The 41,883-nt window shown below is 41.4% G+C and carries 35 protein-coding genes, 1 tRNA gene, 1 pseudogene and 1 riboswitch; of the genes and pseudogenes, 19 read left to right on the top strand and 18 right to left on the bottom strand.

The window, feature by feature from the left end:
• Nucleotides 1–269: 269 nt before the first annotated feature.
• The 4 genes from JWP71_RS11465 to JWP71_RS11450 all read right to left on the bottom strand — a co-directional run bounded on the left by JWP71_RS11465 (nt 270) and on the right by JWP71_RS11450 (nt 2,962).
• On the bottom strand, nt 270–911 hold the full coding sequence (locus tag JWP71_RS11465; protein WP_299499930.1) for a response regulator transcription factor: 642 nt from the start codon (nt 909–911) through the stop codon (nt 270–272).
• 3 nt (nt 912–914) lie between these two features.
• Nucleotides 915–1,700 (bottom strand): ATP-binding protein, encoded by a 786-nt coding sequence (locus JWP71_RS11460; protein ID WP_299499928.1) that lies wholly within the window; start codon nt 1,698–1,700, stop codon nt 915–917.
• The gene (locus JWP71_RS11455) at nt 1,673–2,314 is read right to left on the bottom strand and encodes a hypothetical protein (RefSeq protein WP_299499926.1); all 642 of its coding nucleotides are present in this window, start codon (nt 2,312–2,314) and stop codon (nt 1,673–1,675) included. Before JWP71_RS11455 ends, JWP71_RS11460 begins: the two co-directional genes overlap by 28 nt.
• Before the next feature lie 69 nt (nt 2,315–2,383).
• Entirely contained in the window at nt 2,384–2,962 is a 579-nt protein-coding gene (locus tag JWP71_RS11450) for a hypothetical protein (protein WP_299499924.1), read from the bottom strand.
• A gap of 287 nt (nt 2,963–3,249) precedes the next feature.
• On the opposite strand from JWP71_RS11450, the gene JWP71_RS11445 reads away from it, so the two are divergent.
• Nucleotides 3,250–3,774 (top strand): peptidoglycan recognition family protein, encoded by a 525-nt coding sequence (locus tag JWP71_RS11445; protein ID WP_299499922.1) that lies wholly within the window; start codon nt 3,250–3,252, stop codon nt 3,772–3,774.
• Nucleotides 3,775–4,087: 313 nt separating this feature from the next.
• On the opposite strand, the pseudogene JWP71_RS11440 reads toward JWP71_RS11445, so the two are convergent.
• A pseudogene (locus JWP71_RS11440) lies at nt 4,088–4,596 on the bottom strand (contractile injection system tape measure protein).
• Between the two features lie 343 nt (nt 4,597–4,939).
• Here JWP71_RS11440 and JWP71_RS11435 point away from each other — a divergent pair.
• Nucleotides 4,940–7,204, top strand: coding sequence for an aconitate hydratase (locus JWP71_RS11435; RefSeq protein ID WP_299499916.1), 2,265 nt, complete (start codon nt 4,940–4,942; stop codon nt 7,202–7,204).
• Between the two features lie 552 nt (nt 7,205–7,756).
• Here the strand turns inward: JWP71_RS11435 and JWP71_RS11430 are convergent.
• Nucleotides 7,757–9,382, bottom strand: coding sequence for an ABC transporter substrate-binding protein (locus JWP71_RS11430; RefSeq protein WP_299499913.1), 1,626 nt, complete (start codon nt 9,380–9,382; stop codon nt 7,757–7,759).
• 122 nt (nt 9,383–9,504) lie between these two features.
• Here JWP71_RS11430 and JWP71_RS11425 point away from each other — a divergent pair, with 122 nt between their 5' ends.
• Nucleotides 9,505–10,635, top strand: a complete 1,131-nt coding sequence (locus JWP71_RS11425; protein WP_299499910.1) for a hypothetical protein — start codon at nt 9,505–9,507, stop codon at nt 10,633–10,635.
• Nucleotides 10,636–10,661: 26 nt separating this feature from the next.
• Nucleotides 10,662–11,186 carry an alpha/beta fold hydrolase gene (locus tag JWP71_RS11420; RefSeq protein WP_299499909.1) on the top strand — a complete coding sequence of 175 codons (525 nt, stop codon included), beginning with the start codon at nt 10,662–10,664 and terminating at the stop codon, nt 11,184–11,186.
• 78 nt (nt 11,187–11,264) lie between these two features.
• Here the strand turns inward: JWP71_RS11420 and uvrA are convergent, their stop codons facing one another.
• Nucleotides 11,265–14,126 (bottom strand): excinuclease ABC subunit UvrA, encoded by a 2,862-nt coding sequence (uvrA, locus tag JWP71_RS11415; RefSeq protein WP_299499907.1) that lies wholly within the window; start codon nt 14,124–14,126, stop codon nt 11,265–11,267.
• Nucleotides 14,127–14,425: 299 nt separating this feature from the next.
• Here uvrA and JWP71_RS11410 point away from each other — a divergent pair, with 299 nt between their 5' ends.
• The 5 genes from JWP71_RS11410 to JWP71_RS11390 all read left to right on the top strand — a co-directional run bounded on the left by JWP71_RS11410 (nt 14,426) and on the right by JWP71_RS11390 (nt 18,870).
• Nucleotides 14,426–15,010, top strand: coding sequence for a sigma-70 family RNA polymerase sigma factor (locus JWP71_RS11410; RefSeq protein ID WP_299499904.1), 585 nt, complete (start codon nt 14,426–14,428; stop codon nt 15,008–15,010).
• A 395-nt stretch (nt 15,011–15,405) separates the two neighbouring features.
• A complete protein-coding gene (locus JWP71_RS11405; RefSeq protein ID WP_299499901.1) occupies nt 15,406–15,597 on the top strand; it encodes a hypothetical protein in 192 nt (63 codons plus the stop codon).
• A 95-nt stretch (nt 15,598–15,692) separates the two neighbouring features.
• Nucleotides 15,693–16,454 (top strand): endonuclease III, encoded by a 762-nt coding sequence (gene nth / locus JWP71_RS11400; protein WP_299499899.1) that lies wholly within the window; start codon nt 15,693–15,695, stop codon nt 16,452–16,454.
• A 156-nt stretch (nt 16,455–16,610) separates the two neighbouring features.
• Entirely contained in the window at nt 16,611–17,624 is a 1,014-nt protein-coding gene (gene recA / locus JWP71_RS11395) for a recombinase RecA (RefSeq protein ID WP_299499897.1), read from the top strand.
• Nucleotides 17,625–18,036: 412 nt separating this feature from the next.
• A complete protein-coding gene (locus JWP71_RS11390) occupies nt 18,037–18,870 on the top strand; it encodes a phosphatidylinositol-specific phospholipase C/glycerophosphodiester phosphodiesterase family protein (RefSeq protein ID WP_299499895.1) in 834 nt (277 codons plus the stop codon).
• Nucleotides 18,871–18,881: 11 nt separating this feature from the next.
• Here JWP71_RS11390 and JWP71_RS11385 read toward each other — a convergent pair whose 3' ends face one another.
• Together JWP71_RS11385 and JWP71_RS11380 are read right to left on the bottom strand one after the other, a co-directional pair.
• The gene (locus JWP71_RS11385; RefSeq protein WP_299499893.1) at nt 18,882–19,673 is read right to left on the bottom strand and encodes a DUF4249 domain-containing protein; all 792 of its coding nucleotides are present in this window, start codon (nt 19,671–19,673) and stop codon (nt 18,882–18,884) included.
• An 8-nt stretch (nt 19,674–19,681) separates the two neighbouring features.
• On the bottom strand, nt 19,682–22,015 hold the full coding sequence (locus JWP71_RS11380; protein WP_299499891.1) for a TonB-dependent receptor: 2,334 nt from the start codon (nt 22,013–22,015) through the stop codon (nt 19,682–19,684).
• A 210-nt stretch (nt 22,016–22,225) separates the two neighbouring features.
• Between JWP71_RS11380 and JWP71_RS11375 the strand changes: the two genes are divergently transcribed.
• On the top strand, nt 22,226–23,626 hold the full coding sequence (locus tag JWP71_RS11375) for an alpha-L-fucosidase (RefSeq protein WP_299499889.1): 1,401 nt from the start codon (nt 22,226–22,228) through the stop codon (nt 23,624–23,626).
• 30 nt (nt 23,627–23,656) lie between these two features.
• Here the strand turns inward: JWP71_RS11375 and JWP71_RS11370 are convergent, their stop codons facing one another.
• Nucleotides 23,657–24,223, bottom strand: a complete 567-nt coding sequence (locus JWP71_RS11370; RefSeq protein ID WP_299499887.1) for a dihydrofolate reductase family protein — start codon at nt 24,221–24,223, stop codon at nt 23,657–23,659.
• Nucleotides 24,220–24,600: a DoxX family protein gene (locus JWP71_RS11365; RefSeq protein WP_299499885.1), complete on the bottom strand. Its 381-nt coding sequence runs from the start codon at nt 24,598–24,600 to the stop codon at nt 24,220–24,222. The genes JWP71_RS11370 and JWP71_RS11365 overlap by 4 nt, the downstream gene beginning before the upstream one ends.
• Nucleotides 24,601–24,754: 154 nt before the next feature.
• Here JWP71_RS11365 and JWP71_RS11360 point away from each other — a divergent pair, with 154 nt between their 5' ends.
• Nucleotides 24,755–25,258, top strand: coding sequence for a GNAT family N-acetyltransferase (locus JWP71_RS11360; protein WP_299499883.1), 504 nt, complete (start codon nt 24,755–24,757; stop codon nt 25,256–25,258).
• 35 nt (nt 25,259–25,293) lie between these two features.
• On the opposite strand, the gene JWP71_RS11355 is transcribed toward JWP71_RS11360, so the two are convergent.
• From JWP71_RS11355 to JWP71_RS11340, 4 genes are all read right to left on the bottom strand, one after another.
• A complete protein-coding gene (locus tag JWP71_RS11355; RefSeq protein ID WP_299499881.1) occupies nt 25,294–26,115 on the bottom strand; it encodes a glycoside hydrolase family 16 protein in 822 nt (273 codons plus the stop codon).
• Between the two features lie 109 nt (nt 26,116–26,224).
• A complete protein-coding gene (locus JWP71_RS11350; RefSeq protein ID WP_299499879.1) occupies nt 26,225–28,162 on the bottom strand; it encodes an OmpA family protein in 1,938 nt (645 codons plus the stop codon).
• 73 nt (nt 28,163–28,235) lie between these two features.
• Complete coding sequence (locus JWP71_RS11345) at nt 28,236–30,275, bottom strand: ice-binding family protein (protein ID WP_299499877.1); 2,040 nt, start codon at nt 30,273–30,275, stop codon at nt 28,236–28,238.
• Between the two features lie 117 nt (nt 30,276–30,392).
• On the bottom strand, nt 30,393–31,022 hold the full coding sequence (locus tag JWP71_RS11340) for an AraC family transcriptional regulator (RefSeq protein ID WP_366143533.1): 630 nt from the start codon (nt 31,020–31,022) through the stop codon (nt 30,393–30,395).
• A 502-nt stretch (nt 31,023–31,524) separates the two neighbouring features.
• Here JWP71_RS11340 and JWP71_RS11335 point away from each other — a divergent pair.
• Together JWP71_RS11335 and efp are read left to right on the top strand one after the other, a co-directional pair.
• Nucleotides 31,525–32,250, top strand: coding sequence for a DUF4386 domain-containing protein (locus tag JWP71_RS11335; RefSeq protein ID WP_299499874.1), 726 nt, complete (start codon nt 31,525–31,527; stop codon nt 32,248–32,250).
• Nucleotides 32,251–32,603: 353 nt separating this feature from the next.
• Nucleotides 32,604–33,164 (top strand): elongation factor P, encoded by a 561-nt coding sequence (gene efp / locus JWP71_RS11330; RefSeq protein WP_299499872.1) that lies wholly within the window; start codon nt 32,604–32,606, stop codon nt 33,162–33,164.
• Nucleotides 33,165–33,263: 99 nt separating this feature from the next.
• On the opposite strand, the gene JWP71_RS11325 is transcribed toward efp, so the two are convergent.
• Together JWP71_RS11325 and JWP71_RS11320 are read right to left on the bottom strand one after the other, a co-directional pair.
• The gene (locus JWP71_RS11325; RefSeq protein ID WP_299499870.1) at nt 33,264–33,866 is read right to left on the bottom strand and encodes a peroxiredoxin; all 603 of its coding nucleotides are present in this window, start codon (nt 33,864–33,866) and stop codon (nt 33,264–33,266) included.
• Between the two features lie 252 nt (nt 33,867–34,118).
• A tRNA-Met gene (locus tag JWP71_RS11320) sits at nt 34,119–34,195 on the bottom strand.
• Between the two features lie 145 nt (nt 34,196–34,340).
• Here JWP71_RS11320 and era point away from each other — a divergent pair.
• Entirely contained in the window at nt 34,341–35,216 is an 876-nt protein-coding gene (gene era, locus JWP71_RS11315) for a GTPase Era (protein ID WP_299499868.1), read from the top strand.
• Nucleotides 35,217–35,348: 132 nt separating this feature from the next.
• Entirely contained in the window at nt 35,349–36,650 is a 1,302-nt protein-coding gene (gene der / locus JWP71_RS11310; RefSeq protein WP_299499866.1) for a ribosome biogenesis GTPase Der, read from the top strand.
• Nucleotides 36,651–36,731: 81 nt separating this feature from the next.
• Here der and JWP71_RS11305 read toward each other — a convergent pair whose 3' ends face one another.
• Nucleotides 36,732–38,315 (bottom strand): S41 family peptidase, encoded by a 1,584-nt coding sequence (locus JWP71_RS11305; protein WP_299499864.1) that lies wholly within the window; start codon nt 38,313–38,315, stop codon nt 36,732–36,734.
• Between the two features lie 112 nt (nt 38,316–38,427).
• Here JWP71_RS11305 and murQ point away from each other — a divergent pair, with 112 nt between their 5' ends.
• The 4 genes from murQ to JWP71_RS11285 form a co-directional block, all read left to right on the top strand.
• Nucleotides 38,428–39,246, top strand: a complete 819-nt coding sequence (gene murQ, locus JWP71_RS11300) for an N-acetylmuramic acid 6-phosphate etherase (protein ID WP_299499859.1) — start codon at nt 38,428–38,430, stop codon at nt 39,244–39,246.
• A gap of 41 nt (nt 39,247–39,287) precedes the next feature.
• The gene (locus tag JWP71_RS11295; protein WP_299499857.1) at nt 39,288–39,854 is read left to right on the top strand and encodes a hypothetical protein; all 567 of its coding nucleotides are present in this window, start codon (nt 39,288–39,290) and stop codon (nt 39,852–39,854) included.
• A 123-nt stretch (nt 39,855–39,977) separates the two neighbouring features.
• On the top strand, nt 39,978–40,703 hold the full coding sequence (locus JWP71_RS11290; protein ID WP_299499854.1) for a Bax inhibitor-1/YccA family protein: 726 nt from the start codon (nt 39,978–39,980) through the stop codon (nt 40,701–40,703).
• Between the two features lie 122 nt (nt 40,704–40,825).
• A riboswitch (SAM riboswitch) is annotated at nt 40,826–40,935 on the top strand.
• Between the two features lie 143 nt (nt 40,936–41,078).
• On the top strand, nt 41,079–41,883 hold an 805-nt coding region (locus JWP71_RS11285; RefSeq protein WP_299499852.1), incomplete at its 3' end, for a homocysteine S-methyltransferase family protein.

The raw sequence follows: 41,883 nt of genomic DNA, 5'->3' as shown, positions 1-41,883 counted from the left end.
GAACAGAGAAGTCAAGCCCGCCAGAGCCGATGGTACTGCGGTAAAACGTGGGAGAGTAGGTCGGTGCCCAATTTAAATCAGGAAAACCCTGTGAACTAAAGTTCATGGGGTTTCTTGTTTTATGGCAAATCGGTAATCCGCGTATTCACCAAGCCGTGATTGCGCGCACGCCGTTATGTATTATCACCAACAAATGTGTATTGGGGTGTCCGTCCGCAAAGGGAGTGAGGCAAAACGGGCGAGCGGACGGTTGATCATCCGCTCTAACCTCACAATTTCACCATATCATTTTGTATGGCGTACAGCACCAGGCCTATTCTTGATTTGAGGTTGAGCTTTTGGAAGAGGGCCTCGCGGTAATTATCAACCGTGCGCGGGCTTATAAACATTTGGTCGGCTATTTCTTTGTAGGTTAGTTCGGTGCAGCAAAGTTCTATAAATGCGGCTTCGTTTTTCGAGAAAACCGGCACGCTTTCGGTATTGGTAAGCGAGCGCACCATTTTGCTTGATACCAGGTCATTCATATACATCCCTTTCTCTGCAATTACTTTAATGGCCTCATGCACCTCACGCGGGCCCGATTCTTTTAGCAAATAGCCGCATGCGCCGCATTTTAGCATTTGTATTACGGCCTTGTCATCCTCGAACATGCTTAGGGCCAAAACTTTTACGGTTGGGTGGTTTGCTTTTAGCCAGGTTGTTGCGCCATAGCCATCCAATACCGGCATATTTATATCCATTAATATTACCTGCGGCAAGGGGTGCCGGGTTATCATTTGCTGCAACTGGTAACCGTTATCGGCCTCGAACAGTACCTGCAGATCGTCAAACTCACGCATAAGCGCGGCAACGCCGTTACGAAAAAGGGTATGATCATCAACAATTGCGATGCGGATTTTCGGGTTTTTCATTGTTTAGGGATAGGGAATTATTACGCTTATACGAGTGCCTTCGTTTTTTTGTGACTGGATGATTAATTCGCCGCCAACTATATGGGCCCTTTTATGCATGTTTTGCAAGCCCATGCCCATATTTGTGGCCTGCGGGCTATCGCCATTAAAACCTACGCCATTATCGTGAATGTGCAGCTGCATTTGTTGCCCTATGTAGGCTAATTTTATATTGATCTGCGTGGCAAACGAGTGCTTGATAATATTATTCATCACCTCCTGTAATATACGGAAAATGATGAGGTCCTTATCCAAACTGCTATTTGGCGGCTCTTCGCCCTCGTGCACATAATTTACCTGGTACTTGCCAGATTTTTCAATCCAGTTAATTTCATGGCATATCGCTTCCGACAGACCCACGCCCAGCAGTTGGTCACCCTGCAGGAGTTTGCCCAACAGGCGCATTTCTTTAATAGAGCGACCGGTAAGGTCAATAGCAGCATCTATCTTTTGCCGCGCTTTTTCAAGGTCGTCAAGCTGTATGGAGTTTAGGGTGAGCGAGCTCAGGCTAAGCAGCTGGCCAATATTATCGTGCAGGTCGGCACCTATGTTTTGCATGGTTTGCTCCTGCACCTCGAGCTGTGTTTTTACAATTTCGGCATCAAAGGCCAGCTTCATCTGCTCTTTTTCTTCGATATGCATTATTTTGCGCCGGTTATAAACCAGCACATACAGGATAATAAAAACGGGCGCCAATAAAAATATCAGCGTAGCTATTAAAATTAGCTCTGTGATGTTGTTGTTAGCCATTTTTTGCAAATGAATGAATAGCTCCAGCAGCCATACAAAATAATAGTAAGCGCCGTAAATATAAAATAGGTAATGTTATGCCCTGCAATTTTTACATTTTTTAGGTATGTGAAGAACACGTTAACTGCCGTGCTGCCAAAATAAAAGAACAGTGTGCCGGCAACCCACCAAAAAGAAGCAGAACGTTTAAGATCTATATAATGCTCATCCTTTATCAGCAGGAAATAATAGTAAAAGCTATATATCACAAACACAACCGACATAACGGTTGCTGTAACATCATTAAACACAAAGAAGCCATGATCGTATATATCATAACCATATAGCAGCAATAATAAAGCAAGCCCCGCTAAAATAATGGGCCTGCTGTTAACGTATTTGCTTAATATGTTGCTAAATAGGAGGCTGGTAAAGCCGGCCTCGAAAACCAGGAATATATTATATAGCCATTGGTTATGCTGATGCGCGTTTTTTAACAGCTTGCCTGATATCTCTGTAGCACAGGTTATCAGCAGGAAAAGAACTATGCTGCGCCACGCAAAATTTGCATCCTTTATTAAACAAATAAAAGCGATGATAAAACAGGTAGCCTCGATAAAAATTATAAACGACATATTTTCTTTTTTTACCTCTCCCCAAGCCCCCTCCAAAGTAGAGGGGAGAATTATAGGGATGTCTTTAATTTATAGCAATAAGGCACCATCGCAGTTATTAGGGCACATTTCGCCGCGATTTTGCGGATCGACAGCAAACAAATGCATAGGTAATTTATGGTTTGGCGCGCCAAAATAATCTATGTGTATATGTATGGGGTCCTTTGCTCCTTTGGGCAGCACACTGGTATCTTTGGTAGAAACCAATATAATAGTATTGCGGTACGGATGCTGATACGGCATCCTGTCCAGTTGTAATTTAGGGTACCTGCCGAAATAGATACGCAGCCCGTCGGTTTTTCCATCTTTTTTTCGGGCCGCATCCAACGCGGCAACTAAACTGTCAAGCTTGGATAAAGGCATAAAAATGCTGCGGGTTTTTGAGCCCCTGCCGCCGGGTTTGTTGCTGTCATCGTCAAGGCCGCGGGTACCAAAGGTGTCTACTAGCATTTTTGCTTCATCATAGCTGATGCTGTTTTCTGATTTAAATCCTGCTGTATCAGTTAGCGCGGCAACCGCGGCTGTAGCCGTGCTTTTTGAGTTGGCATAATAAAAACCGGCAACAAGGCCAATTATTAAAGTGATAAGAGGTAACACTAATTTTTTCATGTGTGTGAAAGGTTTAAATTAAAAAGGTGGTTTAAGTTGTGCATTACAATATTACTAAAATCAATATTAAACCGCACATTATCAAAGTATTTACACCCTAAAAAAAAGGGTAAAAATACCCTATAAAAAAGGGGGACTTTACGGTAAGCCATATTGCTTTTAGTGCCCACATTTGTATCGTTAGTTTAATTAGTAGTTAATAACGACCGGCAAAAAAGAGAGCGATCAGCAGCTTTAGGGTGCTGTTGAAAGCTTTGCCGGTTTAATTCCAGGTAAAAAGAAAGCACATGAATATTGTAAATAAACCAAGTCCGAATTTTTATGGGGGCCGCAAGGGCCATAAGCCCGAAGCTATAGTAATACATATTATGCAAGGCACCTTATATGGTACCGATAGCTGGTTCCAGAGCCTTATATCAAAAGCATCGGCACATTATGGCGTGGGTAAAGCAGGGCAGGTGCACCAGTATGTGAATGAAAGAGATACCGCCTACCATGCGGGTAGGGTTAATGCCCCAACGTGGAGCCTTATTAAGCAAACAGAAAGCGGGTTATACATTAGTCCGGATTTTTACACCATAGGTATTGAGCATGAGGGTGACTTCAATACCAACTGGACCGACGAAATGTATCAAACCAGCAGCGACTTAATACGGGTCATCAGCAAGCGTTGGGGCATTCCTATAGATCGTAAGCACGTTATAGGCCATCACGAAATATATTCGTTAAAGAAATGCCCCGGCAGTGGTGTAGATATTAATAAACTTATTGCAATGGCTAACGGGCAGTTAATTGATGAACTTACTGTTTAAGAAATTAAAGATTAGTGATTGAAGATTAAAGATTGGAGATTAGGCCTGTCAAGTTTCTCTCCGAGCGTCATTGCGGCGGTAGCGTGGCAATCTCACGTAGGCTAAGTAGCGCGTCGTCTTCCCGGCCCGGTGTGCTGACAGGCCTTTACGCTTTTTTGCACCCTCCTACCACACGTCATCCTATACAAACATAGGATGACGCTTAATTTTTTTCTCCTCTGTCCGCTTGTCATAAACCTGTCGGGTATCTGGCGGACGGACACTCGCTATTAATTCTTAACACCGGCCAGAGGTTCAATATTTTGCATCTCTGTTACGTCCACTCAGTGTAAGTAACCTTTGGCATCCATGGGTGTTTTATCATTCCGTATGCCCACGGTAGTGTTTGCAACAGCACATCATACGCTCCTTTTCTACTATTATCGATACCTTATCCTCATCTTTAGTTAGTTTGCCGGGGCGTTGTAAAAAAGATGTTCTTAACCCGTTTATAGATGTGTTATTTAATTTATCCCAGGTTTTTAACATGGCCTGTAACAGGCCCTCTGCAATTACCTTTTCTTCTGTTGTCAGAGGTGGCAGAATTTTAATTGCTGTTACTTCAAGCCCAAAAATCAACCCCATTGCTTCAGCGTCAGGTAGGGTGTAAGTGTCATTACCGGTAGCTACAAACAGTAGCGCTTGTATGGCCTTTTGCCTATCGCTGTCACTTTTAAACGCTACATCCAGGCTCAGCCTTGTAAAGTACGTAACAATAAAAGGGGTAATTAGCACCAGCCCCGCATTATTAATAAAATATACTTGTTTGGGTTTGGCAGGCATGGCGCATGGTGCTAATGAAAAACGAAAGATAATAAAAGCGTAGCATCGGCACAAGTCGAGCCCTGCACAAGCCTACCCGCTAAGACTTGCGCCAGATTGCGGGGGGAAACGACAGGCCTAATCTTTAATCTTCAATACCTAATCTTTCCACCCAATCTTTAATCTTCAATACCTAATCTTTCCACCCAATCACTAAATAGAACATTTCCAAATAACATTTGACATTGTACTGGCTTCGCATTAAGCGTTATATTTTGTAAATTCGCACCACGCCTGTTTTTAGTGGAAGTTATTACTTTAAATGGGGATTATTCGTTTTACTTCTTACTTAAATATTACTAAAATGGCTTTTGATTTAGAGATGATCAAAAAGGTTTACGATCGCTACAGCACCCGCGTGGCTGCTGCCCGTACCGCGACTGGTAAACACCTAACTTTAACCGAAAAAATATTATATGCTCACCTGAGCGAGGGCGATGCTAAGCAAGCCTTTGGTCGTGGTGTAGACTATGTTGACTTTGCACCCGATCGTGTGGCTATGCAGGATGCTACGGCGCAAATGGCGCTGCTGCAGTTTATGCAGGCGGGCAGGCCGCAGGTTGCCGTACCAAGTACGGTACATTGCGACCACCTGATACAAGCCAAAGTTGGCGCTGTTGAAGATTTACATACCGCTATTGATGTGAACCGCGAGGTTTATGATTTCCTGGCTTCGGTATCTGATAAATATGGTATTGGTTTCTGGAAAGCCGGGGCGGGTATTATTCACCAGGTAGTGCTGGAAAATTACGCTTTCCCGGGTGGAATGATGATAGGTACAGATAGCCACACGCCAAACGCGGGTGGTTTAGGTATGGTTGCTATTGGTGTTGGCGGTGCCGATGCTTGCGACGTTATGGCCGGTCTGCCATGGGAGCTAAAGTTCCCTAAGCTAATTGGTGTTAAATTAACCGGTAAGCTTTCGGGCTGGACATCGGCTAAAGATGTTATTTTAAAAGTTGCCGGTATACTAACCGTTAAAGGTGGTACCGGTGCCATTGTTGAATATTTTGGCGAAGGCGCGCAATCGCTTAGCGCTACAGGTAAGGGTACCATCTGTAACATGGGTGCCGAAATTGGTGCTACCACTTCTATCTTCGGTTACGACGAGAAAATGGCTATTTACCTGCGTGGTACCGAGCGTTCAGAAGTTGCTGCCGCTGCCGACGCTGTTAAAGAACACTTAACCGGCGATGCCGAAGTTTACGCCAACCCTGCACAATACTTTGATCAGGTGATAGAAATTAACCTGAGCGAACTGGAGCCGCATATTAACGGTCCGTTTACTCCTGATTTGGCATGGCCGATATCTAAATTCGCTACCGCGGTTAAAGAGAACAACTGGCCAGAGAAACTGGAAGTTGGTTTGATAGGTTCATGTACCAATTCATCATATGAGGATATTACCCGTTCGGCATCTATAGCTAAACAGGCTATTGATAAAGGCTTAAAAGTTAAAGCCGAATTTACCATAACTCCCGGCTCTGAGCTGGTACGTTACACGGTGGAGCGCGATGGTTATTTAGATACTTTCGGCAAAATGGGTGGCGTAGTGTTGGCTAATGCTTGCGGGCCATGTATTGGTCAGTGGGCTCGTCATACTGATGACCCTACCCGTAAGAACTCTATCATTACGTCTTTCAACCGTAACTTTGCCAAAAGGCAAGACGGTAACCCAAATACGCATGCTTTCGTAGCATCGCCAGAGGTGGTAACCGCTTTAGTTATAGCAGGCGATTTAACATTTAACCCGTTAACTGACTACCTTACCAACGAAAAAGGCGAGCAGGTTAAGCTAGACGAGCCTTTAGGTATTGAAATGCCTGTTAAAGGTTACGCGGTTGAAGATGCCGGTTACCAGGCCCCTGCCGAAGATGGCAGCAGGGTTGTAGTTAAGGTTGATCTTGCTTCATCGCGTTTACAATTGCTTGAGCCGTTTAAGGCGTGGGAGGGTACAGATATTACAGGCTTGAAATTGCTGATAAAAGCTAAAGGTAAATGTACTACAGATCATATCTCTATGGCTGGGCCATGGTTAAAGTTCCGTGGTCACCTGGATAACATCAGTAACAATATGTTGATTGGTGCCATAAATTATTTCAACAATACTGCCGATAGCGTTAAAAACGAACTGACCGGCGAATACGGCCCGGTACCTGCCACACAGCGCGATTATAAGGCGCATGGCATAGGTTCTATTGTTGTTGGCGATGAGAACTATGGCGAAGGTTCATCACGCGAGCACGCGGCTATGGAGCCCCGTCATTTGGGTGTACGTGCCATATTGGTGAAATCATTCGCCCGTATCCACGAAACCAACCTGAAAAAACAAGGTATGCTGGCCATAACCTTTGCTGATAGCAACGATTATGAAAAGATACAGGAAGACGATAAAATTGATATTATCGGTTTAACCACCTTTGCCCCGGGCAAACAGTTAACCGTAGTATTGCATCACCAGGACGGAACGGTTGATTCGTTCCCGGTTAACCATACCTATAATGCACAGCAGATAGAATGGTTCAAGGCAGGTGGCGCGTTGAATATCATCAGGAGACAAATGGCTTAGTCTTGAGGCCGAAAGGTAAAAGGTAAAAGCTAAAAGGTTTTTTGCAGAGCCGCTTCGATTATCGGGGCGGCTTTTTTTTGTCCGCAGCGTCCAAAGTGTGTCGCCCCTTTAGCGGACGGACAACAATTAAATTGATGAAAATTATTGCATTGCCTTCGGCCCGGGCTATCCGCTTATACGGCTACAGGCGTTAGGCGCGGGGCCGGTATCCGCTGCTATCCCTAACGCGGAATTTCAGTTTTAAGCCGTCAGCAGAAAAGCTTCTGGCGAGGTCTGATAAAATATGCGGGTCTGTGCGGCGGGAAAGGCATAGCAACTTTTTGCCAAGGCAATGGCCATGTGCGATCTGGAGCAAAAATATTGCAGCCTGTGATTTTATCAGACCTGCAGGGCAAAGGCCCTGAGCGCAAAGAAGCATCTCTGCTGACTTGATTTTTGGTTCTTTTCATCAAGGAAAAGAACAAAGCCTACCCGCGGCGATTGAGCGGGCGGATGCTCACATTGTGTACGAAGCTCGCAATCTGCATGAAGAAGACGCAAAATATTGCGTCTCTAGAGTTTTTTTACCCGTTTCAACGTCAACAAATTCTGCGCGTTCAAGCTATAGCCGCTTATATTATTCTGGTACAGGTTTACCCGCTTATCATAATATAAAATAACCACCGGGGCATGCGCCATAATCACGTTATCCATTTTTTGGTAGATGGCGAAGCGTTCTTCATCGTTTTTTATGTTGTAAGCTTGCTCGAACAGGTGGTCAAACTCCGCGTTATTAAACCCGGTATAATTTGGCCCAAAGGGTATCTTATTTTTCGAGTAGAAAACCGACAGGTAATTCTCGGCATCCGGGTAATCGGCAATCCATGATCCATAGAAAAAGTTAATACCGTTTTTGGCTACCATTTCGCGCAGGCTGGCACCCTGGGTTACTTCTATTTTAGTTTTTATACCGGCGCGGTCCAGTTCGCCCTGTATATATTCTATCATGTTGTGATAGGCAACGGTAGTAGTAAGGGTGATGGGCGGCATGTTTTTACCGTCGGGGTAACCTGCCTCTGCCAATAACCGGCGCGATTTGGCAGGGTTATAGTTGTAGCCCTTTACATCCGCCGCACTAAACCCCGGCATACCCGCCGGTATAAAGCCCTGGTAACCCGGCGTACCTAAACTATTGCGCAGGTATTTTATCAATTTTTGCTTATCAATAGCATAATTAATGGCTTGCCTTATCTTCAATATCCGCAACGGCGAATGTTTAACTATCGGCAGCGTAGTATCTACCAACATGCCCAGGTACATGGTATTGAGGTAGGGTCCGGTTTGTAAAATAAACTGGCCCTTATACTTGCGGGTTATCCGACCCGATTTGGTTAAAATATCATCGCGGTAGCTGCCATCTATATCATTAAAAAAATCAAGTTTCTTTTTAATAAACTCCATGAACGAGGTTTGCTTATCATCAATAAACGTAGCACGGATAGCATCAAGGTAGGGCAATTGTTGGCCCTTGTTATCCTTCTCCCAGTATTTTTCGTTTTTCAGCAGCACCATAACTTCGCCTTCTTTCCAATACTTAAATTTAAATGGCCCTGTACCCACCGGGTGGCTGCGAAAATCTTTGCCATAAAACTCAACCACCTCCTTAGGTACTACAGAGCAATACTGCGCCGTAAGCATGCTGATAAAAGGCGCGAAGGGCTGCTTTAAGGTGATGCGGAAGGTGCTGTCATTTAATGGCTCGAAAGCTTGCCTGCCAACTACCTTATCGCTAAATATCCATGAGCCCGATGAGGCTACTTTTGGGTCGATAAGACGGCTAAAGCTATAAGCAAAATCGGCAGCTGCAACCTTGCGGCCAATGCCATTTTTAAAATGCGTTTCATCCTGAAAATAAACATCATTACGCAGGTGGAAGGTATATACTTTCCCATCGGCAGATATATCCCAGGTTTTGGCAATGCAGGGGATGGTTTTCAAATTGTCATTTATCTGCACCAAACCATTGTATACCTGGTTATCCATCCAGATGGTGTTATGGTTGCGGCAAAAAGCCGGATCAAGCGAGGTTAGGCCCTCGTCAAGGTTGATATTGAAAACAGTTTGCCGGGTATTATTTTCGGACGGACTACAAGCAGATATCAGAAAAAGTAAACACAGGTAGCCTATCAGTTTATTCATTAAAGCTAATATATGTAATTATTGAGTTATTGATTTATCGAATTGTTGATTTGACAATATGATGTTAGTAAATCTCTAATAATGTAAATAATTACTAACTTGGTAGTTATAACACCTAAACCATGAAAAACATTCTTATCCTAATGGCCGTGGGCATATTATATTGCCCTTTTGCTATTGCGCAAACGCTTAATGCAGCCAATCTTCTGCACACAACACGCCGTATCAGCTTTAATTTTGTAGGGAAAGACAGCGTTAATATGGCCCTTAACGACGAGTTTGATTTGATAGAAGATAGCTGTAAGCAGGTTATCCGCTACGCGAAACTGGATATGCGAAAGCGCAAATATTTGGGCAAAATTAAAGATGTAAGCAGCCTTAATCCTAATTTAATACTTACAGAGGGCAACTATACCGCAGATGGGTTGAAGGATGGCTATTTCATCACCCATTATTTAAACGGACAATTACAAGCTAAGGGCAGCTTTAAAAATAATGAGTATGAGGGCAAGTGGGAAATGTATTATGATGACGGTAAACCCAAATTAACTTTTGAAGCCAACGGAAAAGATATAAAGATAACAGATGCCTGGGATGCAAAAGGTGTTAAAACTATTGATAATGGAAAAGGCACTTACCGGGTTAACACCGGGTCGATATACTGGAAGGGGAAGTTGCTTAACGGCAAACCCGATGGCGCATGGAGTGCCATGAAAACAGACGATGCCACCAATACCGATATTGCTACCGAAAAATACAAAAATGGTGCGTTTCAAAAAGGGACAGGTCCATTGGGCGATTATAACGATGTGTCGAGGATGGCATTAGTTCCGGGCGATGTGCTGCCATTTGTTAAAGCCGAGCTGTTGCATGTGTCAATGGTGCCATGTAACGGTGTTAAACGCAAACATATTGTAAATGCGCAATACGCCCAAGGATTTGGTTATTTCTCTGAAGCAATTAAGCGCGCTGTTGAGCCATACCTTAAAACGGTTAATATAAAATCGTACGAAAATCAATTTAATATTACAGGTGAAGTTAACGACAGGGGATTTATTGTTAATATGACTGCTAATGATGCTTTTAACCAATCGATAGCACAGGGATTGATAGCAAGCCTTAGGCGGTTGCCGGCATTAAACCCGGCTACCGTGGATGGCAAACCGGTAACGCAAAAATTCAATATCACATTTAATTTTGGGCAAGGGCTTTATAGTTTCAGCTACCGGTTTTTGCAAATTGAGGATAAGTAACAGTTTCATAAATATTATTAAAAACCATGATTTTTAAATCAACCATCCTTATTATACCCGGACTGGGTAGCTCAGGTCCGCAGCATTGGCAATCTTTATGGGAGCGCCGGTTTAATTTTACCCGGGTTGAACAGCAGGATTGGGATACCCCGGTTTGTGCCGATTGGGTAGAAGCGATTAATAATGAAATTAATAAGCAAGACCCGTCGCAAGTAATATTGGTTGGCCACAGCCTGGCTTGCGCCACTATAGCTTATTGGGCACAAAAGTTTAACACCAAAATTAAGGGTGCGTTGTTAGTTGGCCCAAGCGATACCGAAGCAGATACTTATCCAACCGGAACAAGCGGGTTTAAACCTGTGCTGCCATTTCCATCAATTGCGGTAGTAAGTACTGATGATTATTATGTAACACTTAATCGCGCCAGACTATTTGCGGATAGCTGGGGGAGCGAGATAATTAATATTGGTGATGCCGGGCATATTAATGTGGCATCAGGCTTTGGCGAATGGGATGCAGGGTTGGAGTTTTTGAAGAAGTTGGATGGATAATATACTTTGCGATACAATGGCAGAGCCCTGTTAAGTACTCGTTATAAACGGGTGCTTAATAGGCTTAACGCTATAATGTTAGCTCAAAAATCTTTCTTTCAAAAACTTACCCGTATAGCTATCTTTTTCTTTTATCAGATCCTCAGGCAATCCTTCAAATACTACTTTGCCGCCACGGTCGCCGCCTTCGGGGCCTATATCAATAACCCAATCGGCGCATTTTATCACATCCATATTGTGTTCAATTACAATAATGGTGTTGCCATGCTCTAACAGGGCATCGAATGATTTTAGCAGTTTCTTAATATCGGCAAAGTGTAAGCCTGTTGTAGGCTCATCAAAAATGAACAGCGTTTTATGCGGATTATTCCCTTTAACCAGGAAGGATGCCAGCTTGATACGCTGCGCTTCGCCGCCTGATAGTGTATTGGATGATTGGCCCAACTGCACATAACCTAAACCCACTTCAAATAAAGGTTTTATTTTAGCGATGATCTTAGGCTCAGAAACAAAAAACTCCAATGCTTCTTCAATGGTCATGCTTAGTACATCGCTTACATTTTTTTCATTGTAAGTAATATCCAGTATATGTTGCTTAAAGCGTTTGCCACCGCAGGTTTCGCAGGTTAAGAAAATGTCAGCCATAAACTGCATTTCTATTTTTACTTCGCCCTCGCCCTGGCAAACATCGCAACGGCCACCCTCAACATTAAAAGAAAATGCCGATGGTTTTAACCCTGCAGCTTTAGCAACCGGGCGCGCCGCAAACAGGTTGCGTATCTCGTCCCAGGCCTTAACATACGTAACCGGGTTGGAGCGTGATGAACGGCCAATTGGATTTTGATCCACCATTTCTACCTGTTCAATTTTAGCATAATCACCTTCAATAGCATCATAGCTGCCGGTTTGCTCGCCATTGTAATTGCCCAACGTTTTTTGCAGTGCAGGAGCAAGTATACGCTTTACCAGGCTGGTTTTACCTGAGCCGGATACACCGGTAACGGCGGTAAACACACCTAGCGGGAACTTAGCTGTTACATGCTGCAGGTTATTTTCGCGTGCGCCTTTTATCTCTATAAAATCGTTCCATTTACGGCGACTTGTTGGGATAGCTATTTCTTCCCTGCCGCTTAAATAACGGCCGGTTAAGCTGTTGTTATCTTTTATAATTTCATCATAAGTGCCGCTAAATACCAGCTCGCCGCCATGGGTGCCGGCAGCGGGGCCGATGTCAATAATATGATCGGCGGCTTTCATGATCTCTTCTTCGTGCTCAACCACCAAAACGGTATTGCCAACATCGCGTAATGATTTTAGAACAGTTATTAACCGTTGCGTATCACGTGGATGCAGGCCAATGCTCGGCTCATCCAATACATATACCGATCCAACCAAACTACTACCCAACGAGGTTGCCAAATTAATACGCTGCGACTCGCCACCTGATAAGGTGTTAGATAAACGATTCAGCGTTAAATAGCTTAATCCAACATCATTTAAAAAGCTTAAACGGTTGGTTATTTCGGTTAATAACCGCTTGCCAATTTTAACATCGGTTTCGTTTAATTGCAGGCCTGCAAAAAATACCAGCGCTTTATCCAGCGCCATCAAAACCACATCGGTGATAGACTGGTTGTTTATCTTAACATAGGTAGCATCATGGCGCAGGCGGCTGCCTTTACACTCGGGGCAGGTGGTTTTGCCGCGGTAGCGGGATAGCATAACCCTGTATTGAATTTTATAGGTTTGCGCCTCCATCTCCTTGAAAAATTCATCCAAGCCGCGGAAGTGTTTATTGCCGGTCCATAATAAGCGTTGCTCTTTTTCGGTCAGTTGGTTGTACTGGCGATGGATAGGAAAATCAAACTTTAAAGAATGTTTTACCAGTTCATCGTTCCACTCACGCATTTTCTCGCCGCGCCACGGGGCAATAGCACCTTCGTAAACGGTTTTGCTTTTATCAGGAATAACTAAGTCTTCGTCAATGCCAATTACTTTGCCGTAGCCTTCGCAACGTTTACAGGCACCATACGGATTATTAAAGCTGAAGAAATTTGATGTAGGCTCTTCAAACTTAATTCCATCCAGCTCAAACCTATCGCAAAAAAAACGCTCCTTTTCTTCAGCTGTGTCAGGTTCCTGATACCTTACATAGCAATCGCCCTTGCCTTCAAAAAACGCGGTTTGCACCGAGTCGGCCAGGCGGCTCATGGTCTCTTCCGAATCATTTTTAGTAATACGGTCTATTACAATATGTACAGCGTGGTCCTTATAGCGGTCACGGTCAGGGGTGGTGCTTTCTTCTACATTATCCCATACGGTGTTATCTAATCCCTCTTCTTCTAAAAGCGATTCGATGCGTGATATTTTGCTTTGATATTCAACCCTCACAAACCCTTTTTGCATTAATACGGCCAGCTCTTCTTTTAAGCTACGGTTATTATGCGGGTAAAGCGGGCAAAGTATGGTAGCCTGTGTTTCATCAGGCAAAGCCATAATAAAATTAATCACATCAGTAACCGAATCTTTTTTTACAATGCCGCCCGATACCGGCGAAGTCGTTTTACCAATACGTGAAAAAAGCAACTTAAGGTAATCATATATCTCTGTTGAGGTACCAACTGTAGAGCGCGGGTTTGAGGTAATTACTTTTTGTTCGATCGCTATAGCAGGGGCAATACCTTTAATATAGTCAACATCGGGCTTGTTCATGCGGCCCAAAAACTGGCGGGCGTATGATGAAAGACTCTCTACATAACGGCGCTGACCTTCGGCATAAAGTGTATCAAAAGCCAGGGATGATTTGCCTGAGCCAGACATGCCCGTAACTACAACCAGTTTGTTTTTTGGTATTGCTACATCCAGGTTTTTAAGATTATGCACCCGGCTACCCTTTATTATAATATGTTTTTTGGGATCTTTATCCGCTTCTTTAACCATGTATTATTTTATATTATAAATGCTTATTGTGATTAAACCATTTATGATTAAACGAGTCTATACTATGTAAGCTATTGCTATGCACTTTTTTACAAAATGCAAAAATCCTAAAATATTTAGCAGTATCCAAATAACAGGACAAAGCAATAAATATTATGACAAAAAAAAATTATTTGTTTTTTAGCGTATAATTTGTTTTATTTGGGGTAATAATAATTTAACCCCAAAGGAGACCCCCTATCGATTAGAAGCTATACTTAACAATTTAATTAACTAAGTTTAAAAAGTAAGAGCTTAATATGGATTTTCAATTGCAAAGTGATCAGGATTTAATCCATCTGTACGTAACCGGAGATGAAAAGGGTTTAGTAGAGTTGATCCGCCGTTATCAATCAAAAATTTATACTTCAATTTACCTGCTTGTTAAAGATGAATATCTTGCCGAAGATATTTTTCAGGATGCTTTTATTAAAGTAATTAATACGCTAAAGGCCGGTAAATATAACGAAGAAGGTAAATTTTTACCCTGGGTAACCCGTATTGCACATAACCTGGTTATTGACCATTTTCGTCGTGAAAAGCGCGCGCCAATGGTAAGCAATGGGGACGATTTTGATATTTTTGAGGTGCTTGGCAACTACGATGAAAGCACAGAGGACCGAATGGTTCGCGACCAAACTCACAAGGATTTAAAGATATTGATACAATTGCTCCCTTCTGAGCAAAAAGAAGTATTAATTATGCGTCACTTTGGCGATATGAGCTTTAAAGAAATTGCCGACATTACCGATGTCAGTATCAACACGGCCTTGGGCCGCATGCGTTACGCGTTAAACAATCTGCGCAAAATGATGCAAACCAAGGAGTTGAGTTTGAAGAATTAAACATTAATAATTGTGATTATTATAAGATGCTGCTTGCCCCCGGAGATTACGGGGCAGCAAATTCTTGATGTGTTTATGAGTCGTTGTAATAACATGTAGTGGTGAGTGATACCCGCGTTTGAGAACGCCCAATTGTTTTGATCCACGATTGCTATGATTTGCCTATTGTTCATGATTAACAGTTGGATTAAAAAAAATCAATCGCTAAAAACCAATTCTTACACTAAACCACCAGCTTAAACGTTAACCATACCGGTATTTATCCCCATTTGCTTTGCTTTTCACCGCAGTTTTATCAACCCAAAAGAAAAATTTCATTAAATTTTCATTTAAGGAAAATAAAATGAAATAGGTGTACGTTATACAATGTATAACTGATTCAATAAAAATAGCTTATGGCAGAAACCTTTACTTTTAAACAGCTCACTAACCTAAATGGAGTGATGAAAACAGATACAATAGAAAATCTGGAAGGGGACGAACAAATGTTCTATAATTCGCTCCGTGCAGATTTGGACCTGTTGCAAAAACAGCCAAAATTGCAAACCATTCATTACATACTTGATTATTCTAAAAGTTTGCGGTAAGCTTGGTAGTTGAAAGTCTTAAGTCCTGGTGAAGAAGTTCATTTCTCACTCAGGACTTTTTTTTACTTTTGACAGCAGACTTCAGACTTACCCACATGCTCAGAGCCGAACGCTACCGCCATTTTGTTGAATATTTCTCTAAGAACCAACCCGGGGCAGAAACCGAGTTGCATTATACCAATCCGTTCGAGCTGCTTATTGCCGTAATACTATCGGCACAGTGTACAGATAAACGCATTAACCAGGTTACGCCCGCGCTTTTTGAGCGGTTCCCTACGCCCGAAAGTTTAGCCGCGTCAAACGTCGACGAGGTATTTACTTATATCCGCAGTGTAAGCTACCCTAATAATAAAGCCAAGCATTTGGTGGGCATGGCTAAAATGCTGGTAGAAGTTTTTAATGGCGTTGTGCCGTCTGACATTAACGAACTGCAAAAAATGCCCGGCGTGGGCCGCAAAACTGCTAATGTTATTGCATCAGTAGTGTATGATGCTCCGGCTATTGCTGTCGATACGCATGTTTTTAGGGTGGCTGATAGAATAGGGTTAACTACCAACGCCCGTACCCCATTGGCTGTTGAAAAGCAGTTGGTAAAATACCTGCCTACAGAAACGTTGGCCATAGCGCACCATTGGCTAATTTTACATGGCCGGTATATATGCGTAGCGCGCAGCCCAAAATGCGAGATATGTCCCCTTACCTGGTTTTGCCGCTATTATGAACGCGCCCATACCGAAACCGCACTAATAAAAGCCGAAGCGCTAAAACTTAAAAAAGCTAAGGATGCAAAAAGAAAGAAATCATTGGATGCTATTAGTAAGCAATTGGCTAAACGCAGTGTGGATAAGAATAGTTGATTGAGTTAAATAAGTTGATTAAGTTAGCAGTTACATGCTAGGTATAGTCAATAAAACTATTTAACTTAATCAACCACTAAACGCAATTAACAATTATTACTAATAATATTAGTAATTGTAAAATAATTATCTATATTTGTTCAAGATATTTTTAAGATGAGTAACGCAGATAAATTAAAGGCACTACAGCTTACATTAGATAAGCTTGAAAAATCATACGGAAAAGGCACTATCATGAAGCTGGGCGATTCTGTTATTGAACCAACAGAGGTTATATCAACCGGCTCATTAGGGCTTGACATCGCTTTAGGTGTTGGTGGTTTACCTAAGGGCCGTGTTATTGAAATATATGGGCCCGAATCATCAGGTAAAACCACGCTGGCTATCCACGCCATTGCCGAATCGCAAAAGAAGGGTGGCATTGCAGCCTTTATTGATGCGGAACACGCGTTCGATCGCTTTTACGCAAAAAAATTAGGCGTTGATGTAGAGAACCTATTAATATCACAACCCGATAATGGCGAGCAGGCTTTGGAAATTGCCGATAACCTGATCCGCTCGGGCGCTATAGATATTTTAGTTATTGACTCGGTTGCCGCGTTAGTACCAAAGGCAGAGATCGAAGGCGAAATGGGCGACTCGAAGATGGGTTTGCATGCGCGTTTAATGTCACAGGCATTGCGTAAGCTTACAGGTACCATTAGCAAAACAGGTTGTTGCTGCATATTTATAAATCAGCTGCGCGATAAAATAGGCGTTATGTTTGGTAACCCCGAAACCACTACCGGTGGTAACGCCCTGAAATTCTATGCATCGGTACGTTTAGATGTGCGCCGTATATCACAAATTAAAGATTCTGACGAAGTATCAGGTAATCGGGTTAAGGTTAAAATAGTAAAAAATAAAGTAGCGCCTCCGTTCCGTATTGCCGAGTTTGACATCATGTTTGGCGAAGGCATATCAAAAGCCGGCGAGATCATTGACCTGGGTGTTGAGCATAACATTATTAAAAAGGCCGGTTCGTGGTTTAGCTATGGCGATACCCGTTTGGGCCAGGGCCGTGACGCGGTTAAACAACTGATATTGGATAACCCCGAACTTATGGACGAACTGGAAGCGAAAATTAAACAAGAAGTTACCGGTGATAAACTGATAGAAGAAGTAGAATAGCCTGTATTGATTTCGGGATTTCGATTTCGATGAGTTGATTTGAGTCCCTCTATTGGAGGGATTTTTTTGTTTCCATAGTGAATTCTGCGGCGGGGTTTTTCACCCGGAATGCTATCCTTTAAGGTATTGTTAATATAAATCTTACAATTTAACTAACTCTTAACCTTGACTTTATTAAATAGACATACCTGATAAGTAATATTGCATCAACAAAATTTAGCAATAATACGTTAAAATGCAAACAGCAAAATTTTAAAGTGGAATTCCTAAAAACAGGGTTATTTGTTTTGCTGATTTTGTAGTTTTTGACTGAAAAGGTCAGATATATATTTTAAAAATGTTTTTATATTGTCATTTCATAGTAATATATTTACAATAATAGCACCCTAATACAATTTAAAAATTGGAAAATATGCGCCTGATTTTTTTAAAGACGCTTTTTGTTTTATTACTATTTGGTAGTCCATTTATTGGAAAATCACAAGGCATTACGTTGGCCAATGCTTTTGCGCATAACGATTATCGCCACAAACATCCCCTGATAGATGCCGAAAATAATGGCTATACCCATATTGAAGCCGATGTTTTTTTACACTCCAATAAACTGGTTGTTGCCCACATTAACCCCTATTTTAAAGGGAAAAGAACGTTAGAAAATTTATACTTAAAACCATTGTTCCAGCAGATAAGTAAAAATAACGGGCAGGTATATGCAGGGTATGATCAGCCAATTACGCTTATGATAGATATTAAATCAGACGCTAATAAAACCTATGCTTTGCTAAAACAGGAACTTGAAAATTACAAGTCGGTGTTGTCAAGTTATGATAATGGTAAGGTTTCTTTACGTGCAATTACTATTGTATTATCGGGGCATAAGCCGTATGATGTTATGAAAAATGAGCAATCCCGTTTTGCTTTTATTGATGAAGATTTGCGTAAAACTGCGAAAGACACCGCTAGAGCCAGCAGCATATTCGCTATGGCAAGCTGCAAATATTCAAAACTATTAAAGTGGAAAGGATCGGGTAATATCTCCGAACGTGAAAAGGATAGGTTATGCGCTTATGTATTACAGGCTCATAAAAACGGGGAGCAGGTAAGACTTTGGGCTTCGCCCGATAATAAGGCCGTTTGGAGAGAAATATTAAGTTGCGGTGTTGATCTGATCAATACTGATAAACTTGTTGCCCTTAAAAATTTCCTGGTGTCACAATCAACTAATGGGCCCCCGGCCACTTATTAATTAGCCCAACTTTACGGTATTGTAATTGATCTGCGCTGTATTGTATGCGCGCTAAAATAGCCTAGTACTGGCTTATCAAAATTATTAGGAGGATTAGTTGGCGTAGCCGAATTGCTAAAACCATTGCTTTGCTGGCTAAAAGTATACCAGTAAGTATACATTTCGGGGTCAATACATTGCATCTCAACATTAACTTTATCGCCACTATTAATCTTAATATCATCCTGGTATAACAGAGCCTGTACAAAACGTCCGTCACTAAACTGATCGTTCCGCACAAATACAGAATTTACCTGTATCCCGTTTACATATAAGATAAAGCGGTATTGATTTTTTATGTTCGGCGGATCCTGGAAAGACATACCTATTGTATTTGTAATTGATTTGCCGAAGCTTTGCGTTGTAACAGAAAGCGAATCCAGATTAACTCTGCCGGGCATGGTTGATTTTGCCGTGTAAGTTTGCCCATTAACCTGTACTTGTAAAGTGTAAGGCAGTGTATATCTTCCAACAAGAGAATTTACGGTATAAGTACCTGCGGCGCGCTCTGTTAAATTATAAACGCGGCCATTATAATCAATTATTTTAACAATGGCCCCTGATACCGGCGGATAAGTATTCGTGCTATCAAAAGCAACAGTTTTTGATATAGTTATACTTTGCGCACCCACTATGTCTGTTAAGTTTCCTTCTATCACCAACTGTGGGGAAGTATCTCTTAATTTTAAATCGATCACTTTTTTGCAAGAAGCAAGGCTTATACAAAGAATAATAAAAGCAGCTAATTTATAACTTGTTTTCATTGCGTTAATTAATAAGTAAAGTTATAAGTAACAGACGGAATACGGCCAAATAAACTTGTTTCAACCGCTTCTGTGCGGGTAGGGTCATTTTCTTTGTTCTGGAAGGTAATGGTATAAGGGTTTTTACGATTGTAGGCATTATACAAGCCAAACGTCCAGCTGGAATGAAATTTTTTATGTTGTTTCCCTTCAAACGTAGCACCCAGATCAAGGCGGCTATATGGCGGCATGCGGTCCGAATTACGGTCAGGATAATAATAGGTAGTTAATCCACCTATGGTATATTTTCCATGCGGGTAAGTAACTGCATTGCCTGTACCATATACAAAAGTGCTTGATAATGTCCATCGGTTAGTTATTTTATAAATACCAACTACTGATATATCATGTGTTCTATCCTGCCTGGCGGCAAAGTAATTGCCGTTGTTTATTGCATCAAACCGGTTCTCGGTTTTTGATAAAGTATAGCCTATCCACCCGTTAAATTTCCCGTACTTCTTTTTCAAAAATATCTCCAGGCCGTAGGCCCGGCCCTGTCCATAAACCAACTGTGATTCTACATCCTGGCTGGCTATAAGCTGTGCCCCATTTTTATAATCAATCTGATTTTGCAGCCATTTATAATAAACTTCGGCAGAAAATTCATATTGACTATTTGCCGAGTTCTTAAAAAAACCTACCGATGCCTGGTCGGCAATGCCGGGTTTGATATTGTTGCTGCTCATTACGTACAGATCTGTTGGTGAGCTGGCAGTTGAGTTAGAAATTAAATGAATATTTTGTGTATTACGGTTAAAAGAGGCTTTTATAGCATTCAGCTCATTAAGCGTATAGCTTACAGAAATACGCGGTTCAGGGTTAAGATAGCTTTTTACAACCTTCCCTGATGCATAATCTGCAGATGATATAATGGTATTATCCGGGGCGTACGTAGTGATCTTACCGGGGCCTATTAATGAAAATGACGATACCCTCAAGCCGTATAAAATAGTCAACTTATCGGTAGGGTGCCATTCGTCAGACACGTAAGCCGAGCTTTCTATACCATTACGGCTTTGAATAGCCTGCCCGTTTATGCTTGACGTTTGCGAAGTACTGATATCGCCCGGCGAAATAAGGTGATGCGTAACATTAATGCCAAAATGAAGCGTGTTTTTATAGGAGAAGAAATACTCAAAATCCTCTTTAAGGTTAAAGTCGCGAATTTTTGAGGTTACCTTAAAATCATTATTGGTAGAAAAACTTTGAACAACAAAATTATAATCGCTGTAAATAACTGATGTATTTAAAAACAGCTTACTGTTAAAAATATGGTTAAGGCGCAGTGTAGCAGTTTGATTGCCCCAATTGGTTTCGAAGCTGTTTTTTAGCCCCAATACATCCTTGCCAAAATAGCCGGAAAGATAGATGGTGTTTCTGTCATCCAAATGGTAATTAACCTTGGCGTTAATGTCATAAAAATAAAGGCTGGCGTTGCGCGTGGTTGAATCTGGCGATAATTTTAAAAAAAGATCGGCGTAGGTGCGGCGGGCACTTATCATAAATGAGCCTTTATTTTTAACGATGGGTCCTTCAACTTTTAAGCGCGATGCTATCAGCCCAATACCGCCTTGTATAGTGTATTGCTTATCATTGCCATCCAGCATTTTTATATCCAGTACCGACGAGAGGCGCCCCCCGTATTGCGCGGGCATGCCACCTTTATACAAGCTCACATCCTTTATAGCATCCGAATTAAAGGTGGAAAAGAAACCAAATAAGTGCGATGCATTGTATACCACGGCCTCATCAAGCAGGATAAGGTTTTGGTCGGAACCGCCACCCCGCACGTAAAAGCCCGTATTGCCATCGCCGGTTGATTTTACGCCCGGCAATAACTGGATAGTTTTTAAAACATCCTTCTCGCCAAATATTACCGGTACATTGTTTAGCTGTTTTAGGTCAAGCCTGGTTACGCCCATTTCAGGGTTGGTAATATTTTCATTTTTACGTGAATTGCCATTAATGGCAACCTCTTTTAGCGTATTGCCGCCGGTAAGCAAAATGTTAACCAAGGAATTTTTATTTAACCGTATAGGTTGGCTAATGGTTTCATAACCTATATAGCTTATAACTAACGTAAAATCGCCGTCAGGAGCAGTTAACGAGAAAAACCCATAAGAATTGGTAACAGCGCCGTTTTGCCGTAGCTCTTGTAATTTTACAGTAGCGCCAATTAGTGTCTCGCCGGTTCCTGCATCCCTAACAGTGCCACTAATGGTATAATTTTTTTGAGCGAAAGCAGCGGGAGCAAGCAGTACTAAAGTGGGTAATAATAAATAATAAAAAATAATTTTATACATATAAGCTTTATCTCCGGCTGCCCTAAATTATTAAAAAACACTTTTCCAACACGTTAGCCGGAGATGAGGTAATTTAAGTTGACCCAAAGATATTAATCCGGGCATATTATAACGCATAATACACAGTATTTAACTAACCCTTGTTTGTGTTTTAATATTACTTGTATAAAACCAACTAATAATTATATTTAATGACCAATATAAACCAATATGAAAAGAAGAACTCTCCTGAAATCAACCGCGGGACTTGTTGCCACATCGTTACTTTCTAATAAGCTTATCGCTGCTGCATCAACTATTAAACAACCGTCATTTATGCCGGTACCTGATGAGATACGTAAGTTTGGCGATGGGCGCGATTGGTTCTTCGACGCGCGTTTTGGCATGTTTATACACTGGGGCCTGTATGCTATACCGGCCTGGCATGAGCAATACCAGTGGCGGGCAAGGGTGCCCCGTAAAGAATACATGAAACTGGCCCAGCAATGGAATCCGGCTAAATTCGATCCTGACCATTTTATTGATCTGGCAGAGCAGGCAGGCATGAAATATATTTGCATTACCACCAAACATCATGACGGGTTTTGTATGTGGGATACCAAGCAAACCACCTACAATACCATGAATACGCCTTATAAAAAGGATATTATTAAATTATTGGCTGATGCCTGCCACAGGCGTAAAATGCCGTTATGTTTTTATTACTCGATAGTAGATTGGAACCAGCCTAATTATCCTAACCAGGGGCGTAGTCATGAGTTGCCCGCGGTTGAAGGCGACAGCCCTGACCTGGATAAATACCTGGAATTTTTAAAAGCACAGGTTAAAGAGCTTTGTACCAATTATGGCGAGATACACGGTTTTTGGTGGGATATGAATGTTACCGGCCATAAGGATCCATCAATAAATGCCATGATAAGAAAACTGCAACCCAAAGCAGTTATTAATAACCGGGGTTTTGATGGTGGTGATTACGGCACACCAGAACGAGACCTTAATGTTACCGCTGCAATTACGGGTTTTGCCAATCCTACAGAGGCTTGCCAGTCGGTGGGTATGGAGAGTTGGGGATATAGGAAGGACGAGGATTATTATACCGCTAAATTTTTAATGCAGAGCATAGACAGTTATTTAACACGCGGCGGCAACTATTTATTAAATGTTGGCCCAACAGCCGAGGGCCTTATCCCTAAACCCGCTGCCGATTTGCTGCAACAAATTGGCAAATGGTATAAACCGGTAAAAGAATCGTTAATAGGTGTTACTCTGGCTAATGGCTTATTGCCTAATAAAAACATCCAGCTAACTAAGCGCGACAATACGCTATATGTGCATTTTTCGAAAGATATTATTGGTAACGGCATCAAACTGAAACCAATTAACACCATGCCTAAAACAGCTATATTATTAAATAATGGCAAGCCCATAGCATGCGTAGTAAACCTAAGCCCGAGCGACCACGCGGAACAAAAGGCCTATTTGCGTTTACGCGATTTGCCGGTAGAGGAATTGCTGGATACAGTATTAATAGCTAAGTTGGAATTCGACCGCCCGCTTGATCAAATAATGCAGGCCAGTACCGGAAAGGTAAATGAAGATTTAATTAAATAATTCGGGCAGTGTAATGTTAGCAATTGGTGCTTAGGATGCAGGTACGTAGAAAAGGACTACAATACCAATCTCAAAAGCCTGGCTTTTAATTAATTTTAAGCTAAGCTTACCTTTCAGTTGTTTAAATATTGGCATTCCATCCCCAATAGCTGCAGGGTTTATAAAAAGATGGTACTCATCAATCAGCCCGGCTTTTATCAATGCTGATGTAAAGCTTGCGCCGCCGTAGGTAACGATGTCACCGCCATCCATAGCTTTTAGTTTATTTACCTCTTCTACCAGATCGCCCTTTGCCAGGTCAGTGTTTTCCCAGGCGGATTCTTTGAGCGTTTTCGAAAAAACCACTTTGTGGGTATCAACCATTTTTTTTGTAAAATGGTCGGCCGTTGCCGGGTCTTGCATTAATCCGGCCCAGTGAGGGATGAATCCTTCGGCCAATTTTCGGCCCAATAAAAGGGTATCAACAGGGGCCGTAAAGTCTTTTACATAGTTTTTTATATCGTCGCCCCAGTCCCATCTCATCCAATCCATTTCGCCATTGGGGCCGGCAACATATCCGTCCACGGATAGTTGCATTTGTAGTTTTAGTTTTCTCATGTGGTAGCAGGCAAGTTTTGTTTTTTACGATACCAAATATAAGCACAAGCGGCAAGGGCCAAAAATATCAGCATAAAATACCACGGGCCATCAGGTTGTGGGGTGCAATAAAGAGAATAGGTAGCGGCTATCAAATCAAAAGTTAAACCTGCATAGGCCCATTCTTTTAATCTTGGGAACCCAGGGATAAGTATAGCTATAACACCGAGCGTTTTTGCCACACCAATAAAGGGCACAAAATAAATAGGATAGCCTAAACCTTCGTGCATACCTTTAACAGCCGCAGGTTGCATTAGTACATCGGGTATTGCCGAGCCAAACATTACGAATGCAAACAGAATAGTAAATACCCAGTATAAAATTTTTGTGGTTTTCATGGTTATAAGGCTAGTGATTGTTTATACAAATATATTATTATCAGGCATATATAGTAGTGGGTGGACGGGACAAAATGCAGGGTGCATTGAGACGCACGGGTTACATTAGCTTGATAAATTTGTTCAATACCTAAATTTTCATTTTTTTTGCCCTATGCTAATCCGCCTCGCCACTCTTGCAGATATCCCCCAAATAATGAACCTGATAGCCGGGGTGGTGCCCATTATGAACGCTGCGGGTAATTTTCAATGGGATGCCGTATATCCAAATACCGGGGTTTTTGAAAAAGACATAGCGCATAGCCAGCTTTGGGTAGCTGATGAAGATGGAGACATAGCAGGTATTGCAGCCATAACAACCGACCAGGAACCCGAGTATGCCGCAGTAGGCTGGGACCTGGATGAAACCGCCATAGTGGTACACAGACTGGCGGTAAGCATCCATCATCGTGGCAAAGGCATAGCAGGTAAACTTATGCAACAAGCCGAACAGGTAGCCTTAACGCGTAACATTAAGGTGTTACGTGTTGATACCAATACAGCCAATGAAGCCACGCGAAAGCTATTCCCAAAACTTGGGTATACTTATGCCGGCGAGATTAGCCTGGGCTTTAGGGAAGGGCTGCGGTTTTATTGTTATGAGAAAAGGCTGGTTTAATATTAGCAGGAAATTTAGTGCTGGTTTATTGGGCGCTATTTTTTTGTAACCAATACCCAATCAATCACAAAATCGGCCTTCCCTGCTTTTATTTTATCAACCGTATTTTGTGGCATGCCAAAATAGGGAGTTGTTGTTTTGTTAACCCCGTGAGGAAAGCCACCACCCAAAGCAAAATTTAGTATAATATATTTAGGGTTATCATAGGCCCAGCGCCCGTATTTTTCTACCATTTCTTTGGTAACGGTATAAGTCGCCGCTCCGTCAACACTAAAAATCAGTTTATCGGGTGTCCAACTAACCGAATAAATATGCCATTGGGTTATATCTGTGCCTTTTGGGAAAAAGCTGTGATATACCAGCGGCGTATTGCCGAAATAACCCGGCCCATGCAAAGCATGGTTCACCCATAAAGAGTCGCCAATGTTTTCCATTATATCTATTTCGCCGCAATCGGGCCATTTGCCTTCGCCCAGCGCCCAAAACGCCGGCCATAAACCGGCACCTGCCGTCATCTTTATTTTGGCTGATACTGTGCCGTAAGTAAACGTGAATTTATTATGGGTATTTACCCTGCCCGATAAAAAATCATACTGTTTTTGCATATTGCTGGTATAGCCGGGGTGATAAACCGGTTTTATAGCCAGCACGCCATTTGATACTTTTAATATCGTTGCCGAGTCTACATAAGCCTGCTGCTCATTATTAACTGTGCGCCCGGTAACCTCAACGTTCCATTTATCCCTGTTGAGGGTTGTGCCATTAAAGTTTTCAAAAAACAGCGTGTCTGGTTTTTGTTGTGCAGAGGATATTTGCGATACGCCTAATAATAAAAAAAGCAGGTTTAACGGTTTCATAACATGGATATTTGATAAGTAATATCAAATATAAAAAGAAAAGCCACCCTGGGGCAGCTTTTCTAAAGTAAATTTTGTTGGCTAATCTATAAATGATCAGGGACTTAATTTATTTGTTTGCCGGTATAATATCTATAACAACCGTGCGGTTATAAAAGCGTTCTTCGGGCAAAGTATTTTCAAAGGGCGAATGATTGGTGTCTTCACCAAAGCCCAATGTTTCAAACTTAACATTGTTTTTACCTGAAGCTGCTAATGTAGGTTCAAGCATTTTTTGGCTTTGTTGCGCTCTGCTATCAGACAGTTTTTGATTATACTCTTCCTCGCCGATAATATCGGTATGGCCGTGCACAATAACTGTAGATCCATCAGCAATTAAAGGCGATACTACATCAGTTAAAAGCTTATTATATGATGCTATTGTAAATGCCTTATCAAAATCAAATATAATACTATAGCGGAAGCCTTTTTGAACGGTCACATCCTGACGCATTAAATGCACTGTGCTTTCTTTTGTAACCGTTGTGCCGTTTTTGGCTTCGCCAGTCATAACTATTTTGTAATTTCCTTCAGGGTTACTACCTACAATAGTTACACCTGATACGCTTTCCTGGTCTCTGGTGAACGGTCCGTAATGCTGCACTGTTCCTCTGTCATCGGTTATATTTACAGACCAGCTGTTAAATTCTTTTTTAGCACCATCGGCATTTAAAATAACGTAACTGTCAAGCGGATCTATCTGCGTTGCATTAATTTGTACAGGTTTCATCATGCCGCCGCCAACTTCCATTAACAACTCTGGCGATGTGCTTGTAATATCAACCCTGCGATCTTCCGCGCGAAGCAAAACAAGCTCCTTGTTGCCGCCAGGTTGTTCTGATGGATTAACCGGTTTAATGCGTGCCCGGGTAGTAATTCTTGAGCCATCAATCCCGAATGTTATTACTATATATTGTTTAATTGACTCGGCCATAACTTTACCATCGCCGGCGGGGGCACCGCTTAGTAATATGGTGGTAGTGGGGTTGGCCCGCATACGGTCGCCTACTATGTTGAGTATATTATGGTATACATTTAATTGCCTTGCAGAACGGCCAGACATAGTTACCGATTGCTCTTCCTGCAATTGTTGTTCTTTAAAGCCTGATGCCTGATCTTTTGTAAGCAGTACATACCGGGCTGGCACGCTATTAGAACCAGCATCAAAAAATACAGTATTAAGCAATGGTAAGGTTTCGCTTACCTGACGATTTAAAGGCACTGTTTTTGGCTCGCGTACCGAAAATGCAACATCAGCCACAATAGGAACAACTATCGGCGGCGGTGTAGCGGCCACAGCAATTTTATGAGCCTTTCCAAATTTAAGCGCAACACCTGCTCTTACCGTTGTTACCGTCCAGCTTTCTATACTGCGGGGCGATTGGCCAAAATAAGGCTGATAAGAAACAAAAGGCGAAAGGTTAACCTTAGTTGTGCTGTTAGCTGATGAAAGCGGAACTTCAAAACCAACACCAACTTGTCCGGATATTAAATTTTTACGCATATCACTTAGCTGTGAATTTGTGTTGGGCTGCTTTTCCTGGGTATAAGCAAAATCATGCGCCATATTGAAAGCTAAACGCGGGCCTGCAAAAAAGTAAAGACTTGATGACGGTATACCTAAACGCAAGCTTGGCTCGACAGAAACATAGCTTGTATTGGTATGCAATGTGGCAAGGCAATTACATGGGGCAACAACATCGTTAAATTTTCCACCCCGGCCATCATAGCCAACGTTAAGCATAATTCCCCATACCCCGGCCGGACGATATTCTGCCAGAACGGAGCCATAAGGGCGCACACCATACCCTTTATGAAAAGCAGTAGGAACAACTAATGAACTGTTGAGCGTTTGTGTTGTGCCATCGTAAAAATTAAAATTAGCAGCACCCGATACGCCAAACCACCAAATGGGTTGCGTTGTTTGAGCCTGCACAGCAATTTGGGCAAGCATCAGCATCAATGAAAATATGATGGATCTTTTTATTGTTTTATATTGAAGTAACATATGATTTCTGTTTTAATAAATGTGTTTTAACAAGTACATCCCCCGCAGGGAATGTACTGATGAGTATGATATATTAAGGTAAAATAACCGTACTGGCGTTTAATGTAACTGCTTTTTGTGCCAATAATCTACCGGTAACTTTAGCTCCGGTATTTAGTGAGATCAGGTTTTTACTCAGGATATTCCCGCTGAAATCAACATTGGTACCAAGCGTGGCTTGTCCGGCAACAACCCAATAGATATTCTTGGCTTGCGCCCCGCCTATTAAGTGAATAATGGCAGAGTTGTTTACAGTAAGATCTTGTGCGATCTGGAAAACCCATGTATCATTTGCACCACCCGAAAGTGTTACACCGGCATTGGTTATTAAAACACCAGTGCCCCATTTATATAAGCCCGGAGGCAAAGTCAAACCACTAATATCACCGGCGCCTAAACCATTAACAGGCGCGGGGGTTACCAGGTTATTTGAATTTGTATAAGCGGTTTCCATATTACTTACAGCTGTGGTCATGTTATCTGGTGTAGGAACAGCGTAGTCGGCAGCGTAAACCTTTCCACTCACAATTGGCGTGTGTGAAGACTGTCCGTTGGTATCCATTATTAATCCAAACCCGGTTATTGCTGTTGAGGTTATAGGGCTCACTCCAATATCACCGGTAATTGATGTAACACCGGTAGTAGATATTCCAGATTCGGTTAAAATGGTAAAATTACCAGCCGCTCCCAGACCAGGAAGTACAGGGCCAAGCGCTACTGTTGCCGTAAAGTTGGCCGTAATATTTTTATTCGAGGTCATGGTAACCGTTAATGGGTTTACCGAGCCTGAAGCATCTCCGCTCCATGATGAAAATATATAACCTGCATTTGGCGTTGCGGTAAGCTGTGCCGTAGTTCCGTAATTATACGTTGGTTGGTTCGGCGTTTTTGTTACACTCCCACCTGCTGCTGGTAATGCTGTTGTATTTAAGGTGTACGTGTTAAGTAAAAAATTAGCAACCAATGTTCTGTTTGCACTTAAAGGGAATGTATAAGCCGGACTGGTTGATGCAATAGTTCCGTTATCTGTCCAGTTAACAAAGGTATATCCAGTATTCGGCGTTGCGTTTACGGTTACAGATGTTCCTGCAGCATAGGCACCAGACCCGGTTGTTGATCCGCCGGCAGCTGGATTTGATGATAATACTACCGCGAATTGCGATGCCGGTATTGTGCTAAAGTGTGCAACTAATGTCCTGTCTGCAGGTAAAACAAATTGATAACTTGAACTTGTAGAAACTATAGCTCCATTATCTGTCCAATTAACAAATGTATATCCGGCATTAGGAGCGGCGGTTGCAATTACAGTTGAACCGGTTGCATATTGCCCCTGTCCGCTAAGTACTCCACCTGTCACTGGTGCGGCTGATAGATTCAACGCTACCTTTCCTGCGGCTACTGCGGTGAAGTTAGCTACCAGCGTTCTGTTTCCAGCCATGGTAATCTGATAACTTGGACTGGTTGATGCTACAACTGCATTTTCCGTCCAGTTTGTAAATACAAAACCTGTAGCTGGTGTGGCCGTGAGGTTAGTTACAGCACCCTGAGCAAATGTACCCGCTCCGGTAGTTGTTCCACCTGCAACAGGAAGTGATGATACAGATACCTGAGGGATAGTTGTAAACGTCCATACATAATCACCAACTAAGGCTGTATGAAATTTATCAACAGCACCTGTAGTGATGGTGCCCGTATAAAGAACAAAAGGTGATAAGGGCACATCAGGTGTAAAAGTAAAAACCTTGGCATTCGTAGTAGCGGCAACCGTGCCCGATACCGTAGTGGCGCCCTGTTTAATTATAAAGGTTGTTTTTGTGATAGATGCCGGGTCCATATCGGTATTAAAAGTTGCCGTAATAACTTTAGTAAGTATTACATCTACCGCTTTATCCATCGGATCGGTAGTGACTAAGGGGCAAACCCCTTGAATAGCTACAAATTGATCTTTTTTACAACCTGTTGTAAAAACCATAAATAGTAGCACCACGGACCAAATGGTAGTGAATGTTTTTGAATAGCCTCTGCTTTTACACACTTGAGTGCTATTAATAGTCGGAGTAGTTTTTTTGCTCATGAATAATTATTTAAATAGTAATGTTTAATACCTGAAACCTTTTAGGGCATAATTCAGGACAATACAAACCTACCTCTGGTAATGGGTAGAGATGTTACATTATTTTTTAAATAAGTTCTATAATTCACACATTGCAGAAAGCAATGGGCTGGCACACTCAACATATTTGAAGTGTGAAGGGGTTACACCGGTAACCTTTTTAAACTGAGTAGATAAATGGGCAACGCTGCTATAGTTTAGTTTCCAGGAAATTTCTGTAAGGCTAAGTTCTTTATAGGCGATCAATTCTTTTACCCTTTTTATTTTATTTGCAATAATAAAACGTTCTATAGTTGTGTCTTCCATTTCCGAAAAAACGTTGGCCAAATAGGTATAGTCAAGATTTAACGATTTACTTAAGTAATAAGAAAAATTTGTTTTTAAGGGATGATCTGAATCATCGATCATTTCTAAAATAACATTTTTAATTTTTTCTATTAATATACTTTTCCGGTCCTCTAAAAGCTCTAATCCGGCATTAAGTAAGGCTGTCTTAATATTCTTCAATTGGTCAACAGAAATTGGCCCCATGGTTTCTACCTGACCAATCTCTACAGACGTACAAAATAGTCCAAGTTTTTCAAATTCATGCTTTACTACAATTTGGCAACTAAGGCAAATCATGTTTTTTATAAATAGTTTCATTGCTGCGATATATGCAAAGCAAGTGCCCGTTATAAATAGGCTTGTTTTTTTAGGATTAAGCATGTGAGCTAATTATTGACAATTTTTTTTCAAATAGTGCCCTGGGGTTTACAGTAAGCGGTATTTTTAACTTTTAAAAAATAATTTTAAGAATTAAAGTAATAACAAGCAGGTAAAATATATTTCACCTGTTTGTTATTTTAATAATAGTTACATGAAAGTTATGGCGTATTGAGAATAATATTTGTGCTTTATAGGCAATAAAAGTTAGATATTTTGATAAAACGGACCGTTAATCAAAAAAAATAAAAAAATAGAGGCTATAACTATAAGTTTTTAAATAAGTGAAGCAATTTTTAATATATATTGATTAGTATAATAGAAATATTGTAGCTTATTAACTAAGTGTTAATAAATATCTGAAGTAATGAACAGGGGGATAGGATATATACTTAAAAGAAAAGTCGCCTAAACGGATAGCTTAAATAGCAAGGAGCAGGACGCTTTTCATTTTGTAACAATTCCAAACAGGCATTGTCAAAAGTTAAGTAAAAAAAAGCCAAAGATGAACTCAAACCATAACACGGAGGTTTCGCCGCAAGTTTATGCACGGATTGGCGGCGTGCTATATCTGATTATTATAGCTGCCGGTATTTTTGGTGAACTGTTTGTAAGAGATAAACTTGTTGTGTCGGGCAACGCTATAGCCACAGCAAATAATATTATGGCCCATGAGTTACTGTGGCGCATAAGCATTGCCAGCGATCTGATCATGCATGTGTGCGATATTCCTTTAATGCTGGTGTTTTATGTTTTGCTTAGGCCGGTAAACAAAAACCTTGCTTTGCTTATGGTGCTTTTTAATTTAATCCAGACTGCTGTTTTGGTTGCCAATAAATTAAATCTTTTGGCGGCGATGTCTTTATTAGGTAGCGCGGATTATCTGAAGGCATTTAATCCCAATCAGCTACATGCGCTTAGTTATCTGTCTATCAAGTTGCATGGAATTGGCTTTAGTGTTGGCCTTATATTCTTTGGCTTTACCTGCCTCGTTTCCGGGTATTTAATTTTCAGATCGGGCTATTTGCCCCGCATCCTGGGCGTTATGATGCAGATTGCCGGCTTGTGTTATCTTATTAATAGCTTCGCACTGATAATTGCCTCCGCATTTGCATACCGCATGTTTCCTGTAGTTTTGCTGCCTCCCTTTATTGCCGAATTATCACTTTGCCTGTGGTTACTTATAAAGGGTGTAAACGTATTAAAGTGGAACAAGCAGGTAGGTGTATAGCTATGTTAGTGATATCGCACCGATTTTTTAAAAAAAAGTGTTTCACATCAGGTGTTTCACCCCAAATTTGCAAAAATCGATAAAATAGCATAAAGTACTTATTGTAAGCTATTTATCATATTTTACCTAAAGTATTAGTACTGTTTCAAAGTGTTTCACTCATTTTCTTAAATTGCTATATATCAATACGTTAACCTAAAAGAGTGTTTCATGTGTTTCATTGATTTGTGAAACACTATATCACCTGCAATCCTCTCGGCGATTGGACGTTATTAATTGCTAAACTTCAAATAGTGGCAGATTATCATAACTTAATATATCTTTGGGCTTCAAAAATTTAAAAGAATATTTTCATGGCAAAGGCATCTGAAATTAAAGTAGGAAATATATTACGTTATAACGGCGACCTGGTAACCGTTACCGAAGTTCTGCATCGTACACCAGGTAAAGGCGGGGCTTTCTATTTAGACAAGTTTAGAAATATTAAAACCGGTAAAATTGTAGAGGCTCGTTTAGCTACCGACGAACAGGTGGAGATTTGCCGGGTAGAAACCAACGATTTTCAATATCTGTATGAGGATGGTGATTTCATGGTGATTATGAATAATGACACTTATGATCAGTTTAATATTCCAAAAGCGCTATTTGGCCCATCGGTGAGATTTCTAAAAGAAGGAATGAACGTAATTGTATCATTTGAAAGTGAAGAACCTATTATGGCGCAGGCGCCTAACTTCGTTGAATTAGAAATTACGTATTCTGAGCCGGCTGTTAAAGGTGATACCTCATCAGGCGCGTTAAAAGCGGCTACAACAGAGAATGGTGTTGAAATAAAAGTGCCGCTTTTTGTGAACCAGGGCGATAAAGTAAAAGTAGATACCCGTACCGGGGAGTATATTGAAAGAGTAAAATAAAAAGTATCCTAAAACAAAAAAGCCTCAAATCTTTCGACTTGAGGCTTTTTACTTTCTGGGTAGCGGGAACCGGACAAATATGAAATCCGGGCTCGTGAATTATAGTCCTTTTACAATCGCAAGTGATTTCTCAACATGGTCGGTGGGTGAAATGTGATCGGTTGCTGATGAAAATACCGCTATAACTTTACCGTCTTTACCGATGACATAAGTGGTTCGCGGGATGAAACCGTGGTTAAGTTCCATACCCCGCAGGTCTTTCATTCCAAGTTTTGGTGGTGTCATGACCAAGCCGTAGCTTTCTGCAATTTTGCCGCTGGCGTCTGACGCGACCGCGAACTTGCCTGCGCAGTAATTCGGATCAGATGAAAATGAATTCAGTCGCTGAATATCGTCTCCGGATACACCGATAATGGTGGCTCCTGCCGCTGTAAATTTATCCTTCATTTCAGCAAAGGCATGTGCTTCTGCATCACAGCCGCCGGTATAAGCAGAAGGGTAGAAATAAACCACAACGGGCCCTTTAGCAAGCGATTTTTTTAATGAAAAATTAAATTCACTACCCGCCAGGCTGGCAGGGGCGTTAAATACAGGTGCTGCATCTCCTTTTGACAACATCTTCGATTGGGCGAGGCCAGGCCGGGTTGTCAGGAGTGAAAAGCTGAAAATTAAAAGGGACAGGCAATAATATTTTTTGATCATAGCAGATGGTTTTGATTTTTTAATGGTGTTACTATCAAATTTACGATAGTCTGCAGAATAAGGTTGCCTGTCATTAAAATTTTACTGTGATTGAAAGCAACTTGCGCCCATCAAGGTATAAAATCACTGACTGACCAATATTCAGGTCCTTTTATTTTAGTAAATTTTTTTAATGCGTTTTTAGGTAATTTGCCTTTTTTAAATATAAACAAAAAAAGCCTCAAATCTTTCGACTTGAGGCTTTTAACTTTCTGGGTAGCGGGAGCAGGACTCGAACCTACGACCTTCGGGTTATGAGCCCGACGAGCTACCAACTGCTCCATCCCGCACTGTTTTTGTTGGTATTACATAACGGACATAAACCCGAAATGTTTGTTTCAATTAGTAAAAAAGCGTTTTGTGCTTCCTTTTAATTGGACTGCAAAGATATAATTCGTTTCTTTGCAGTCCAAATATTATTTTAATTATTTTTCAATGGGTCATAAGGCAGGTTTTGTAAGCATAATTGGTAAGCCAAACGCGGGTAAGTCTACGTTAATGAACGCGCTTGTTGGCGAAAAAATGTCTATCATCACTCCTAAGGCCCAAACCACCCGTCACCGTATTTTGGGTATTGTTAATACCGATGATTACCAGATAGTTTTCTCTGATACACCCGGCATTATCAAACCACATTATGCCTTGCATGAAAGCATGATGCACCAGGTACAAGGCTCTATTGTTGATGCCGACCTGATCTTACTGGTTACTGATATTTACGAGGAGTTTGATGAAGAGGATGTAATGAAAAAGCTGGAAGGCAGCACCGCGCCCATAGCCGTATTGATTAATAAGATAGATCAAAGCGATGAGGAAACGGTGAAGAAAAAGGTAGATTACTGGCAGGAAAAATTAAATCCGAAAGCGATATTTGCTATATCAGCCCTGCATGATCATAACGTTATTTCGGTTATGAACTTTGTGATAGAGCATTTGCCTGAGCACCCGGCATATTATGAAAAAGACGCGTTAACCGATAGGAACGACCGTTTTTTCGCATCAGAAATGATAAGGGCGCAAATACTGAAACAATATAAAAAAGAGATACCTTACAGTGCCGAGGTTATTGTAACCGCGTTTGTTGAAGGCGAAAAGCTGCACCGCATAAGCGCCGAAATTATTGTAGAGCGCGACAGTCAAAAAAACATTATTATTGGTGAGGGTGGCAAAATGCTGAAGATAGTAGGCACCTATGCCCGCCGCGATATGGAAGACTTTTTCCAGAAGAAAGTTTTCTTGGAGATGTTTGTTAAAGTGATACCCGACTGGCGTAGCAAAAAAAATTACCTGAAGAAATTTGGGTACGAATAAAATGTTAAGAATCAAGAGACAAGAATCAAGATTCAAGACACAAATTTTTATAATAAATGTATATTAGAATTAAGGTAGATAAAGACCAAATAAGTCTTGAATCTTGCCTCTTGATTCTTGAATCTAAAAAACATGAGTAACATAGTAGCCATAGTTGGCCGCCCCAATGTAGGCAAGTCCACCTTATATAACCGTTTAACCGAAACCCGCAAAGCTATTGTGGACGACTTTAGCGGCGTAACCCGCGACCGCCATTACGGCACCTCAGAGTGGACGCACCATGAGTTTACAGTTATTGATACCGGGGGCTATGTAGCAAATTCGCATGATGTATTTGAAGCCGCCATCCGCGAGCAGGTAGTTATCGCTATTGAAGAAGCATCAGTTATTTTGTTTTTGGTTGATGTTACCACCGGTATTACAGATCTGGACGACGAAATTGCAACCATCCTGCGTAAAGGCAACAAACCAACATTTGTAGTGGTTAACAAGGTTGATAACAACAACCAGCAATCGGATGCTACCGTGTTTTACAGCTTAGGTTTAGGCGAGATATACAACATTTCATCCATGACAGGCTCGGGCACGGGTGAACTGCTGGACGAGGTTGTTAAACATTTTGATGAGGAAAAACTGGAAGAAAACACCCGCCCTAAGTATGCCATTGTAGGCAGGCCAAACGTAGGTAAATCATCTATCATCAATTCGTTAATAGGGAAGGACCGTAACATAGTAACCCCCATTGCCGGTACCACGCGCGATTCTATCCACATACATTATAACCAATATGGTCATGATTTTATGCTGATTGATACCGCCGGGATGCGTAAAAAAACCAAGGTTAAAGAGAATATCGAATTTTATTCGGTAATGCGCACTATTAAGGCTATAGAAGAAGCTGATGTGGTTATCCTGATGGTAGATGCTGTTGAAGGTATAGAATCGCAAGACATTAATATTTTCCACCTTGCCGAGAAGAATAAAAAGGGTGTAATGATAGTGGTGAACAAGTGGGACCTTATAGAGAAGAACACTAAAACCACCAAGGTTTTTGAGGACATGATAAAACAAAAGCTGCAGCCGTTTACTGATGTACCTATTGTATTTACTTCGGTTACAGAAAAACAGCGTGTTTTAAAAGTTATTGATGTGGCTAACCAGGTTTATGAAAACCGCGCCCGCAAAATATCAACCTCAAAACTTAACGAGGTAATGCTGCCAATAATTGAAAATTATCCGCCGCCATCATTAAAAGGTAAATACGTTAAAATAAAATACATCACCCAAATTGCAGGTACATCGCCCATGTTTGCGTTCTTCTGTAATTTGCCGCAGTATGTTAAGGAGCCTTATTACCGGTTCATAGAAAACAAACTAAGAGAGAATTTTGAGTTTAGCGGCGCGCCTATACAAGTGTGGTTCAGGCAGAAGTAGATGTGCAGATACGTGGATATGCAAATGTGCAGATGATTTGTATATTTAATAAACACGATTAGCATTTTTATAATCTGCACATTATAAAGCTTCAACAGCTTTTTTCAATGCTGCATCGTCAGCATTTATCACTTTAAAAAAAGCTTCGTCGCCCCCTTTAAAGCGGGCAGCAAAAGCTTTGAGTTGAGTTTTGATACTTTCTTTGGATTTTTGCAGATCGCGCGGATCTATCCTTTTAATAGATTGCGAGGCATAGCGTATAAAGTTGCCAAGCTCAGCGTCGCTTACCGTATAATGCTTTATAAAATCATCATCAGATGTATATTTGCTCAACATGGGCTGCATCTTATCAACAACATAAGCGCTAAAAACCTGCCGGTTATTCAGTTCTTGTAACAGGTAAGAGTTTTGCATTGTATCGGCAGGAACAAAAATATCGGGCATGATACCCCCGCCGCTAAAAACCTTCCGGCCTGATGAGGTATGGTAATTAGACGGTACCTTAAAAATACTATCCTTTAAGTTGCTTTCTTCAGAAAAAAGCTCCCCCTTGCGCATACGCTGTGCCAGTTCATTACGATAGCTATCTAAACCGCCGCTGTACGATTTTTGTATGGACCTACCCGAAGGAGTGTAATAACGCGCAATAGTTAAGTTAATAGCAGACCCATCTGCAAACGGAAACTGTTCCTGTACTAAACCCTTGCCAAACGACCGACGCCCAACAATTATAGCCCGGTCCAGGTCCTGTAGCGCGCCTGCCAGTATCTCGCTTGCCGAAGCCGAATACTCATCTATCAGCACCGCCAGTTTACCATGCTGAAAATTGCCCGAATCGGTAGCAAAATAATCGGTGCGTGGTTCATGTACGCCTTTGGTATAAACTATCAGTTGTTTTTTGGTTAAAAATTCATCGGCAAGCGCGGTGGCTGTATTCAGGTATCCACCGCCATTACCGCGGATATCCAGCACCAGTTTTTGCATGCCGCCTACCTTTAATTTTGCTAATGCCTTACGGAAGTCCGCATCGGTTGTAGAGGCAAACTTGCTTATTTTGATATATCCTGTTACAGGGGTAAGCATATAAGCCGCATCCATACTGCTCAGGTCAACATGGTCGCGCTTTATGGTGCGAAACTTGATGTCTTTACTACCGGCAGAAATTATAGCTATTAATAAATGTGAATCTTTTGGTCCTCTGAAAATTTTATTCACTTTGGCAACAGTTAAATGGGTGCCAGAAAAGCCTTTATGGTCAACCGCAATAATTTTATCGCCCGCAATAATACCGGCTTTAGCGGCCGGCCCATTTTGATTAACTTGTGTTATTACCAATGTATCGCGCAATAACAAGTACTCAATACCAATACCCATAAAGCCGCCTTCCAGCCGTTCATTAACATTTGTAGCTTGTTGGGCGGGCAGGTAAAGCGAATGAGGGTCAAGGTTTTGCAATAATCTATTTACGGTAGTGCCTTCTATGCTGTCCACGTTAACCGAGTCGACATAATTATGGCGGACAAGGTCCAGAACTTTAGATATCTTGTCATTACCGTCAAATGAGATACGGGTATTTAATTCATTATTGCTTGCTAATAAGCCAATAGTTACCCCAAGCAAAAGCAGTATAACAGATCTGAAAATAATACCGGCAGTTTTTTTCATATTATGATAATGTAAAATTACGGTTTTGGCTTGATAGCGCTATATTTAGTTGACTCAATAATTGACCATATTCAGGAATTTTACCGAATTTTGTTAAATTAATTCATTTTAAATGCAAACATCAACCGAAAGAGATTCGCATTACAACCATCTGGAGCAGATGAGTGTTGCCGAGATCCTTCAACATATAAATTACGAAGATCAAACGGTTGCGGTTTCTGTAAGCAAGGCTCTGCCGCAGATAGAAAAGCTGATTACGGTAATTACAGCGCGGATGAAAGTGGGTGGTCGTTTATTTTATATAGGCGCCGGCACCAGCGGCCGCTTAGGCGTAGTTGATGCATCAGAATGCCCGCCAACATTTGGTGTTCCGTTTGATTTGGTGGTTGGCATTATCGCCGGTGGCGACGGCGCCATACGTAAGGCTGTTGAGTTTGCCGAAGATGACATTAACCAGGCCTGGAAGGACCTGTCAGCATTTAATATTACTCATAAAGATGTGGTGGTGGGTATAGCGGCATCGGGCACTACGCCTTATGTAATTGGCGGCTTAAAAGCAGCTAATCAAAATAAAATAGCCACCGGCTGCGTTGTTTGTAATAGCGGCAGCCCTGTTGCTGCCGAAGCCAATTATCCAATAGAAGTAGTTACCGGTCCGGAGTTTATAACCGGGTCTACCCGAATGAAAGCAGGTACGGCTCAAAAACTGGTATTGAACATGCTAACTACTACCGTAATGATACAGTTAGGCAGGGTAAAAGGTAACAAGATGGTGGATATGCAACTATCAAACAATAAACTGGTGGACCGCGGTACCAAGATGGTAATGAACGCAACAGGACTTGATGAAACAACCGCCGCGAAGATGTTAAAGAAACAAGGAAGCGTTAGGAAAGCGGTAGATTTTTACAATCAAAATAAACAAGCGTAATAGCTTTTTTAATTTTGACTTTTTAATTTTGAATTGAAAGAATGCACGAAATAGAACCATATTATAAATGGCGCGATGACTATATAGCATCAGAAGACGAATACTCGCCTTTTTATGCTACGCAGTATAGCGAGTTTGAATTTGATAAGCAGATATATAATTACCTGCTGCATCCGCAGTGGGATTCGTTCGGCTCAAATACTTTGTATATGAAAGTACTGTATGCCGATTATGACCGTTCATACGCTATAATAGAATTCATCGGCGAGTGGAACGATGCCATTAATAACGATATTATGCTGTTAAAGCGCGAGATAATTGAGCTGATGGTTGATAATGGCATTAACCAATTTATATTAATTGGCGAGAATGTGCTGAATTATCATTCGTCTGATGATTGCTATTACGAAGAATGGTTCCAGGATGTAGAAGATGGCTGGATAGCCGGCATCAATTTCAGGGAACACGTAGTACAGGAGTTTAAGCGCAATAACATCGACTACTATATCAACTTCGGCGGCGAACTGGATGATTTAAACTGGCGCGCCTTAAAGCCGCTACAAGTGTTTAAGAAGGTTGAAGAGCAGCTGACAAAGCGGTTGAGCTAGAGTGATTGGTGAATAAAGATGAGGGGATTTGTAGTTAAATTGCAAATCAGCTAATCTTTAATTAACTAATCTTTAATCTTTGTACTAAATTTGTATTATAAATAATAAACGAAAAAATAAAAAATGGAAAATAACACTTCTAATTACGTTTATGATAACGTAACTCAATTAAACGATGCTGATGCGTCACGTAAATATTTAGCAAAAGTATTTAGCTGGATGTTTATTGCATTAGGCGTTTCGGCTTTTACAGCCTTTGAATTTTTTTCAACCCCTAATCTGCTTGCTCTAATTATAAGCCCTACCGGCTTTACAGGTTTAGGTTATGTGGCTATATTTTCGCCTTTAGCTTTTTCTATGGTGATAAACTTTGGTTTTAACCGCATATCATATACCGGTATGGTAGCTATTTTTATTGCATATGCAGTGGCTATAGGTATTACGCTAAGTATTTTTGGCCTTATTTATACCGGAGCCTCTATATTTACTGTATTTATAAGTGCCTCGGTAGTATTTGGCATTATGGCAATAGCAGGTTACACCACTCATCAGGATCTATCACAGTTTGGTTCAATATTACGTGTAGTATTTTTTGGCGCCTTTGCTGTAATGCTTATTAATTTCTTTATGCACAGCGCACAAATTGATTACATATTAAGCTTTGTTTTTGTAGCGTTAATGATTGGCCTTACCGCCTATTACATGCAAATGTTAAAACGTATTGGCGCGGGCATAGAATACGGTACAGAGGAATCAAAAAAATTAGTGATAATAGGCGCGTTTGTGCTTTACACTACTTTTATCAATTTATTTATGATGATGCTGCGCATATTTGGCAGAAGAAGATAATTAGAATTGACACAATTATTAAAAGCTGCCTCCAAAAAGGCGGCTTTTTTTGTTGCATTAATTAGGAGATCTGGATACGGATAAGCTATTGCACTTTACAACTTTATTACGCATCTTTGCGTTGCTTATAGAGAAAGACGGAGGGATTAGACCCTGCGATGTCTTAGCAACCTGTGCTTCACAAGGTGCTACATTCTACTTATCGGCTTTTAGCTGATAGGACAGATAAGTGAAAGTCTATTTACCGCCCGACTTTTCGATATAAGCTTTAATAGTATCAAGTAACTAGTATCAGGTAGCAAGATGATTTGCACACGGTATTGGTTATAAAGTCATGAAAATTACGTACTTGATACTTACTACTTGATACCAGCAATGAATATAAAGAAAGAACTACAAAAACGTATACTCGTAATTGACGGGGCGATGGGTACCATGATACAACGGTACCAGTTGACTGAGAAGGATTTCCGTGGGGAAAGGTTTAAGGATCACCCTTCTGATCTCCAGGGGAATAACGATCTGCTAAACATTACGCGCCCTGATATTATTAAAGCTATCCACGCCGAATACCTGGATGCCGGGGCAGATATTATTGAAACTAATACCTTTAGCACACAAGTTATATCGCTTGCCGATTATCACCTGGAAGAGCTGGCTTACGAGCTGAGCTATGAGGGAGCACGAATTGCCCGTGAGGTAGTAGACGAATACAATATAAAAACGCCCGATAAGCCACGCTTTGTTGCCGGTGCAGTTGGTCCAACAAACCGTACCGCATCGCTGTCGCCCGATGTAAATGACCCGGGTTACCGAGCAGTTACTTTTGATGACCTGGCCGAAGCTTATTATACCCAGGTTCGTGGGTTGGTTGATGGTGGGTCGGATGTATTATTGATCGAAACCATATTTGATACACTAAATGCAAAGGCCGCTTTATTCGCGGTAGATCGTTATGCCAGCGAAAGTGGCAAGTATTTACCGGTGATGATATCAGGCACTATAACCGATGCATCCGGCCGTACCCTTTCAGGGCAAACAGTCGAGGCTTTTTGGAACTCGGTGCGTCACGCCAATTTATTATCAGTAGGCTTAAACTGCGCTTTGGGTGCAAAAGAAATGCGCCCGCATTTGGAAGAACTTTCTCAAAAGGCAGATGTATTTATATCAGCCTATCCCA

Origin of the sequence: Mucilaginibacter sp. (genome assembly GCF_028287845.1) — a bacterium.
In the GTDB taxonomy this organism is placed as follows: Bacteria; Bacteroidota; Bacteroidia; order Sphingobacteriales; family Sphingobacteriaceae; genus Mucilaginibacter.
This window is presented reverse-complemented; position numbering and strand designations above follow the sequence as displayed.

Excerpts from the sequence above, each read along its gene's own strand:
- JWP71_RS11460 (WP_299499928.1), bottom strand. The coding sequence starts at position 1,700 with ATGGCTAACAACAACATCACAGAGCTAATTTTAATAGCTACGCTGATA.
- JWP71_RS11465 (WP_299499930.1), bottom strand. The coding sequence starts at position 911 with ATGAAAAACCCGAAAATCCGCATCGCAATTGTTGATGATCATACCCTT.
- JWP71_RS11380 (WP_299499891.1), bottom strand. The coding sequence starts at position 22,015 with ATGTATAAAATTATTTTTTATTATTTATTATTACCCACTTTAGTACTG.
- JWP71_RS11455 (WP_299499926.1), bottom strand. The coding sequence starts at position 2,314 with ATGTCGTTTATAATTTTTATCGAGGCTACCTGTTTTATCATCGCTTTT.
- murQ (WP_299499859.1), top strand. The coding sequence starts at position 38,428 with ATGCAAACATCAACCGAAAGAGATTCGCATTACAACCATCTGGAGCAG.
- JWP71_RS11295 (WP_299499857.1), top strand. The coding sequence starts at position 39,288 with ATGCACGAAATAGAACCATATTATAAATGGCGCGATGACTATATAGCA.
- JWP71_RS11360 (WP_299499883.1), top strand. The coding sequence starts at position 24,755 with ATGCTAATCCGCCTCGCCACTCTTGCAGATATCCCCCAAATAATGAAC.
- JWP71_RS11325 (WP_299499870.1), bottom strand. The coding sequence starts at position 33,866 with ATGATCAAAAAATATTATTGCCTGTCCCTTTTAATTTTCAGCTTTTCA.
- JWP71_RS11350 (WP_299499879.1), bottom strand. The coding sequence starts at position 28,162 with ATGTTACTTCAATATAAAACAATAAAAAGATCCATCATATTTTCATTG.
- recA (WP_299499897.1), top strand. The coding sequence starts at position 16,611 with ATGAGTAACGCAGATAAATTAAAGGCACTACAGCTTACATTAGATAAG.
- JWP71_RS11305 (WP_299499864.1), bottom strand. The coding sequence starts at position 38,315 with ATGAAAAAAACTGCCGGTATTATTTTCAGATCTGTTATACTGCTTTTG.
- JWP71_RS11430 (WP_299499913.1), bottom strand. The coding sequence starts at position 9,382 with ATGAATAAACTGATAGGCTACCTGTGTTTACTTTTTCTGATATCTGCT.
- JWP71_RS11445 (WP_299499922.1), top strand. The coding sequence starts at position 3,250 with ATGAATATTGTAAATAAACCAAGTCCGAATTTTTATGGGGGCCGCAAG.
- JWP71_RS11335 (WP_299499874.1), top strand. The coding sequence starts at position 31,525 with ATGAACTCAAACCATAACACGGAGGTTTCGCCGCAAGTTTATGCACGG.
- JWP71_RS11375 (WP_299499889.1), top strand. The coding sequence starts at position 22,226 with ATGAAAAGAAGAACTCTCCTGAAATCAACCGCGGGACTTGTTGCCACA.
- JWP71_RS11425 (WP_299499910.1), top strand. The coding sequence starts at position 9,505 with ATGAAAAACATTCTTATCCTAATGGCCGTGGGCATATTATATTGCCCT.
- JWP71_RS11405 (WP_299499901.1), top strand. The coding sequence starts at position 15,406 with ATGGCAGAAACCTTTACTTTTAAACAGCTCACTAACCTAAATGGAGTG.
- uvrA (WP_299499907.1), bottom strand. The coding sequence starts at position 14,126 with ATGGTTAAAGAAGCGGATAAAGATCCCAAAAAACATATTATAATAAAG.
- JWP71_RS11290 (WP_299499854.1), top strand. The coding sequence starts at position 39,978 with ATGGAAAATAACACTTCTAATTACGTTTATGATAACGTAACTCAATTA.
- JWP71_RS11355 (WP_299499881.1), bottom strand. The coding sequence starts at position 26,115 with ATGAAACCGTTAAACCTGCTTTTTTTATTATTAGGCGTATCGCAAATA.
- der (WP_299499866.1), top strand. The coding sequence starts at position 35,349 with ATGAGTAACATAGTAGCCATAGTTGGCCGCCCCAATGTAGGCAAGTCC.
- JWP71_RS11385 (WP_299499893.1), bottom strand. The coding sequence starts at position 19,673 with ATGAAAACAAGTTATAAATTAGCTGCTTTTATTATTCTTTGTATAAGC.
- JWP71_RS11370 (WP_299499887.1), bottom strand. The coding sequence starts at position 24,223 with ATGAGAAAACTAAAACTACAAATGCAACTATCCGTGGACGGATATGTT.
- JWP71_RS11390 (WP_299499895.1), top strand. The coding sequence starts at position 18,037 with ATGCGCCTGATTTTTTTAAAGACGCTTTTTGTTTTATTACTATTTGGT.
- JWP71_RS11435 (WP_299499916.1), top strand. The coding sequence starts at position 4,940 with ATGGCTTTTGATTTAGAGATGATCAAAAAGGTTTACGATCGCTACAGC.
- JWP71_RS11410 (WP_299499904.1), top strand. The coding sequence starts at position 14,426 with ATGGATTTTCAATTGCAAAGTGATCAGGATTTAATCCATCTGTACGTA.
- JWP71_RS11340 (WP_366143533.1), bottom strand. The coding sequence starts at position 31,022 with ATGCTTAATCCTAAAAAAACAAGCCTATTTATAACGGGCACTTGCTTT.
- JWP71_RS11450 (WP_299499924.1), bottom strand. The coding sequence starts at position 2,962 with ATGAAAAAATTAGTGTTACCTCTTATCACTTTAATAATTGGCCTTGTT.
- JWP71_RS11365 (WP_299499885.1), bottom strand. The coding sequence starts at position 24,600 with ATGAAAACCACAAAAATTTTATACTGGGTATTTACTATTCTGTTTGCA.
- nth (WP_299499899.1), top strand. The coding sequence starts at position 15,693 with ATGCTCAGAGCCGAACGCTACCGCCATTTTGTTGAATATTTCTCTAAG.
- era (WP_299499868.1), top strand. The coding sequence starts at position 34,341 with ATGGGTCATAAGGCAGGTTTTGTAAGCATAATTGGTAAGCCAAACGCG.
- efp (WP_299499872.1), top strand. The coding sequence starts at position 32,604 with ATGGCAAAGGCATCTGAAATTAAAGTAGGAAATATATTACGTTATAAC.
- JWP71_RS11345 (WP_299499877.1), bottom strand. The coding sequence starts at position 30,275 with ATGAGCAAAAAAACTACTCCGACTATTAATAGCACTCAAGTGTGTAAA.
- JWP71_RS11420 (WP_299499909.1), top strand. The coding sequence starts at position 10,662 with ATGATTTTTAAATCAACCATCCTTATTATACCCGGACTGGGTAGCTCA.